Origin of the sequence: Pantoea sp. BS_8, assembly GCF_041954965.1 — a bacterium.
Taxonomy (GTDB): domain Bacteria; phylum Pseudomonadota; class Gammaproteobacteria; order Enterobacterales; family Enterobacteriaceae; genus Pantoea; species Pantoea stewartii.
Map to the genome: position 1 here is coordinate 115,343 of NZ_JAVAXU010000001.1, position 57,140 is coordinate 172,482.

53 protein-coding genes, 3 tRNA genes, 1 other RNA gene, 1 pseudogene and 1 other annotated feature (2 of these 59 running past the window's edge) are annotated in these 57,140 nt (G+C 54.2%); of the genes and pseudogenes, 35 read left to right on the plus strand and 23 right to left on the minus strand.

The window, feature by feature from the left end:
• Together RAC65_RS00510 and RAC65_RS00515 are read left to right on the plus strand one after the other, a co-directional pair.
• Positions 1 to 490 carry the final stretch of a YchO/YchP family invasin gene (locus RAC65_RS00510; protein WP_058701738.1) on the plus strand. 983 nt of this gene lie to the left of the window's left edge, so 490 of the gene's 1,473 nt are visible here — the last part of the coding sequence; the start codon falls outside the window, past its left edge; it ends in the stop codon at positions 488 to 490.
• Positions 491 to 586: 96 nt separating this feature from the next.
• On the plus strand, positions 587 to 1,492 hold the full coding sequence (locus RAC65_RS00515; protein WP_033741099.1) for a bestrophin family protein: 906 nt from the start codon (positions 587 to 589) through the stop codon (positions 1,490 to 1,492).
• 68 nt (positions 1,493 to 1,560) lie between these two features.
• Here the strand turns inward: RAC65_RS00515 and RAC65_RS00520 are convergent, their stop codons facing one another.
• Entirely contained in the window at positions 1,561 to 2,652 is a 1,092-nt protein-coding gene (locus RAC65_RS00520; protein ID WP_058701715.1) for a porin, read from the minus strand.
• Between the two features lie 875 nt (positions 2,653 to 3,527).
• Here RAC65_RS00520 and RAC65_RS00525 point away from each other — a divergent pair.
• From RAC65_RS00525 to spy, 6 genes are all read left to right on the plus strand, one after another.
• On the plus strand, positions 3,528 to 4,748 hold the full coding sequence (locus RAC65_RS00525; protein ID WP_058701716.1) for an aspartate aminotransferase family protein: 1,221 nt from the start codon (positions 3,528 to 3,530) through the stop codon (positions 4,746 to 4,748).
• Entirely contained in the window at positions 4,745 to 5,776 is a 1,032-nt protein-coding gene (gene astA / locus RAC65_RS00530; RefSeq protein ID WP_033741105.1) for an arginine N-succinyltransferase, read from the plus strand. Before RAC65_RS00525 ends, astA begins: the two co-directional genes overlap by 4 nt.
• On the plus strand, positions 5,773 to 7,242 hold the full coding sequence (astD, locus tag RAC65_RS00535) for a succinylglutamate-semialdehyde dehydrogenase (RefSeq protein WP_164481858.1): 1,470 nt from the start codon (positions 5,773 to 5,775) through the stop codon (positions 7,240 to 7,242). Before astA ends, astD begins: the two co-directional genes overlap by 4 nt.
• Positions 7,239 to 8,564: an N-succinylarginine dihydrolase gene (gene astB / locus RAC65_RS00540; protein ID WP_058708706.1), complete on the plus strand. Its 1,326-nt coding sequence runs from the start codon at positions 7,239 to 7,241 to the stop codon at positions 8,562 to 8,564. Before astD ends, astB begins: the two co-directional genes overlap by 4 nt.
• A gap of 49 nt (positions 8,565 to 8,613) precedes the next feature.
• Positions 8,614 to 9,609, plus strand: coding sequence for a succinylglutamate desuccinylase (gene astE, locus RAC65_RS00545; RefSeq protein WP_375096233.1), 996 nt, complete (start codon positions 8,614 to 8,616; stop codon positions 9,607 to 9,609).
• Between the two features lie 290 nt (positions 9,610 to 9,899).
• Complete coding sequence (gene spy, locus RAC65_RS00550) at positions 9,900 to 10,388, plus strand: ATP-independent periplasmic protein-refolding chaperone Spy (protein WP_375096234.1); 489 nt, start codon at positions 9,900 to 9,902, stop codon at positions 10,386 to 10,388.
• A gap of 199 nt (positions 10,389 to 10,587) precedes the next feature.
• Here spy and cho read toward each other — a convergent pair whose 3' ends face one another.
• The 4 genes and pseudogenes from cho to RAC65_RS00570 all read right to left on the minus strand — a co-directional run bounded on the left by cho (position 10,588) and on the right by RAC65_RS00570 (position 14,317).
• Positions 10,588 to 11,451, minus strand: a complete 864-nt coding sequence (cho, locus tag RAC65_RS00555) for an excinuclease Cho (RefSeq protein ID WP_375096235.1) — start codon at positions 11,449 to 11,451, stop codon at positions 10,588 to 10,590.
• A 67-nt stretch (positions 11,452 to 11,518) separates the two neighbouring features.
• Positions 11,519 to 12,094, minus strand: a pseudogene (locus tag RAC65_RS00560) (EamA family transporter).
• 79 nt (positions 12,095 to 12,173) lie between these two features.
• Positions 12,174 to 12,998 (minus strand): ammonia-dependent NAD(+) synthetase, encoded by an 825-nt coding sequence (gene nadE, locus RAC65_RS00565; RefSeq protein WP_033741113.1) that lies wholly within the window; start codon positions 12,996 to 12,998, stop codon positions 12,174 to 12,176.
• 128 nt (positions 12,999 to 13,126) lie between these two features.
• Positions 13,127 to 14,317: a multidrug effflux MFS transporter gene (locus tag RAC65_RS00570; RefSeq protein WP_006118943.1), complete on the minus strand. Its 1,191-nt coding sequence runs from the start codon at positions 14,315 to 14,317 to the stop codon at positions 13,127 to 13,129.
• Positions 14,318 to 14,561: 244 nt separating this feature from the next.
• Here RAC65_RS00570 and osmE point away from each other — a divergent pair, with 244 nt between their 5' ends.
• Positions 14,562 to 14,897 carry an osmotically-inducible lipoprotein OsmE gene (gene osmE / locus RAC65_RS00575; protein WP_006118944.1) on the plus strand — a complete coding sequence of 112 codons (336 nt, stop codon included), beginning with the start codon at positions 14,562 to 14,564 and terminating at the stop codon, positions 14,895 to 14,897.
• Between the two features lie 53 nt (positions 14,898 to 14,950).
• Here the strand turns inward: osmE and RAC65_RS00580 are convergent, their stop codons facing one another.
• The 4 genes from RAC65_RS00580 to hxpB form a co-directional block, all read right to left on the minus strand.
• Positions 14,951 to 15,361 (minus strand): DUF6515 family protein, encoded by a 411-nt coding sequence (locus RAC65_RS00580; protein ID WP_006118945.1) that lies wholly within the window; start codon positions 15,359 to 15,361, stop codon positions 14,951 to 14,953.
• Positions 15,362 to 15,554: 193 nt separating this feature from the next.
• Positions 15,555 to 16,946, minus strand: coding sequence for an L-cystine transporter (locus RAC65_RS00585; protein WP_375096236.1), 1,392 nt, complete (start codon positions 16,944 to 16,946; stop codon positions 15,555 to 15,557).
• A gap of 149 nt (positions 16,947 to 17,095) precedes the next feature.
• Positions 17,096 to 17,686 carry a metal-dependent hydrolase gene (locus RAC65_RS00590; protein ID WP_033741117.1) on the minus strand — a complete coding sequence of 197 codons (591 nt, stop codon included), beginning with the start codon at positions 17,684 to 17,686 and terminating at the stop codon, positions 17,096 to 17,098.
• A gap of 130 nt (positions 17,687 to 17,816) precedes the next feature.
• The gene (gene hxpB, locus RAC65_RS00595) at positions 17,817 to 18,485 is read right to left on the minus strand and encodes a hexitol phosphatase HxpB (RefSeq protein ID WP_039340657.1); all 669 of its coding nucleotides are present in this window, start codon (positions 18,483 to 18,485) and stop codon (positions 17,817 to 17,819) included.
• A gap of 153 nt (positions 18,486 to 18,638) precedes the next feature.
• On the opposite strand from hxpB, the gene RAC65_RS00600 reads away from it, so the two are divergent.
• Positions 18,639 to 19,175 (plus strand): YniB family protein, encoded by a 537-nt coding sequence (locus RAC65_RS00600; RefSeq protein ID WP_375096237.1) that lies wholly within the window; start codon positions 18,639 to 18,641, stop codon positions 19,173 to 19,175.
• A gap of 4 nt (positions 19,176 to 19,179) precedes the next feature.
• Here RAC65_RS00600 and RAC65_RS00605 read toward each other — a convergent pair whose 3' ends face one another.
• Both RAC65_RS00605 and ghoS read right to left on the minus strand, forming a co-directional pair.
• A complete protein-coding gene (locus tag RAC65_RS00605) occupies positions 19,180 to 20,073 on the minus strand; it encodes a fructosamine kinase family protein (protein ID WP_058701722.1) in 894 nt (297 codons plus the stop codon).
• A 79-nt stretch (positions 20,074 to 20,152) separates the two neighbouring features.
• The gene (gene ghoS, locus RAC65_RS00610; protein WP_058701723.1) at positions 20,153 to 20,455 is read right to left on the minus strand and encodes a type V toxin-antitoxin system endoribonuclease antitoxin GhoS; all 303 of its coding nucleotides are present in this window, start codon (positions 20,453 to 20,455) and stop codon (positions 20,153 to 20,155) included.
• Between the two features lie 351 nt (positions 20,456 to 20,806).
• On the opposite strand from ghoS, the gene RAC65_RS00615 reads away from it, so the two are divergent.
• The 15 genes from RAC65_RS00615 to RAC65_RS00685 all read left to right on the plus strand — a co-directional run bounded on the left by RAC65_RS00615 (position 20,807) and on the right by RAC65_RS00685 (position 34,501).
• Positions 20,807 to 21,568 (plus strand): YdiY family protein, encoded by a 762-nt coding sequence (locus tag RAC65_RS00615; protein ID WP_006118952.1) that lies wholly within the window; start codon positions 20,807 to 20,809, stop codon positions 21,566 to 21,568.
• A 247-nt stretch (positions 21,569 to 21,815) separates the two neighbouring features.
• Positions 21,816 to 23,744, plus strand: coding sequence for a threonine--tRNA ligase (gene thrS, locus RAC65_RS00620; RefSeq protein ID WP_375096238.1), 1,929 nt, complete (start codon positions 21,816 to 21,818; stop codon positions 23,742 to 23,744).
• Positions 23,745 to 23,747: 3 nt separating this feature from the next.
• Positions 23,748 to 24,299 carry a translation initiation factor IF-3 gene (gene infC, locus RAC65_RS00625; RefSeq protein ID WP_006118954.1) on the plus strand — a complete coding sequence of 184 codons (552 nt, stop codon included), beginning with the start codon at positions 23,748 to 23,750 and terminating at the stop codon, positions 24,297 to 24,299.
• Positions 24,300 to 24,399: 100 nt separating this feature from the next.
• Positions 24,400 to 24,597 (plus strand): 50S ribosomal protein L35, encoded by a 198-nt coding sequence (rpmI, locus tag RAC65_RS00630; protein ID WP_006118955.1) that lies wholly within the window; start codon positions 24,400 to 24,402, stop codon positions 24,595 to 24,597.
• 44 nt (positions 24,598 to 24,641) lie between these two features.
• Positions 24,642 to 24,998: a 50S ribosomal protein L20 gene (gene rplT / locus RAC65_RS00635; protein WP_006118956.1), complete on the plus strand. Its 357-nt coding sequence runs from the start codon at positions 24,642 to 24,644 to the stop codon at positions 24,996 to 24,998.
• A gap of 116 nt (positions 24,999 to 25,114) precedes the next feature.
• Positions 25,115 to 25,240, plus strand: a sequence feature (Phe leader region).
• Positions 25,120 to 25,164, plus strand: a complete 45-nt coding sequence (pheM, locus tag RAC65_RS00640; protein ID WP_106120997.1) for a pheST operon leader peptide PheM — start codon at positions 25,120 to 25,122, stop codon at positions 25,162 to 25,164. (Overlaps the previous feature by 45 nt.)
• Before the next feature lie 71 nt (positions 25,241 to 25,311).
• Entirely contained in the window at positions 25,312 to 26,295 is a 984-nt protein-coding gene (gene pheS, locus RAC65_RS00645) for a phenylalanine--tRNA ligase subunit alpha (RefSeq protein ID WP_033741123.1), read from the plus strand.
• Between the two features lie 14 nt (positions 26,296 to 26,309).
• The gene (pheT, locus tag RAC65_RS00650; RefSeq protein WP_054687802.1) at positions 26,310 to 28,697 is read left to right on the plus strand and encodes a phenylalanine--tRNA ligase subunit beta; all 2,388 of its coding nucleotides are present in this window, start codon (positions 26,310 to 26,312) and stop codon (positions 28,695 to 28,697) included.
• Positions 28,698 to 28,701: 4 nt separating this feature from the next.
• Entirely contained in the window at positions 28,702 to 29,004 is a 303-nt protein-coding gene (gene ihfA / locus RAC65_RS00655; RefSeq protein WP_006118960.1) for an integration host factor subunit alpha, read from the plus strand.
• Positions 29,005 to 29,103: 99 nt separating this feature from the next.
• Positions 29,104 to 30,111 carry a vitamin B12 ABC transporter permease BtuC gene (gene btuC / locus RAC65_RS00660; RefSeq protein ID WP_058701724.1) on the plus strand — a complete coding sequence of 336 codons (1,008 nt, stop codon included), beginning with the start codon at positions 29,104 to 29,106 and terminating at the stop codon, positions 30,109 to 30,111.
• A gap of 15 nt (positions 30,112 to 30,126) precedes the next feature.
• Positions 30,127 to 30,672: a glutathione peroxidase gene (locus RAC65_RS00665; protein WP_039340642.1), complete on the plus strand. Its 546-nt coding sequence runs from the start codon at positions 30,127 to 30,129 to the stop codon at positions 30,670 to 30,672.
• Positions 30,673 to 31,422 (plus strand): vitamin B12 ABC transporter ATP-binding protein BtuD, encoded by a 750-nt coding sequence (btuD, locus tag RAC65_RS00670; RefSeq protein ID WP_058701725.1) that lies wholly within the window; start codon positions 30,673 to 30,675, stop codon positions 31,420 to 31,422. It begins immediately after the preceding gene.
• Positions 31,423 to 31,488: 66 nt separating this feature from the next.
• A complete protein-coding gene (locus tag RAC65_RS00675) occupies positions 31,489 to 31,947 on the plus strand; it encodes an NlpC/P60 family protein (protein WP_058701726.1) in 459 nt (152 codons plus the stop codon).
• Between the two features lie 291 nt (positions 31,948 to 32,238).
• Positions 32,239 to 32,973 (plus strand): EAL domain-containing protein, encoded by a 735-nt coding sequence (locus tag RAC65_RS00680; RefSeq protein WP_006118964.1) that lies wholly within the window; start codon positions 32,239 to 32,241, stop codon positions 32,971 to 32,973.
• 91 nt (positions 32,974 to 33,064) lie between these two features.
• Positions 33,065 to 34,501, plus strand: coding sequence for a protein adenylyltransferase SelO (locus RAC65_RS00685; RefSeq protein WP_058701727.1), 1,437 nt, complete (start codon positions 33,065 to 33,067; stop codon positions 34,499 to 34,501).
• 1 nt (position 34,502) lies between these two features.
• On the opposite strand, the gene RAC65_RS00690 is transcribed toward RAC65_RS00685, so the two are convergent.
• Together RAC65_RS00690 and RAC65_RS00695 are read right to left on the minus strand one after the other, a co-directional pair.
• The gene (locus tag RAC65_RS00690; protein WP_058701728.1) at positions 34,503 to 35,549 is read right to left on the minus strand and encodes a 3-deoxy-7-phosphoheptulonate synthase; all 1,047 of its coding nucleotides are present in this window, start codon (positions 35,547 to 35,549) and stop codon (positions 34,503 to 34,505) included.
• A 151-nt stretch (positions 35,550 to 35,700) separates the two neighbouring features.
• A complete protein-coding gene (locus RAC65_RS00695) occupies positions 35,701 to 36,528 on the minus strand; it encodes a pyruvate, water dikinase regulatory protein (protein WP_006118966.1) in 828 nt (275 codons plus the stop codon).
• 439 nt (positions 36,529 to 36,967) lie between these two features.
• Between RAC65_RS00695 and ppsA the strand changes: the two genes are divergently transcribed.
• Positions 36,968 to 39,352, plus strand: coding sequence for a phosphoenolpyruvate synthase (ppsA, locus tag RAC65_RS00700; RefSeq protein WP_033741141.1), 2,385 nt, complete (start codon positions 36,968 to 36,970; stop codon positions 39,350 to 39,352).
• A 203-nt stretch (positions 39,353 to 39,555) separates the two neighbouring features.
• On the opposite strand, the gene rprA is transcribed toward ppsA, so the two are convergent.
• Positions 39,556 to 39,665: antisense sRNA RprA (rprA, locus tag RAC65_RS00705), an RNA gene on the minus strand.
• Between the two features lie 259 nt (positions 39,666 to 39,924).
• Positions 39,925 to 41,019 carry an AI-2E family transporter YdiK gene (gene ydiK / locus RAC65_RS00710; RefSeq protein ID WP_006118968.1) on the minus strand — a complete coding sequence of 365 codons (1,095 nt, stop codon included), beginning with the start codon at positions 41,017 to 41,019 and terminating at the stop codon, positions 39,925 to 39,927.
• Between the two features lie 207 nt (positions 41,020 to 41,226).
• Here ydiK and RAC65_RS00715 point away from each other — a divergent pair, with 207 nt between their 5' ends.
• Entirely contained in the window at positions 41,227 to 44,280 is a 3,054-nt protein-coding gene (locus tag RAC65_RS00715; protein ID WP_058701729.1) for an FAD-binding and (Fe-S)-binding domain-containing protein, read from the plus strand.
• 30 nt (positions 44,281 to 44,310) lie between these two features.
• Here RAC65_RS00715 and RAC65_RS00720 read toward each other — a convergent pair whose 3' ends face one another.
• Positions 44,311 to 44,715, minus strand: a complete 405-nt coding sequence (locus RAC65_RS00720) for a hypothetical protein (RefSeq protein ID WP_058701730.1) — start codon at positions 44,713 to 44,715, stop codon at positions 44,311 to 44,313.
• A gap of 391 nt (positions 44,716 to 45,106) precedes the next feature.
• On the opposite strand from RAC65_RS00720, the gene sufA reads away from it, so the two are divergent.
• Genes sufA through RAC65_RS00755 form a run of 7 tightly spaced genes read left to right on the plus strand, consistent with a single transcriptional unit; the run spans position 45,107 to position 51,706 of the window.
• Complete coding sequence (sufA, locus tag RAC65_RS00725) at positions 45,107 to 45,481, plus strand: Fe-S cluster assembly scaffold SufA (RefSeq protein ID WP_006118971.1); 375 nt, start codon at positions 45,107 to 45,109, stop codon at positions 45,479 to 45,481.
• Between the two features lie 7 nt (positions 45,482 to 45,488).
• Entirely contained in the window at positions 45,489 to 46,982 is a 1,494-nt protein-coding gene (gene sufB / locus RAC65_RS00730) for a Fe-S cluster assembly protein SufB (RefSeq protein ID WP_033741147.1), read from the plus strand.
• Positions 46,983 to 47,028: 46 nt separating this feature from the next.
• Positions 47,029 to 47,775: a Fe-S cluster assembly ATPase SufC gene (gene sufC, locus RAC65_RS00735; RefSeq protein WP_006118973.1), complete on the plus strand. Its 747-nt coding sequence runs from the start codon at positions 47,029 to 47,031 to the stop codon at positions 47,773 to 47,775.
• Positions 47,750 to 49,027, plus strand: coding sequence for a Fe-S cluster assembly protein SufD (gene sufD / locus RAC65_RS00740; protein ID WP_058701731.1), 1,278 nt, complete (start codon positions 47,750 to 47,752; stop codon positions 49,025 to 49,027). The genes sufC and sufD overlap by 26 nt, the downstream gene beginning before the upstream one ends.
• Positions 49,027 to 50,250, plus strand: a complete 1,224-nt coding sequence (sufS, locus tag RAC65_RS00745) for a cysteine desulfurase SufS (RefSeq protein ID WP_058701739.1) — start codon at positions 49,027 to 49,029, stop codon at positions 50,248 to 50,250. Before sufD ends, sufS begins: the two co-directional genes overlap by 1 nt.
• Positions 50,251 to 50,271: 21 nt before the next feature.
• Positions 50,272 to 50,688 carry a cysteine desulfuration protein SufE gene (gene sufE / locus RAC65_RS00750; protein WP_006118976.1) on the plus strand — a complete coding sequence of 139 codons (417 nt, stop codon included), beginning with the start codon at positions 50,272 to 50,274 and terminating at the stop codon, positions 50,686 to 50,688.
• A gap of 55 nt (positions 50,689 to 50,743) precedes the next feature.
• The gene (locus tag RAC65_RS00755) at positions 50,744 to 51,706 is read left to right on the plus strand and encodes a L,D-transpeptidase family protein (RefSeq protein WP_039340609.1); all 963 of its coding nucleotides are present in this window, start codon (positions 50,744 to 50,746) and stop codon (positions 51,704 to 51,706) included.
• A gap of 244 nt (positions 51,707 to 51,950) precedes the next feature.
• On the opposite strand, the gene RAC65_RS00760 is transcribed toward RAC65_RS00755, so the two are convergent.
• The 6 genes from RAC65_RS00760 to RAC65_RS00785 all read right to left on the minus strand — a co-directional run bounded on the left by RAC65_RS00760 (position 51,951) and on the right by RAC65_RS00785 (position 56,020).
• Positions 51,951 to 52,187 (minus strand): major outer membrane lipoprotein, encoded by a 237-nt coding sequence (locus RAC65_RS00760; protein ID WP_006118977.1) that lies wholly within the window; start codon positions 52,185 to 52,187, stop codon positions 51,951 to 51,953.
• Between the two features lie 306 nt (positions 52,188 to 52,493).
• Positions 52,494 to 53,906, minus strand: coding sequence for a pyruvate kinase PykF (gene pykF, locus RAC65_RS00765; RefSeq protein WP_033741152.1), 1,413 nt, complete (start codon positions 53,904 to 53,906; stop codon positions 52,494 to 52,496).
• Between the two features lie 344 nt (positions 53,907 to 54,250).
• A tRNA-Val gene (locus RAC65_RS00770) sits at positions 54,251 to 54,327 on the minus strand.
• Between the two features lie 10 nt (positions 54,328 to 54,337).
• Positions 54,338 to 54,414 (minus strand) — tRNA-Val (locus RAC65_RS00775).
• 3 nt (positions 54,415 to 54,417) lie between these two features.
• Positions 54,418 to 54,494 (minus strand) — tRNA-Val (locus tag RAC65_RS00780).
• Between the two features lie 152 nt (positions 54,495 to 54,646).
• On the minus strand, positions 54,647 to 56,020 hold the full coding sequence (locus RAC65_RS00785) for an MATE family efflux transporter (RefSeq protein WP_058701732.1): 1,374 nt from the start codon (positions 56,018 to 56,020) through the stop codon (positions 54,647 to 54,649).
• 193 nt (positions 56,021 to 56,213) lie between these two features.
• On the opposite strand from RAC65_RS00785, the gene RAC65_RS00790 reads away from it, so the two are divergent.
• Positions 56,214 to 56,882, plus strand: a complete 669-nt coding sequence (locus tag RAC65_RS00790) for a riboflavin synthase subunit alpha (protein WP_375096239.1) — start codon at positions 56,214 to 56,216, stop codon at positions 56,880 to 56,882.
• 187 nt (positions 56,883 to 57,069) lie between these two features.
• On the opposite strand, the gene cfa is transcribed toward RAC65_RS00790, so the two are convergent.
• Positions 57,070 to 57,140 carry the final stretch of a cyclopropane fatty acyl phospholipid synthase gene (cfa, locus tag RAC65_RS00795; protein ID WP_033741158.1) on the minus strand. The gene runs 1,078 nt beyond the window's last position, so the window shows 71 of its 1,149 coding nt (coding positions 1,079–1,149); the start codon falls outside the window, past its right edge — the gene reads right to left on this strand; its stop codon occupies positions 57,070 to 57,072.

Genomic DNA, 57,140 nt, shown 5'->3' on the forward strand with positions numbered 1-57,140 from the left:
AAGCCGCCAGCTGGATGCCAGTAACGTCGCCGAGATGCGTTCGTTGCGTGGCAGTCGCTACGATACCGTCACGCGCAGCCAAACGCCGGTAATGGCTTACCGGCAGCGCAAAACCCTCTCCGTGTTTCTGGCGACGCCGCCATGGCAGCTTAATCCGGGCGAGAGCGTTCCACTTAAGCTGCAGGTACGCGCCAGTCATGCGATTAAGGGGCTGAGCTGGCAGGGCGACACGGCGGCGCTGAGTCTGACTGCTCCTCCGAACAACAGTGCAACGGACGGCTGGAGCGTGATTGTGCCGCCGTGGGACAGCACGCCAGGAGCCAGCAATACTTACCATCTGTCGGTTACGGTCGAAGACAGTAAACAACAGCGCGTGACGTCCAACTGGATCACCCTCAGGGTCCAGCCGCCGTTGTCGCTGGATGAGCCGCCCGCGGAACAGGGGGACGCGCGCTCGCCGGTTACCGATCCGCTGAGCTTCAGCGACTAACGTCACAATAAAGTGTGATTTTTGTCACACTTTTTCACTGGTAAAAGCACACGCACACTCGCAGAATCGGCAAAAATATCCATTCATCTGCACACCATGATTCTTCGACCACCTAACCATTGGTTTATCCGCCTGTTTGCCTGGCATGGCTCTGTTCTGCCCGATATCCTGTTCCGCCTGTTTCTTAACCTGTTAATGTCGCTGCTCGCCCTGGCGTTGCTGGACTGGTATGAAACCCTGGGCATTAAGCTCACGCTGGCGCCGTTCAGCCTGTTGGGCGTCTCCATCGCTATCTTTCTGGGTTTCCGTAACAGCGTTTGCTATGCGCGATTCAGCGAGGCCCGCCTGTTACTGGGGGCGTTGCTGATTGCCTGCCGTAATATTTTGCGTCAGGTTATTGCCTTCTGTCCGGCAGATGCGGAGCGGGTGCAGGCCATGCTGCTGGCATTCTGTGCCAGTCTGAAACATCAACTCCGTCATACGGATGCACGTGACGACCTGACGCGCCTGCTGGGCAGCGAGGCCGAGGTGCTGCTGGGCCAGCACTCGGCGGCAAATATGCTGCATCTGCAATTGTCGCAGTGGCTGGCAAAGCAGCGACAAATAGGGGTAATCAGCGATATTGTCTGGAGCACGATTGACAACAACCTCAACCAGATTGCGGCAGTGCTGGGAGGATGTGAACGGCTGGCCAGCATGCCGGTGCCGTTTGCCTATGGCTTGCTGCTACGGCGTACCGTTTATCTGTTTTGTGCGTTGCTGCCGTTTGCGCTGGCGCCGGACCTGCATGCGATGACGCCGCTGGTGTCGATGTTTATTTCCTACACCTTTTTGTCACTCGATACGCTGGCGGAAGAGCTGGAAATGCCGTTTGGCTATAAGAATAACCATCTGCCGATGGATGCTATCTGCATCAACATAGAAATCAATTTGCGGGAAATGTCGGGAGAGAAGGATCTGCCCCAACCGATGCAGCCGGACTGTCACTATCGCCTGAGCTGAGAGGACGGGGTAAAGAGAAACGGCCCGTCAGACACAGGCCGGGCCGTTTAACAATGAGGGGGTAACGCTTAGAACTGGTAGGTCAGACCGACGCCAGTAATATCGTCTGTTGCTCTGCCCAGCGCATTGTTTTTCTTCAACAGGTTAAATTTGTACTCTGCATAGACGGACATGTTTTTGTTGAAGTAGTAGGTGGCACCCACAGAGGTGTACTTGTAAAGGTCACCGTCGCCAATCCCTTCGACATCTTTCGCTTTCGATGTGACATAACCCACGGAAGGACGGAAGCCGTTCAGGAACTGATACTGAGCCACGAGTTCCAGATTTTGCGTTTTATTCGCAAAGCCCGAAGAATTACCCACTTTGATTGGGGTGGCGTTGAGCGTTTCACCGTACATTGCGGCCAGGTAAATCTGGTTAGCATCGTACTTGGCGGCCGTTGCCCACAGCTGCGCTTTATCACCGCGACCAAAGACCGCGCTGTTCTGTGCCGTAATGCGGTTCAGGCTGGCAAAGGAGCCGACAAAGCTCAGACCAAAGTCAAAGTCATAGGATGTTGACAGGGCATAACCATCGCCATTCGAACGACGGACTTCCAGACCTGCATCCGTGGTGCTGGTACGGTCGTTTTTGCCTTCATACTGCGCCGCGACGTTCCAGCCCTTAACCAGACCGAAGAAATCTTTGTTGCGCCAGGTCAGCAAACCGCCTGAACGCAGGCTCAGGAAGGCATCGGTGTTAGCGGAGTCACCACCAAATACCGGCAGCATGTCTGTATAGCCCAGTGCATCATAGACCAGGCCATAGTTACGACCATAATCCAGTGAACCCAGTTGACCAAATTTCAGACCGGCATAACCCAGACGGGTTTTGTTGGTGTTGTTGGCATCTGACCCTTCAGAGTTAGACAGACTGTACTGATACTGCCAGAAACCATAACCGGTGAGTTGATCGGTGATGGCGGTTTCACCTTTGAAACCGATACGAGTGTAGCTGGAGTCGCCATTATTCGAATCGTCTTTAGAAAAAAGACGCATGACGTTGACCTTGCCTGTTAAATCCAGCTTATTCCCGTCTTTATTATAAATTTGTGCAGCCTGAGCAGTCGGCAGGCCGATCAGTAACGGCATTAATGCCGCCACTAAAGTGCGCTTCATCATTTATTATTTACCCTGTGGTTGTCTTATTATTTACCCCTCTGGTGGGGTGAAAAGAAAATGACACAAATTGTTAATCCAGCCTAGCGCAATAAGTGTAACTAATTGTGTATTCAGGGAACTAAACGATAAAATCGCCATTGCTGAGTAGTGTTTACCCGGTGTTATTGTTTTTTCTTATGATTTATCTGCCAATGAAAAGAATAAAATATCATATATAACAGTGGCTTGTTTGGTGTTGCTCGCCCGCCTTATTCAGCATGACAAAAAAATAAAAATGCCAGTAGGTGTGGTGAAATAATCACCCGTATCTGGTTAATAAATAATCTTAAAAGGTAGCGATCATACCATTAGTCTGCATATTAATAATCGACCTGGCCTGGCAAAGGGTTATTAACTTCCTGATAGTCACCCAGGAAATAAAATAATAAAACAGATGAATAAATAATAATTATGGCGTCGTGAATGCGTTATTTTCAGCCTTTCTTTTATTTTTTATTTGAGTTTATTCATCCCGACCACGGCATTTTTCTTTTTTATGCACAACAACCATGCAAGCGCCCCATTGTGAGGCGCACTTTGCACGCTTTTAAACAAATAATTTATCAGCGATCACAAAAGCAATATTTCATATCGCCGTTGCATAATTCCGCTATAAAAAACGCTACTATCCCGTCTTCCTCAGACTATTATTCACTATTTATGCATTTTAAATGAATAGGCGCCACTCGTAAGTTATTGATAATTGGTTATGCGCTCCATTTTATGCATTTTAGTCCTTGGCTGGCACGCTATCTGCAATCTATCGTAGGACGAGTCTTTACATTCTTAACATTTAACAAACAAACAGATTACCCCTGGGGTACAGGAGAAGGACTATGCCACTGCAGGTTTCGCGTCATGATTTTGATCACTGGATGATGCCGGTTTATGCACCCGCCAGTTTTGTACCGGTCCGCGCAGAGGGCTCAACCGTCTGGGATCAGCAGGGAAAAGACTATATCGATTTCGCCGGCGGTATCGCCGTTAATGCACTGGGCCATGCGCATCCCGCGCTTCAGCAGGCGCTTCAGGAGCAGGCTTCACGTCTGTGGCATACAGGCAATGGATATACCAATGAACCCGTTTTACGTCTGGCGAAACACCTGATCGATGCCACCTTTGCTGACCGTGTGTTCTTTTGCAACTCCGGGGCAGAGGCAAACGAAGCGGCGCTGAAGCTGGCCCGAAAAGTGGCACATGACCGGTTTGGTAACCATAAAAGCGGCATCGTCGCATTTAAAAATGCCTTTCATGGCCGCACGCTGTTTACCGTTTCTGCGGGAGGGCAGCCTGCCTATTCAAAAGATTTTGCGCCACTTCCGGCAGATATTCAGCACGCGGAATTTAACGATCTTGCGTCTGCTGCCGCACTGATTTCCGATCAGACCTGTGCCGTCATTGTCGAACCTGTTCAGGGCGAAGGCGGTGTTGTTCCGGCAGAGCCCGCGTTTCTGCGCGGCCTGCGTGAACTGTGCGATAAACATCAGGCCTTGCTGATTTTCGATGAAGTGCAGAGCGGCGTTGGCCGGACCGGCTCGCTGTACGCCTATATGCACTATGGCGTGACGCCGGATGTCCTGACCAGTGCCAAGGCGCTGGGCGGTGGGTTTCCCATCGGTGCCATGTTAACGCGTGAAGACCTGGCGCAGGTGATGGGCGTGGGCACGCATGGCACAACCTATGGCGGTAATCCCCTGGCGAGCGCGGTGGCAGGGAAAGTCATGGAACTGATTAACCGGCCTGAAGTGATGGACGGCGTGAAGATGCGCCATGACTGGATTGTGGCGGCGCTGAATGACCTCAATCAACGTCTGCATCTGTTTAAAACGGTGCGCGGGTTAGGGTTATTGATTGGGGCCGTACTGAACGACGACTTTGCGGGGAAAGCCAAACAGATCAACCTCGCCGCCGCTGAACAGGGCGTTATGGTACTGATCGCCGGGGCTAACGTGGTGCGTTTTGCGCCGGCGCTGAATATCAGCGAACAGGAAGTAAAGACCGGTATGGCGCGCTTTGCCCAGGCCTGTGAACAGCTGTTTAAGGGCCAGGCATCATGATGGTGATTCGTCCGGTCGAGCGGGATGATCTGAGTCAGCTGATGGCACTGGCGGCAAAAACAGGCGGCGGACTGACCTCCTTGCCGGTTGACAGCGCCACGCTACAGGCCCGAATCGAACGCTCGCTGCATACCTGGCAGGGCACGCTGCCGCGTGCTGAACAGGGCTATGTGTTTGTGCTGGCTGACAGCCAGGACAATCGCGCGGTGGGGATCTGCGCCATTGAGGTGGCTGTAGGTCTACAGGAACCCTGGTACAACTTTCGGGTCGGCACACAGGTGCATGCCTCAAAAGAGCTGAACGTGTACGCCACGTTGCCGACACTGTCATTAAGCAATGACCATACAGGCAGTAGCGAACTCTGCACGCTGTTTCTGGATCCCGACTATCGTGACGGTAAAAACGGTTATCTGTTATCGAAGTCCCGTTTTCTGTTTATGGCGAACTTTCGCGACTGCTTTATGGCGCGGGTGGTTGCCGAAATGCGCGGCGTCAGCGATGAACAGGGGCATTCCCCGTTTTGGGACAGCGTGGGCATTCACTTTTTCTCGATGGAATTTCGCAAAGCCGATTTTCTGAGCGGTACCGGGCAGAAAACGTTTATTGCGGAACTCATGCCCAAGCACCCGCTTTATCTGCACTATTTAACCCCGGAAGCGCAGGCCGTCATTGGTCAGGTCCATCCTAAAACCGCGCCTGCACGGGCGGTACTGGAGGCGGAGGGTTTCCGCTACCGCCAGTATATTGACATCTTTGATGGCGGGCCGACGCTGGAATGTGACATTGATGACATCCGCGCCGTGCGGGACAGTCGGTTACTGACGGCACGAAAAGGCGAGGCCCGGCAGGATGCGCCACTTTGTCTGGTCGCCAACACCGATTATCACCGGTTTCGTGTCGCACTCATACCGGTCGATCCGAGCGCTGAACATATTCAGCTTAATGACGAACAGTTACAGGCGTTGCAGTGCCAGCCGGGTGACAGCCTGCGCGTAGTGACGCTGTGTAGTGAGGAGAAAAAGGCATGACGCACCTGATTAACGGACAGTGGCTCGCTGGCGAGTCAGATCACTTTTCCAAACAGGACCCGGTCAGCGGCGACACGCTGTGGCAGGGGTGCGCGGCTTCATCGGAGCAGGTTACAGCGGCCTGCCAGGCGGCCCGGTCGGCCTTTCCGGCGTGGGCAAGACAGCCTTTTGCCGCCCGTCAGGCCATCGTTGAACGTTTCGCGGTACAACTCGAGAACCATAAAACCGCCCTGGCCGACTGCATTGCGCAGGAAACGGGGAAACCGCGCTGGGAAGCGCTGACGGAAGTGACCGCGATGATCAACAAAATTGCGATTTCCGTTAAAGCCTATCACGCTCGCACCGGGGAGCAGCAACAGGGCGAAAATGCCCTGCGTCATCGTCCTCATGGCGTGCTGGCGGTATTCGGCCCGTATAATTTCCCGGGCCATTTACCGAATGGTCACATTGTGCCCGCCTTGCTCGCCGGTAACTGTGTGGTGTTCAAACCCAGCGAGCTGACGCCGGCCACCGCTGAGAGAACGGTACAGCTGTGGCGGGAGGCGGGCCTGCCAGATGGCGTCATGGGACTGCTGCAGGGCGGACGTGAAACCGGCCAGGCGCTGGCGGCTGAGCAGGGCATTGACGGCCTGCTGTTTACCGGTAGCGCACATACCGGTTATCAGCTTCATCGCCAGTTTGCCGGGCAGCCTGAAAAAATGCTGGCGCTGGAAATGGGCGGTAACAATGCACTGATCGTGGACGATCCCGCGGATATCGACGGGGCGGTGCATATCGCCATTCAGTCAGCCTTTATCACGGCAGGCCAGCGTTGTACCTGCGCGCGCCGCTTACTGGTCAAACGGGGCGCGGCCGGTGATGCCTTCCTGACACGGTTGGTTGAGGTGGCCGGGCGGTTGCAACCCGGCGCCTGGAACGCCGATCCGCAACCTTTTATGGGCAGCGTGATCTCCTGCGCCGCTGCCGAAAAAATTTATGCCGAATGGCAGCAGCGCGTCGCGGCGGGCGGCAAGATACTGCTGGCAATGCGCTGGCCCAACCGGCAACAGGCGCTGTTAACGCCCGGCATTATTGACGTGACCGCGGTAGACAATTTGCCGGATGAAGAAGTATTTGGCCCGCTACTGGCGGTGATGCGTTACGACGATTATCCGCAGGCGATTCAACTGGCTAACCAGACGCGTTACGGCCTGGCGTGCGGGTTAATTTCACCTTCCCGCGAGCAGTTTGACCAGCTGTTGCTGGAAGCGCGTGCCGGTATTGTGAACTGGAATAAGCCGCTGACTGGCGCTGCCAGTACGGCACCGTTTGGCGGGATTGGCGCCTCGGGTAACCATCGCGCCAGCGCCTGGTATGCCGCAGACTATTGTGCCTGGCCGATGGCCTCGCTGGAATCGCCGCAGCTTACGCTTCCGGCAACACTGTCACCGGGCCTGGATTTTTCACCGCAAGGAGGTCGCCCATGAAAGCCACAGAAGCCAACTTTGATGGGCTGGTCGGACTGACGCACCATTACGCGGGGTTGTCATTCGGTAACGAAGCCTCGACGCGCCATCAACACCAGCCGTCGAATCCGCGGCTGGCGGCAAAGCAGGGCTTACTGAAAATGAAAGCGCTGGCCGACATGGGATTTGTTCAGGGCGTGATCCCGCCGCATGAGCGGCCCGGCATTGCCGTGCTGCGTCAGCTGGGTTTTAGCGGCAGCGATGCGCAGGTCCTGGAAAAAGCCCATAAAACGGCCCCCGCGTTACTGTCAGCCGCCAGCTCGGCCTCGGCGATGTGGGTGGCCAATGCGGCAACGGTATCACCCTCAGCCGACAGCGCTGACCGTCGGGTGCATTTCACCGTCGCGAATCTCAACAACAAATTTCACCGTTCCATTGAAGCCCCGCAAACGGCCGCTCTGCTGCGAGCGCTGTTTCGCGATCCGCGACATTTTGTTGTGCATGATGCGCTACCGCAGGTGGCCAGGTTTGGCGATGAAGGGGCGGCCAACCATAACCGTCTGGGCGGCGACTATGGTGACGCGGGTGTACAACTGTTTATCTATGGTCGCGACGGCCAGTCTGATACGGCCCCCCGACGCTACCCGGCCCGGCAAACCCGTGAAGCCAGTGAAGCGGTCGCCCGCCTGCATCAGCTCTCGCCTGAAAAAGTCATTTTTGCGCAGCAAAATCCGGCGGTCATCGATCAGGGCGTTTTCCATAACGATGTCATTGCCGTGAGCAATCAGCAGCTGCTGTTTTGCCATCAGCAGGCTTTTGTTGATCAGCCCGGTTTACTGGCGCAACTGCGCGACCGTGTGCCGGGTTTTGTCGCCCTGGAGGTGCCAACAGCCCGGGTCTCCGTGCAGGATGCCGTCAGTACCTACCTGTTTAACAGCCAGCTGCTGACGCGCCCGGATGGCAGCATGATGCTGGTGCTGCCGGAAGAGTCGCGCCAGCATCCCGGCGTCTGGGAATACCTGCGTGAACAGGTGGAAGGCGGCGGTCCGTTACAGTCCCTGCAGGTGTTTGACCTGCGGGAAAGTATGCACAACGGTGGCGGCCCCGCCTGCCTGCGGTTGCGCGTGGTATTAACCCCCGAGGAGCGCCAGGCCGTTAACCCGGCGGTGCTGATGAACGATCACGTGTTCGCCACGCTGAACCGGTGGGTCGATAAGCACTATCGCGACAGGCTGACGCAAAGCGATTTAGGCGATCCGCAATTACTGGAAGAAGGGCGGGTTGCCCTTGATGAATTGACCAGGCTGCTAGACTTAGGAAATGTGTATACATTTCAGCAGTGAAGCAGGTGGTGCCGTCAGGGTTGCCCGCTTCCGCTTTTAAGGAGAAACGATGCAGGACTTTTTGCAGCAAACGCTGTCGGGTGAAGCGCCACGTTTGCGTAGCGGTGAGACGGCGCATCTTCGCTGGCAGTGGTTATACCATGGTCTTTTGCTTATGGAGCCAAAGGCACCGGTTAACCAGGCGCTGGTACTCTCTGCGGGCGTTCACGGAAATGAAACCGCCCCGGTTGAAATCCTTAATCAGCTCATCACGCCTTTACTCCGGGGCGAAAAACCACTTCAGCAGCGTATGCTGGTGGTGTTAGGTAATCCTTCGGCGCTGCGCGCGGGGAAGCGTTATGTGACCTGTGACATTAACCGACTGTTTGGTGGCCGCTGGCAGCAGATTGATGATGGCGATGAAGCGCGGCGGGTGCTGCGGCTGGAACAAACGCTGGAAAACTTCTGGCAGCGGGGGGCATGTGACGAAACCCGCTGGCACCTGGATATGCATACGGCACTGCGCGGCTCTTACCATCCCCGCTTTGGCGTACTACCGCATAATCCGCGTCCCTGGCCGGACGCGTTTTTGCACTGGCTGGGCGCAGCCGGTCTGGAGGCGCTGGTATTTCATCGTTCGCCGGGGGGCACCTTTACCCATTTCAGCTGCGAACATTTTGGCGCAGCCAGCTGCACCCTGGAGTTGGGGCAGGCGCGGCCGTTTGGCGAAAACGATCTGTCGCAGTTCAGCGCCGCGTCTCAGGCCCTGGCTGCTCTGCTGTATGGTGAAACATTGCCTGAGCCCGCCGTTCGCCCGCGCCGTTATCGGGTCTGCCAGCAGATCACGCGCTTAAGTGAGGCGTTTCAGCTGCATATGCCGGATGACACGAAAAATTTTACCGCGTTTCCGCAGGGGGCGTTGTTAGCTGAGGATGGCGAGACGCGCTACTTTGTCCAGCAGGCGCGGGAATACGTGCTCTTTCCCAATCCCCATGTCGCGCTGGGATTGCGGGCGGGTTTAATGCTGATTGAAGAGAGCGAGCAGACTCAGGCGTTACCTCTCTGAACGGTCTCACCGCGCAGTTTAAAAAAAGAGCGGAAGAGACCTTCCGCTTTACTGCTAAAGGCATTACAATTCTCCACGATTTATCCGAAATTTCCTGATTATTCATACTCTTTTGCAATTCCTGACGCCATTCTTCTTATTCCCTCCATGATCGGCTGAAATATGACTTTTGTGCTTTCACGCTTTTACGCTCACTCGCAGTAGTTGACGTTCAACGTCGTATGCTTGTTTCCGAAGACGCGACAGCGCGCTGTCGTAACGAAAGTGAACAAGTAAAAAAGGACACTGTTATGCGTAAACTGACTTCTCTGTTACTGGCTTCTACCCTGGCATTTGGTGCGGCATCTGTAGTGCATGCCGAAGCGGATAACCTGACGCCACCGCCAGCAGGCAGTGAGAAACCGATGCACAAGCCGATGCACCGGGGTGGGATGGACATGATGTTTGGCGGACTGAATCTGACGCCAGAACAAAAAACAAAAATGCATGAAATTATGAAAGCGGGCCGTGGCGAGATGCAGCGCCCGTCAATCGAAGAGCGTCGCGCTAACCATGCGATTATCGTCTCTGACAGCTTCGACAAAGCGAAGGCCGAAGCCCAGGCGGAGAAAATGACCGCCAACGCCAAAGCGAACGCAGTGGCAATGATGGAAACCCAGAACAAACTGTACAACGTACTGACGCCAGAGCAGAAAAAGCAGTACAACGCGAATTTTGAAAAGCATCTGACTGAAAAACGCCCGATGCATGACAAAGCGGCTCCGGCCCCTGCTGAATAAGCTTCGGGTTAATCACTAAAACCGGTCTGAGACCGCCGGCCTTGTCCACGTTGCGTGGGCAGTGTCGGCGGTTTTTTTATGCACGCGCGCCAGCGGGAAGGCGGTTAAGGAAAAGGGCGGTTCTGTCGCGTCACGCGGTCAACTCAGGGTTGCGCTGCAGGTCGCCATCTGTCCGCCTTTTGTGCCGTCAGCAGGCGGTTCAGAGCGGAATGACCGGATACTGGCCGGACAGCACCGGACGGCACAGGATCTTATAACCATCGTGGTCGAACCCGCCTTTACCCCGTTTCAGCCGTCTGGCTTCTTCAAGCGAGTCAACTGAGCCCAGATAGAACCAGTGGTCAATGACATGAATCTGCGTCATCTGTTTCCCTTCTTCCACCAGCGCCACCGCACCCTGCCAGGGCCAGCAGAAGACGCGGACGTTTTCCAGCGCCGCCAACAGTCGGTCCTGATGATCGCTCACGGACTCTTTGCCGCAGCAGGCACCCGCACAGCGGCGTAACGCTGAGCGGAAACAGCCCCGGCTGGGGCTCAGTGCTTCCAGACCTAATAAGCCGTGGCAAAGCTGATACTCATCGGCCAGCTGTTTCAGCCGTTCCAGGGCAGCGAAGCGACTGCGGTATAAACCAAACAGGTTGGGCGACTGACTGAAATCGACATCGCGCGCATACACGACCTGTGCTTTCCCTTCGGGCGTAATTTGCAGCGAGCAGAGCTGGCGATTTTTGCGCAGGCGTTTATTGAAGAGCGGCTGCTGAGTTTTAATCATCTGCGCTTCCAGTAGCAACGCGCCGAGATCGCCCGCCGTGGGGATCCAGCTAACGCGTCGCGACTGGCGCAACATTTTGGCTTCATCAGGTGTTCGGAAATGAGACATGACGCGCGAACGCAGGTTAACGCTTTTGCCAATGTATAACGGCAGCGTGTCGCTTTCGCCATGAAAGGTATACACGCCGGGCAGGTTGGGCAAGCCTTCCAGCCATTCACGCAAATGTTCCGGGTATTCATAAATCGCTGCCGCATCAAATTCGAGGCGGTGGGTTGCTGCACGTCTTGCCAAAACGAACTCCCTATACTGGTTGTCCATACAGCATAACAGGCAGGTTAAATGATCGCCAGCCTCAGATTCATAACCGGTATGTTGCCCGCCAGCCGATCAGCGAGCCTGCGGTGATCAGGGCAACACCTTGCCAGAAGCTGGCGGGCGGTGTCAGGCCCAGCCATAAGGTGGCCAGCAAGGCGGACAGCACGGGCGTAAAACAGGAGGCGGTCGCCAGCAGGGGCAAATTTCCCTGCTGAATGCCGTCGTTCCAGGCAGAGTAGGCCACGGCGGTAGAGGCACCCACGAACAGCACTTGCGCCAGCGCGGCTGCGCTGACGTGCATCGCTTCCTGCTGTGTGCCGAACGCAAATTTAAGCCAGCGCGCCAGCGCGGTGACGATAAAAAACAGTGAAACACCGTTGCTACCGCATGCATAACGGCGTGTCACATTGTTATAAAGCGCCCGGGCCAGGGCTGCCGCCCACCAGCAGATAGCGACGGGGCAGGACACGCGGATCGGGCAGGCCTCTTGTCAGGCACAACAGCAGGGCGGTGATGGAATAGATCAGGGCGGCACCGCCGGTGGGGCCAAAAGCCTCACTGACGCTACGCAGCAGACCCAGGGTGGTACTCAGAGTAAAATTGCGCTCAGCCCGGTCAGGGTGGCGTTCGTGTAACGTTACGGACATGGGGTTTCAGCAGTTAAGGCAACCCTTGCCGGGCGGCAAGGGTCGGCGGCGTTATTTCCAGAAATCGTCAAAAACAGTGATAGGCGGTCGACGTTTGTGCTCGGTTTTCAGATACCAGCCTTCAATGATTTTCGCGCTGTCCGGATCGATCGTTTTCCCTTCAAGGTAGTCATCGATCATGTCGTAGGTGACGCCCAGTGCGACTTCATCCTGCAGACCGGGGCGATCGTCTTCTAAATCGGCGGTCGGTTTTTTCAGATACAGATGTTCCGGGCAACCCAGCGTTTTCAGCAGCAGTTTGCCCTGGCGCTTATTGAGGCGGAAGATAGGGTTAATATCGCTGCCGCCATCGCCGTACTTGGTAAAGAAGCCCGTGACGGCTTCTGCGCCATGGTCGGTGCCCACCACCACGCCTTTGGTCATACCGGCAATGCTGTACTGCGCTTTCATACGCTCACGGGCTTTCTCATTGCCGCGGACGAAATCCGACAGCACAATGCCGGCGTCTTTCAGCGCGCGCTCACTGGCCAGCACCGCTTCTTTAATATTGACCACCAGCGAGCGGTCTGGCTGGATGAAGGCCAGCGCATCCTGGCAGTCCTGCTCATCAGCCTGCACGCCGTAAGGCAGACGCACCGCGATAAAGGTGTAGTCGTTATCGCCTGTTTCCTGGCGAAGCTCCGTGATCGCCATCTGGGCCAGCTTGCCCGTCAGGGTAGAATCTTGTCCGCCGCTGATACCGAGTATTAACGCCTTCAGGCCGCTGTGGCGCGTTAAATACGCTTTGAGGAAATCCACGCTGGTACGAATTTCCTGCTGCGGATCGATAGTGGGTTTCACACCCAGTGCGGTAATGATTTCCTGCTGCAGTGACATCAACATCTCCTTAAGTCTTTAGCCAGCCGGCACAATACAAAGCCTGTCTTAAAGCTAACGCGCATCCCCGAAAACAACAAGCCAAAGCGGGTGATGTTTTCTTTTTGCTGGTCTGAATCCGACAATTTTTACCTCAGCGGAGGTTTTTTTGCCAAAACGATAAAGGTCAGTATAGCCAGCATGAAGCAACCAAATATCGTCAACGTCATACTGATTACTGATGTGCCGCCCATCCCGGTTACCGGCACGGCGAGTGCGCCCAGAGTGAACATCGTCACGCCAATGACAGCCGAGGCGCTACCGGCACGTTGCCCCTGACTTTGCATCGCCAGTGAGGCGGCGGTGGTGGCAATGACACCATTGCTGGCAATCGAAAAGAACAGCGCAACCAGCAGCAGCGGGAGCGGGGCGTGCGTTAACCCGGCGGCCAGCAGCGCGCTGGAGGCCACGAATGCCAGCATCAGGCCGCCTTTCAGGACGCGATATTCACCCCACAGCGGGCAGAGACGGGCGCTGGTCTGCGAGGCAATCACTAAACCGATACCGTTGGCGGCAAAGCAAAAGCTGAACGCCTGGGGCGACAGACCGTAGATTTCCTGCAGCACGAACGGCGATGCGCCGATATAGGCGAACATGCCCGACATCATAAACCCTTGCGTCAGGCAGAAACCCATAAAGGCACGGTGGGTGATGACCTGCCCCAGCGCAGCATAAGCAGCAAAAACCGAGCCCTGACTCCGCCGATCAACGGGCAGACTTTCATGCAGTTTCCCGCGCGCCAGCAGGATGAGCAAAATGGCGATGCCGCTCAGCACAACAAAAATACCGCGCCAGTCCAGCACGGTCATCAGGGCTCCGCCCAGTACGGGGGCGCCAATAGGGGCAAGGCCGTTAACCAGCATCAGCAGCGCAAAAAAGCGCGTCAGTTCATGGCCATTGTACATATCGCGCGCTACCGCCCGTGACAGCACCGCACCGCCCGCTCCCGCTAATCCCTGAAACAGACGAGCCAGTAACAGTTGATCGATAGTCTGGGCAAGGGCGCAGCCCAGCGACGCGATAAACAACAACGTCAGTGACAGGGTCAGAGGGCGCAGACGACCAAATTTGTCGCTCATGGGACCAAACAGAAGCTGACCGGCGCCCAGTCCCAGCAGGCCGGCGGTAAGGCTGAGCTGTGCCGTAGACGTTGGCGTAGCCAGGTCACTGGCTAACTGCGGCAGGGCGGGCAGATACAGATCGATGCACAACGGTCCCAGCGCAGCCAGTAATCCCAGGGTGATGGCGTAAACCAGCCGGTTGGGTGAGGAAAGCGTCATTTGGCCTCTGATGATAATGTTTAAGTGACGTTGTCACAAAAGTGCATTCAGCGCGTCTTTTGTGCCTGTAAAAACGGCACTGGCCAACACGCAATGGTGCAGTGAGCCAGCATGCCTGGTCTGTTCTGGCGCATTTTAACAAATCCCGCGAGACAGATTGAGTTTAAGTCTGTCATTAACTTGATAAAAACCGTTTTATGTTCCAGGCTTTTCACCACATGGACAAAAAATGAGGAACAACAAGATGAATAAAGTGATGGGATGTATCGCTGCAGCGCTGACGCTGGCTGCGCTCTCTGGTTGTACGACTTACGATCGTGCGGAAAGCTACGTGACTAAGCCAGTGGTTAAGGACGTCAAAAAAGGCATGACCCGCCAGCAGGTCCGTCAGATTGCTGGCCCTGCTTCAACTGAAATCACCATGGTGCATGCGCGCGGTACCTGTCAGACCTATGTGATTGGCGAGCGTGACGGTAAAGCACAGACTTACTTCGTCAGCTATAACGATATGGGTCGCGTGATGAACTACGGCTTCCAGAGCTGTGCTGAATACGATACCGATCCGCAGGTTAAGCAGTAAATTTTCGCTGACCTGAAAAAACGGCTCGCTTATGGCGAGCCGTTTTTTTATCTCTACAGTCCAGCCGGACGCGGCACTTCAACGTAGCTGCCGTTAATCTCCCGCTGATAGTAATGCCCGTCCTGCACGTAGAACCGTCGGCCATTAAAATCCAGCACCCGCATACCGCCGACGCTGCTGACATAGGTCGGAGCAGGCGGCTCAACAACCACGTACTCATCACCGTGTCGCTGATAATAACTGCCATTCAGCAAATAGTAGGTTAATCCCCCAATCAGAACCGCCGTTGCCGCCAGTGGCAGAACGTGGAAATGGTCAGGACCATGCCAGCGTGGCGCAGGACCATGCCAGCCTGGGCCGGGCCGGTACCAGTGAGGGCCGGGCCCCCAGTCGCCGGGGCGCGCAAACACTGCGCTGGGCGTAATCATCGCTAACGCGAGGAATGAAGCGATAACCGTTTTCATGTGCATTCTCCTGCTGTGACTCGCTGCAGAATTCTCCTTTTAGCGTCCAAAAACAAGCAGAAAGCGCACGTATTATTGCCCCTTTACCACGCTTAACGTTTCCTTAACGTGAATGTAAAGAGAGAGGGGAAATAAGGAGAAACAGGCAGGGAAAAGGGAGAAGACCTGGCACCGGGTGCCAGGTCAGATGTGATTAGCTGTGCTCTAATTCACGGTGTTCGTCTTGCTCAAGAACGCGTCGGTCTGTCAGGCCCAGCCAGCGACTGGTCAGGGAACCTGCGGTCATTGCACCATTCACGTTCAACGCGGTTCTGCCCATATCGATCAACGGCTCGATCGAAATCAGCAGCGCGACCAGCGTGACGGGCAGGCCCATCGCGGGCAGCACGATTAACGCCGCGAAAGTCGCGCCACCGCCGACACCGGCAACGCCCGCTGAGCTCAACGTCACAATGCCCACCAGGGTGGCAATCCACAGCGGATCAAACGGGTTAATGCCCACTGTCGGCGCTACCATCACGGCCAGCATGGTCGGATAAAGGCCGGCACAACCGTTCTGCCCGATCGTAGCGCCAAACGACGCCGAGAAACTGGCAATGGATTCCGGCACGCCCAGACGACGGGTTTGCGCTTCCACGTTCAGCGGAATGCTGGCGGCACTGGAGCGGCTGGTGAAGGCAAAGGTCAGCACGGGCCAGACTTTGCGGAAAAAGCGCATAGGGTTGATGCCGTTTACGGACAGCAGCAGACCGTGTACCACAAACATAATGCCCAGGCCCAGATAGGATGCGACCACGAAGCTACCCAGCTTAATGATGTCCTGCAGGTTCGATCCGGCAACTACTTTAGTCATCAGCGCCAGCACGCCGTAAGGCGTCAGTTTCATGATCAGGCGCACCAGCTTCATCACCCATGACTGCAGCGTATCGATCGCCGTCAGGACACGCTGGCCTTTCACTTCGTCATCTTTAAGCAGGTGCAGGGCCGCCACGCCTAAAAAGGCTGCGAAGATGACGACACTGATAATCGAGGTGGGGCTGGCACCGGTTAAATCGGCAAAGGGGTTTTTCGGGATAAAGGACAGGATAAGCTGCGCCGCCGTCAGATCGGCCACTTTGCCTACATAGTTATTCTGGATGGCACTCAGACGCGCCGTTTCCTGGGCACCCTGTACCAGGCCGGTTGCATTAAGATGGAACAGCCCGGTCACGAAAACCCCGACCAGCGCCGCAATCGCGGTCGTAAACAGCAGCACCCCAATGGTCAGGAAACTGATTTTGCCCAGCGAAGAGGCGTTATGCAGGCGCGCCACCGCGCTCAGAATTGAGACAAAGACCAGCGGCATCACGATCATCTGCAACAGCTGGACATAGCCGTTACCGACCACGTTAAACCAGCCAATTGACGCTTTGACCGTATCGCTGTTACTGCCGTAAATAAACTGCAGCGCCAGGCCAAACGCGAAGCCAAACACTAACCCGACCAGCACTTTTTTTGACAGACTCCAGTTGGCGCGGCTCAGGCGTGACAGCAGAAGCAGCAGCACCACAAAGGCAATGATATTAAGCGTTAAAGGGATATCCATAGAAACTCCGAATCATGCAGCATTCCCCTGGTAAGGAAAGCAAAAGTAGTTATTGTTCATACAGGTGTCCGGAAATGGTATCAGGTGAATTTAGTGCGATCTTATATCCAAATGGAATAGCTTATAACTTTGCTTGAGCGGCCAGTGGCTCAGGAGCCGGAATGCCCGGACAGGAGGCGGCTGACGCCGTTTTGCAAGGTATCAAATACCTGAGTGGGCCAGCCATTTTCGCCAAACGCAGGCATCCCTGGCGGGAACCACAGCGCGTAAGCCATCAGGCACAGGCACAGAGCGCGCTCCAGTTGATTGCCTTTTTGGCTGTTCAGAATGGGCAGACGAAAACGCCAGCGACAGGGCCAGAGCAGAGGAACGCCGGCCGGAGTGAGCATATCGGCCACAATGTGGCTCAGGTAACCCAGCGTCATGCCCTGCAGAACATCGGCGGGCACCGGCCAGCTTTTCGGCACGTTAATCTGGAACAGCCACAGGCCAGCCGCGACGGCAAGCAGGCTGTGGGTGAACCCGCGATGACCAAATGCCCGGGCAATGGGATGCGACAACCAGCGCAGGCGCTGGCCCAGCAAGGACTTAGGATGATCGATGTCAGGCAGCAGGCAGGTCAGCAGGCTGGCGGGAATTAAATGCCACCAGTCCGCCTGAGCCATCACCGGGGTGAGCTCGGCCCGTTTCGCAAAAATGGCGCTGGCAACTGCAAAAAAGATATGGCCTTCGGCCGTCATGATAAACCTGGCTGCAAAAGAAACTGTCAATGCATCCAGTATAGGGATTTATCCAGTAAATGAGAACCTGTGACGCTGTAACGAAGCGTTAATTTTTAAGGGGATGCAACAGGTTACAGCGCCTTTGCGGTTAAGCCTGCAAATGCTCCCGCGTTAACTGCGTCAGGCTGCTCAGCTTCACGTCGGCAAGCGCCCAGCGGGCATCATCCTGATGGCTGGCTGCCGGAATCACAATTGATCGCATTCGTGCGGCTTTGCTTGCTACCATGCCGTTCACCGAATCTTCCAGCGCGACGCAGTGAAGCGGATCAATGCCCAGCGCCTCGGCGGCGTTGAGGTAGACCTGCGGATGCGGCTTGCTGTAGGGCAGATGTTCGGCGGAAGACAGCACATCAAAATAGTGATTCAGGTTAAACATCGCCAGTACCTGTTCCAGCATGAAGCGGGGCGATGCGGAAACCAGGCCGGTCTTCAGGCCGTGCTGTTTGCACAATGAGAGGGCGGACTCAACACCGGGCAGAAGCGGGCGGTTTATCGCAATCAGTTCCATTGCACGGGCGATGATACGCTGTGTGACCGCTTCCTGACTTGGTCCCGACCAGGGCAACGTTTCGTACCACATGCGCACCGTCTGATCGATACGTAATCCGAGCGTATCAGGTAATTCGTGGCGTCGGGTCAAATCGATATTCAGGGTTGAGAAGATGTCCATTTCAGCCTGATCCCAGAGAGGTTCAGAATCAATCAACAATCCATCCATATCAAATAAAGCTGCAAAAACAGGGCGGTGGTAAGACATGTGTCGCTCCTTAAAAAGTTCAGGCTACCTTAGCATGAACACAGGGTTGGTGCGCAGATGAGGCGAAACGGGCGCAGACCGCTCTTTTTTTTGGGAAAATTCTGCAAGGGCAGGTAGACTGAAGCAAATGGGATTTTGGGTTCAGGAGATATCATGACCTATCAACAGGCTGGCCGCATTGCCATCCTTAAGCGTGTCGCTGGCTGGGTGATTTTTTTACTCGCGTTGCTGTCTACCATCATTTCACTGCTGAGCTTTTTGTTTAAGCACAGTGAAAAGAAACCCGGTATTGATGCCGTAATGCTGGATTTCATTCATGTCATGGTGGATATGATTCGCTTTAATACGCCGTTTCTGAATGTGTTCTGGCACAACTCACCGGTGCCCGAGTTCAATGGACAGATGAATCTGGGCTTCTGGCTTATCTATATTTTGATTTTTGTCGGGCTGGCGCTGGAAGCGTCCGGTGCGCGCATGGGACGTCAGGTGCGCCATGTGCGGGAAGGGATTGAAGATCAGATGATTCTTGAGCAGGCAAAAGGCAGCGATGGTCGGACCCGGCAGCAGCTGGAAGAAAAGGTACGGGTCCCACGCCACACCATTTTTCTGCAGATTTTCCCGCTCTACATCCTGCCGCTGGTGATTGCCATCGCCGGTTACTTTCTGCTTTCTCTGCTTGGTTTTCTCTAAACGATCAGGCCGGTTTCACCTGACCGGCTGCCCGTGCATCGTCATCCAGCAACTGGCCCACGGCAAACTGCGCCGCGCCCAGCCAGTTGCCGCCAAACACGTTGGCCCGGTTCAGGAGATAGTAAAGCTGATAAACCGGCTGACGCTGCGAAAAGCCATCGGGTAATGGCCAGCTCTGGTGATAACCGTCAAAGATCGCCTTCGGCAGATCGGTAAACCAGCTCAGCATCGCCAGGTCGCATTCCCGGTCGCCCCAGTAACAGGCAGGATCGAAAATCCAGGGGCCACTCTCGCTGCCCGCACAGTTAGCTGGCCACAGATCGCCGTGGAGCAGGGAAGGTTGAGGGTGATGGGACGCCAGGGTCCGTTGCACACAATCAATAATCCGTTCGGCATCGCCGTACAGAATGCCTTTCTCAGCGGCAATCTGCAGTTGCCAGCCGATTCGTTGCTCCGCAAAGAAAACTGACCAGCGCCGCAACCAGCTGTTGGGCTGTGGTGTAGAGGTCAGATTATTATCGAAATCAAGCCCGAACTGAGGTTGCTCGCTCCACTGATGCAGACGCGCCAACTGCTGGCCTAACTGGTAGGCGCTCTGCGGATTCAGGGGCTGAGGTTTGATAAATTCCAGCAGCAGGAAACTGTAGTCACGATCGCTGCCAACGCCATAAACGTCCGGAACGCGGACCGTCTGGGTACGGCGCAGCAGGGCGAGTTGATCGGCTTCCCAGCTAAACAGGGACACTTTATCGCGGCTGTTGCACTTCACAAACACATCCTGCTCACCATAGCGGATGAGCCAGGCGGGATGAACATCACCCCCGGGGAGTTCGTGACGTTGGGTAATTTCGGCGTTGCCAAATTGCTCGTTTAACAGACGACTAATGGCTGACCACATCGGGTTATCCTCTTTATTCGCTGCCTGAGTTCAATTGTAACGCGGACGCACGCGATAAAAACCTGCGCGTGTGCACAGACTAGTCTGCGGCACCTGTTGCTTGGCGCAGAAAGTCGTCAAGCGTGGTCAACGTCACGTCGGGTTTCTGGCCCAGCGCGCTTTCGCCCGCGGCAAGAGCCTGCTGTTTTAGCGCGACCTCATCCAGTGTGGTGACAATGCCAAAACTGTTGGTGCCAAGCTCATGGGCGGTGCCACTGTCATCCATTAACGTGGTAGAGAAGCCCCCTGATGTCAGAGCACCGGTCAGGTTCAGAACGTCACTGAGTCCGGCTTCCTGATAATGAAAGGTCACGACATAGCGATGTAGATCTCCACTGCTCATTTTGCACCTCGAAAGGGTTAAATATCACACAGCGTAGTACAGGGTGAAAAAACAGGCGAATAATGAAGGGGATGAGCCAACAATTCGGACTAAACTGTTTACCGTTTGTGCGGATGCTGGCGACCCGAACGTATGTAAATCTTGTAAACGAACAGATGTTATTTGGCAAAAACAACTCTATAATGCGCGCCGAACTCAGGTTAACGTCCAGCAAATACGGGACGTTACGCTAATGCATGATGTTCTGAGCGAATTCATATCTCTTTACAAAAGTTACGGTAAAGGGGATTGATCGCACCGGGAAACCCTTCAGAATCTTCGTTTTCAAAACTGTTGCACGGATCACACTTAATGAACGCCTTTAACAAGCTGTCTGCTGTTCTATTGCTCTCTGCCGGAGCGTTTTGTCACCAGGCGCTGGCCGATAACGCGGTCTTCACCGCGATGGATGACCCTTCAACGGCGAAAAAGCCTTTTGAAGGATCGGCCTCTGCAGGTTACCTGGCGCAAACCGGTAACACCACCAGCTCATCGTTGACCGCACAGACCAACATGACCTGGTATACAGAATCAATGGCCTACAGCTTGTGGGGCAATGCCGCGAATACCTCTGCAAACGATGAGCGCTCGTCCGAAACCTATAACGTAGGTGCGCGTTCGCGTTACAACATGAGCGCCTATGACTACCTGTTTGGTCAGGCAAGCTGGTTAAGTGACCGTTACAATGGTTATGACGGACGCGATGTCCTGACCGCCGGTTATGGTCGTCAGATCCTGAATGGCCCGGTGCATTCACTGCGTGCGGAATTCGGTCCTGGTGTCCGTTACGACGATTACCGCGAAGGTGGCCATAAAACGCAGGCGCTGGCTTACGGTGCGGTGAGCTACCAGTGGCAGCTGACAGATACCACCAAATTCATTCAGGGTGTTTCCGTGCTGAGCTCACTGGGTGACGATACGACAGTGAACTCTGAAACGGGCTTACAGGTAGCGATTAATGACCATTTCGCTCTGAAACTGGCGTATAACGTCACCTGGAACAACAATCCACCTGAGTCTGCGCCCGACCATACGGATACCAAAACCACGGTCATGCTGACGTACGCGATGTAATCCGCGTTAACTCTGTCTGACGGAGAAGCGGTCTGGCCTGGGGCCTGGCCGCTTTTTTTTGATCTGTCTGAGAGTTAGCGGAAAGGCATGGGTTTTGCTCACGTCTGAAAACTGCTATTATTCGTGCCGCATCAACTTCCTGGCGACATTCCGACAATGTGGGTCTGATTTCACGCCAGGTGAATCAAACTACTCAATTTTGTATGTAGGCTTTCGTGTGGCTTACCACTGCAACTAAGGACATTCTATGCCTGTAATTACGCTTCCTGATGGCAGCCAGCGCACTTATGATCGCCCTGTCAGCGTGATGGACATCGCGCTTGATATCGGCCCCGGTCTGGCCAAAGCCTGTATCGCCGGACGAGTGAACGGTGAACTGGTCGATGCGGTTGATCCCATCACCGACGACGCGTCTGTCGCCATTATTACTGCAAAAGACGAAGCGGGTCTTGAAATCATCCGTCACTCTTGCGCGCACCTGTTAGGCCATGCCATTAAGCAGCTGTGGCCCGACACGAAAATGGCTATTGGTCCGGTTATCGACAACGGTTTCTACTATGATGTCGATATCGATCGCACGCTGACCCAGGAAGATATTGAGCTGCTGGAAAAACGCATGCATCAGTTGGCTGAGACCAACTACGATGTCGTGAAGAAGAAGGTTAGCTGGCAGGAAGCGCGCGATGTCTTCGCGGCGCGGGGTGAAGTCTATAAGACCACCATCCTGGACGAGAATATCAGCCATGATGATCGCCCTGGGCTGTATCATCATGAAGAATACGTCGATATGTGCCGCGGTCCGCACGTACCGAATATGCGTTTTTGTCACCATTTCAAACTGCAGAAAATTTCAGGTGCCTACTGGCGTGGCGACAGCGACAACAAAATGTTGCAGCGCATCTACGGCACCGCCTGGGCCGATAAAAAGCAGCTGTCTGCCTATCTGCAGCGTCTGGAAGAAGCGGCGAAGCGCGACCACCGTAAGATCGGTAAACAGCTCGACCTCTACCATATGCAGGAAGAAGCGCCGGGTATGGTTTTCTGGCATAATGACGGCTGGACAATTTTCCGTGAACTGGAAGTGTTCGTCCGCAGTAAGCTGAAAGAGTACCAGTACCAGGAAGTAAAAGGTCCGTTCATGATGGACCGCGTGTTGTGGGAAAAAACCGGTCACTGGGAAAACTACAAAGATGCGATGTTTACGACCTCTTCGGAGAACCGTGAGTACTGCATCAAGCCAATGAACTGCCCGGGTCATGTGCAAATCTTTAATCAGGGGCTGAAATCCTATCGCGATTTGCCACTGCGTATGGCCGAGTTCGGGAGCTGCCACCGTAATGAACCCTCAGGTGCGTTACATGGTCTGATGCGCGTTCGTGGCTTTACTCAGGATGATGCCCATATTTTCTGTACGGAAGATCAACTGCGCGCCGAAGTGAACAGCTGTATCCGCATGGTTTACGACATGTACAGCACCTTTGGCTTTGAAAAGATCGTGGTGAAACTGTCTACCCGTCCTGAAAAACGCATCGGTTCTGATGAAACCTGGGATCGTGCAGAAGAGGATCTGGCTGCGGCGCTCAATGAAAAGAACATTGCGTTTGAATACCAGCCGGGTGAGGGCGCCTTCTACGGCCCGAAAATTGAATTTACTCTATACGATTGCCTTGACCGTGCCTGGCAGTGCGGAACAGTTCAGCTAGACTTTTCCCTGCCTAAACGTCTGGATGCCACTTACGTGGGTGAAAACAACGATCGTCAGACGCCCGTGATGATTCACCGTGCGATTCTGGGGTCGATGGAACGCTTTATCGGTATTTTGACCGAAGAGTTTGCCGGTTTCTTCCCTAGCTGGCTGGCACCAGTGCAGGCTGTCGTCATGAATATTACCGACGGTCAGGCAGAATATGTTGAGACTTTGACACGTAAATTGCAGAATGCTGGCATTCGTGTGAAAGCGGACTTGAGAAACGAGAAGATAGGCTTTAAAATCCGCGAGCACACATTACGTCGCGTCCCTTATATGTTGGTCTGTGGTGATAAAGAGGTGGAAGCTGGCAAAGTGGCCGTTCGCACCCGCCGTGGTAAAGACCTTGGGTCGATGGATGTCGATGTGTTTGTTGAGAAGCTGCAGCAAGAGATTCGCAGCCGCAATCTTCACCAATTGGAGGAATAAGGTATTAAAGGCGGAAAACGAGTACAACCTACGCGTCCGAATCGCATCAACAGTGAAATTCGCGCAACAGAAGTGCGCTTAACAGGCGTTGAAGGCGAGCAACTTGGTATTGTCAGTCTACGCGAAGCTTTGGAAAAAGCTGAGGAAGCGGGTGTAGATTTAGTTGAAATCAGCCCGAACGCCGAACCGCCGGTTTGCCGCATTATGGATTACGGCAAGTTCCTCTATGAAAAAAGCAAATCTTCTAAGGAACAGAAGAAGAAGCAAAAAGTTATTCAGGTTAAGGAAATTAAATTCCGTCCTGGAACCGATGATGGCGACTATCAGGTCAAACTACGCAACCTGATTCGCTTTCTGGAAGAAGGCGATAAAGCCAAAATCACGCTGCGTTTCCGCGGTCGTGAGATGGCGCACCAGCAGATCGGTATGGAAGTGCTTAACCGCGTCCGTAAAGACCTGTGTGATGATCTGGATTTGGCTATTGTCGAATCCTTCCCTTCGAAGATCGAAGGCCGCCAGATGATCATGGTGCTCGCACCTAAGAAGAAACAGTAGGCATTCAAGTAGCAATGACCGCGCAGCGCTCGCGTTGTGCGGTTTGTTGTTCGCCTGTCTGGGTCATGTTATCAACAATGCGAAGTGGATATTTTTTAAAATGCCAAAGATTAAAACTGTACGTGGCGCGGCTAAGCGCTTCAAGAAGACCGCTTCTGGCGGCTTCAAGCGTAAACACGCGAACCTGCGTCATATTCTGACTAAGAAATCTACCAAGCGTAAACGTCACCTGCGTCCGAAAGGCATGGTGTCTAAAGGCGATCTGGGTCTGGTTGTTGCCTGCCTGCCGTACGCATAAGTAAATTTTTTTAATTAATTCAGAATATTAAACAGGAGAGCTAAATGGCTCGTGTAAAACGTGGTGTAGTTGCTCGCGCACGTCACAAAAAAATCTTAAAACAAGCTAAAGGTTACTACGGTGCACGTTCACGTGTTTACCGCGTTGCCTTCCAGGCTGTTATCAAAGCTGGTCAGTATGCTTACCGCGACCGTCGTCAACGTAAGCGTCAGTTCCGTCAGCTGTGGATCGCGCGTATCAACGCAGCGGCGCGTCAGAACGGTATGTCTTACAGCCGTTTCATCAATGGTCTGAAAAAAGCAGCCATTGAAATTGACCGTAAAATCCTGGCCGACATCGCTGTATTCGACAAAGTGGCATTCACTGCACTGGTAGAAAAAGCGAAATCAGCTCTGGCGTAAGTCAGTTGAAAAAGGGAGCTTGCTCCCTTTTTTATTACCTGTAACCTGAGCAAAAGATTGACTTTTTCGCCTCTGCGCTTTTCAATAGTGCCGTTGAGTATCACGACAAGGTAACGCAAGCATGAATGCTGCTATTTTCCGTTTCTTTTTTTACTTTAGCGCCTGACAATCAGGGGCTTTTGCGCATAAGAAAAGAAACGAAAAATCGCGCTGAAAGCCTCCCACGTGGAGGCTTTTTTATTTTTGGCGCTGGCATATTGGACCGGCAGGTCCCAACAAGTACTAACCAGCCTGACTGGAAAAAGAGGAAAACATGTCCCAACTAGCAGAACTGGTGGCGAACGCCACGGCGGCCATCGACGGGGCGACCGATATCGCCGCCCTTGACGCGGTGCGCGTCGAATATCTGGGGAAAAAAGGGCATCTGACTTTGCAGATGACCACGTTGCGTGAGCTGCCAGCAGAAGAGCGTCCAGCAGCCGGTGCCGTGATTAACGAAGCCAAACAGCAGGTGACAGATCGTCTGAATGCCCGCAAAGAAGCGATGGAGTCGGCGGCGCTCAACGCCCGTCTGGCGGCGGAAACCATCGATGTCTCGCTGCCGGGACGCCGTATCGAAAACGGTGGGCTGCATCCGGTTACCCGTACTATCGATCGCATCGAAACCTTCTTTGGTGAACTGGGCTTTGCGGTGGTGACCGGCCCGGAAATTGAAGACGATTACCATAACTTTGACGCGCTGAATATCCCCGGCCATCACCCGGCACGTGCCGATCACGACACCTTCTGGTTCGATGCCACTCGCCTGCTGCGTACGCAGACATCCGGCGTACAGATCCGCACGATGAAAAACCAGCAGCCGCCGCTGCGCATTATCGCCCCGGGCCGCGTGTACCGTAACGACTACGATCAGACACACACGCCGATGTTCCACCAGATGGAAGGCCTGATCGTCGATAAGAACATCAACTTCACCAACCTGAAAGGCACGCTGCACGATTTCCTGAACAACTTCTTTGAGGAAGATTTGCAGATCCGTTTCCGTCCGTCTTACTTCCCGTTCACCGAACCGTCTGCGGAAGTGGATGTGATGGGGAAAAACGGCAAGTGGCTGGAAGTGCTGGGCTGCGGCATGGTGCATCCTAACGTGCTGCGCAACGTCGGTATCGATCCGGAAGTCTACTCGGGCTTCGCCTTTGGTATGGGCATGGAGCGTCTGACCATGCTGCGTTACGGCGTGACCGATTTACGCGCATTCTTCGAAAATGATTTACGTTTCCTCAAACAATTTAAGTAAGGGCAGGTTATCCAATGAAATTCAGTGAACTCTGGTTACGCGAATGGGTAAATCCAGCCCTTGACAGCGCAGCGCTGTCAGAACAAATCACCATGGCGGGTCTGGAAGTGGATGGCGTTGAGCCAGTGGCTGGCGCGTTTCATGGCGTGGTGGTCGGTGAGGTCGTAGAGTGCGGTCAGCACCCGAATGCCGACAAGCTGCGCGTGACCAAAATCAACACCGGGGGCGATCGTCTGCTGGATATCGTGTGCGGTGCACCGAACTGTCGTCAGGGCCTGAAAGTGGCCGTCGCCACCGTGGGTGCCGTTCTGCCGGGCGATTTCAAAATCAAAGCCGCAAAGCTGCGCGGTGAACCCTCGGAAGGCATGCTGTGCTCGTTCTCGGAGCTGGGTATTTCCGATGATCACAATGGCATTATTGAACTGCCTGCCGATGCGCCTGTGGGCACCGATATCCGTGACTATCTGCAGTTAGATGACAACACCATCGAAATCAGCGTGACGCCTAACCGCGCTGACTGTCTGGGCATCATGGGCATCGCTCGGGATGTTGCGGTCCTGAACGGCCTGCCGCTGAATACGCCCGCCATCGAGTCGGTCACTGCCACGATTCCCGATACCTTCCCGATTCGCGTTGACGCGACCGATGCCTGTCCTCGCTATTTAGGCCGGGTGGTCAAAGGCGTGAACGTTGCCGCAGCAACGCCGCTGTGGATGAGAGAGAAACTGCGCCGCTGCGGTATTCGCTCTATCGATCCGGTCGTGGATATCACCAACTACGTGCTGCTGGAGCTGGGTCAGCCGATGCACGCCTTCGATCTGGATCGTCTTGACGGCGGGATCGTGGTGCGCATGGCAGAAGAGGGCGAAGCACTCACGCTGCTGGATGGTACAGAAGCCAGACTCAGCAGCGATACGCTGGTCATTGCTGACCACCAGAAAGCGCTGGCGATGGGCGGCATTTTTGGCGGTGAGCATTCCGGCGTAAACACCGAAACGCAAAATATTTTACTGGAATGCGCCTGGTTTGAGCCGCTGGCGATTACCGGCCGGGCGCGTCGTCATGGTTTGCATACGGATGCTTCACATCGTTACGAGCGTGGTGTGGATTCGGCGCTGCAGCACAAGGCGATGGCGCGGGCGACGCAGCTGCTGCTGAGCATCTGTGGCGGCGAAGCCGGTCCGGTTATCGATCAGACGGTAGAGGCCGCGTTGCCGGTGCCAGCCACCATCACCTTACGTCGTGAGAAGCTGGATCGCTTAATCGGTCATGTGGTCAGCGATGCCCAGGTGACCGACATTCTGACCCGCCTTGGTTGTCAGGTGAGCGTAGGCAATCAGGAATGGCAGGCGGTCGCACCGACCTGGCGCTTCGATATGGCTATCGAAGAAGACCTGGTGGAAGAGATTGCGCGCATCTACGGTTACAACAATATCCCCAACGTGCCGGTGCAGGCCGGGCTGGTGATGACGAAGCACCGTGAAGCCAACCTGTCGCTGAAACGCGCGAAGATGCTGCTGGTGGATAAAGGCTATCAGGAGGCCATTACCTACAGCTTCGTGGATCCAAAAGTCCAGCAGTTGCTGCATCCCGGCGAAGAGGCATTGCTGCTGCCAAGCCCGATTTCCAGCGATATGTCCACCATGCGTCTGTCGCTGTGGACCGGTTTGCTGAGCGCCGTGGTCTATAACCAGAATCGTCAGCAGAGCCGCGTGCGCCTGTTTGAGAGCGGCCTGCGTTTTGTGCCTGATACACAGGCAGATTTAGGTATCCGTCAGGATTTGATGCTGGCCGGCGTACTGAGTGGCAATCGCTTCGAAGAGCACTGGGATCTGGCGCGCCAGGCGGTTGACTTCTATGATTTGAAAGGCGATTTAGAGTCATTACTGGATTTAACCGGTAAGCTCGACGCCATCACTTTCCGTGCAGAAGCGAATCCGGCGTTACATCCGGGACAAAGTGCGGCAATTTATTTGCATGATGAACGAATCGGATTTATCGGAGTGGTTCATCCCGAACTTGAACGTAAGCTGGATCTCAACGGTCGCACCTTAGTCTTTGAACTGCTTTGGAATAAGGTCGCAGACCGCGTCCTGCCTGATGCGCAAGAGATTTCGCGCTTCCCGGCAAACCGCCGAGATATCGCCGTTGTTGTGGCGGAAAACGTGCCCGCAGCAGATATCATCGCAGAGTGTAAGAAAGTTGGCGTAAATCAGGTAGTTGGCGTAAACTTGTTTGACGTGTACCGAGGTAAGGGTGTTTCCGAGGGCTATAAGAGCCTCGCAATCAGCCTGATTTTGCAGGATACCAGCCGGACACTCGAAGAAGAGGAGATTGCCGCGACGGTTGCCAAATGCGTTGCGGCATTAAAAGAGCGATTCCAGGCAACCTTGAGGGATTGAACCTATGGCGCTTACAAAAGCTGAGATGTCAGAATACCTGTTTGAGAAACTCGGGCTGAGCAAACGTGATGCAAAAGAGTTAGTGGAGCTGTTTTTCGAAGAGGTTCGCCGCGCTTTGGAAAATGGAGAACAGGTTAAACTGTCGGGGTTTGGTAATTTTGATCTGCGTGACAAAAACCAACGTCCGGGCAGAAACCCAAAAACGGGAGAGGATATTCCGATTACTGCACGTCGCGTAGTCACCTTCCGTCCAGGGCAGAAGCTTAAAAGTCGCGTTGAGAACGCCACACCCAAAGACAGTGACTGATCCCAGTGTTTTAAAAAGGCCGCGCAAGCGGCCTTTTTCATTTCTTTTTTTCGCAATCCTTTTACAATCAATTCCCTGTTACCCAGATCAATTCCGCTTATGTCCCAGTTTGAACAACTTGCACGGCACAGCACACGGCAAAATCAAAAATGGCTGATGGGCCTGAGTCTGCTGCTGCTGGCGCTTTTTACGGTCAGCCTGTGTGCAGGCGAGCGCTGGATAGGGCCTGCCGCCTGGTGGAGTGAGAGCGGCAGGCTGTTTGTCGGCCAGTTACGTTTACCCCGTACCGTCGCGGTGATGCTGGTGGGGGCGGCGCTGGCGTTGAGCGGGGTGATGATGCAGGCGCTGTTTACCAATCCGCTGGCCGAGCCCGGCCTGCTGGGGGTGTCCAGCGGGGCAGGCATTGGCCTGGTGGCGGGCGTGCTGTTCAGCGGTGGCGCATTATGGAGCCTCTCGCTTTCGGCGATAGCGGGCGCGTTGGTGATTACGCTGATTCTGCTGCACTTTGCCCACCGCCATTTATCCGTCAGCCGTTTGTTGCTCACCGGCGTAGCGTTGGGCATGATTTGCAGCGCGATGATGACCTGGGCGGTGTATTTCAGCAGCAGTCTCGATTTGCGCCAACTGATGTACTGGATGATGGGCGGATTCAGCGGCATCGACTGGCGTTATGGCTGGATGATGCTGGCGTTATTGCCGGTGATTCTGGCCAGCATGACGGCGGCCCGCGCGCTCAATCTGTTGGCCCTCGGTGAGACCTCCGCGCGCCAGTTAGGACTGTCTCTGGTCTGCTGGCGTAATCTGCTGGTGCTAGCCATGGGCTGGCTGGTCGGGGTAAGCGTTGCGCTGGCCGGGGCGATAGGATTTGTCGGGCTGGTCATTCCTCATCTGTTACGCCTGGTGGGATTGCACGATCATCGTGCGTTGCTGCCGGCCTCCGCGCTGGCAGGGGCCAGCGTACTGCTGGGGGCAGATATTATTGCCCGTCTGGCACTGGCCTCGGCTGAGTTGCCTGTTGGCGTGGTCACGGCCACGCTGGGTGCGCCATTGTTTATCGTTCTGTTAGTCAAATCGACACGTCAGCCTGCGCTGACAAACAAGTCTTAACCACAGGAACCCCGTATGAGCATTTATCAAACTGAACTGGTTACGCTGGATGGTGAGAAAACCACGCTGTCTGCCTGGCAGGGCAACGTCCTGCTGGTGGTGAACGTGGCCTCGAAATGTGGTTTAACGCCGCAATACGAAGCACTGGAAAATATCCATGAAGCCTGGCATGACCAGGGCTTCAGTGTACTGGGTTTTCCGTGCAATCAGTTCCTGGAGCAGGAACCCGGCACCAGCGAAGAAATCAAGACGTTTTGCAGCACCACCTACGGTGTGACCTTTCCTCTGTTCGAAAAATGTGAGGTGAATGGTGAACATCGTCATCCGCTTTATGCGCAGCTGGTGGCCGCAAAACCGGATGCCGTTCGGCCGGAAGAAAGTGGCTTTTATGAGCGTATGGTCAGTAAAGGCCGGGCACCAAAAGCGCCAGGGGATATTTTGTGGAATTTTGAAAAATTCCTGATTGGACGTGACGGCAGCGTGATCCAGCGTTTCTCGCCCGATATGTCGCCAGAAGACCCGATTATTCTGGAAACGATTAAGGTCGCGCTGGCGAAATAGGTGTTACTCAGCCTGCAAGCGGTCGCCGTTGCCGGACGGCTGCAACCGGTGAGCGGTGCGCTTCATGCCGGGCATCTGATCCATCTGGTGGGCCCGAATGGCGCGGGCAAAAGCACCTTGTTGTCCGCGCTGGCCGGTCTGGAGCCGATAACCGGTCAGATGACTTTACAGGATAAAGCGCTGGCTGACTGGCCCGGACCGGCGCTGGCCCGGGTGCGCGGCTGGCTGCCTCAACAGCAGCTGCCACCTGGCATGATGCCGGTTTATCACTATCTTCGTTTGCATCTGGCGTCTTCAGGGCCACACAATGATGCGCGGTTAATGAGCTTACTCGCCCGGCTGCAGTTGACAGAAAAACTCTCCCGACCGCTGAATCAGCTTTCCGGGGGCGAATGGCAGCGCGTCCGACTCTGTGCGGTCATGGCACAAATCGATCCGCAGATTAATGCGGACGGTAAACTGCTGATTCTTGACGAACCCATGACGGCGCTGGATGTGGCGCAGCAACACGCGGTCGATAATCTGATTCAGGAACTCTGTCGTGCAGGGGTTTGTGTGATTGCCAGCAGCCATGACCTTAACCACAGCCTGTGGCATGCCGATCGGGTCTGGCTGTTGCATCAGGGCGCGGTTGTGGCACAGGGTAAACCCTGTGAGATCCTGCGCCCGGAACAGCTCACGCCACTCTACGGTATCCCTTTCCGACAACTCACCCTGGAAGGCCGTCCGCTGCTAACGGTTTTACCCTGAGACTTGCCACGTGGCGGGCTTTGCCGCTACATTTACCCCGTTATAACTGATTAAGGATGAGCTGTGATGCGCATGGGGTTGCTGTTCGTGGTGTTACTGTTGGTGGGCTGTAGCCATCGTGCACCGCCTGTCAATGGTCGCCTCTCTGACTCCATTACCGTTATCGCGCAGCTCAACGATCAACTGGGGAGCTGGCGGGGAACACCGTATCGCTATGGTGGCATGAGCCGCAAGGGTGTTGACTGCTCGGGTTTTGTCTATCTGACATTTCGGGATAAGTTTGATTTGCAGCTCCCACGCAGTACCGCCGCCCAGAGTGATATCGGCACGCGTATCAGCAAAGAGGACCTTCTGCCCGGCGACCTGGTGTTCTTCAGGACCGGCAGTGGCGAAAATGGCTTACATGTGGGCATTTACGACACGGATAACGCCTTCATCCATGCTTCAACCAGTCAGGGCGTCATTCGGTCCTCGCTGGATAATGTCTACTGGCAAAAAGTGTTTTGGCAGGCGCGACGCATATAATTTGTCAACCTAAGCCCGCCCGGTTAGTGCGGATTAATTCAGAAAATGACCGGATCTAAAAAATATTCCTAATTTGGCTTTAACCAACTCATTTTATTTATAACATTGGGAGCGGGAATCTTTTTCATACTTTACAGAATTGTCCCAAAAATTATTTGGCTTAAAGTTTATTTTCTTAAAACTAAAGCCAGTAATGGCCTAAAAATATCTATCTCATCAGTCCTTTGCTACTATTGCCAGTAAGTTTTTAATCATATACGATGCACTATCGCCACATATACTGGCTGTAAAATGAAAATTCATCTGTCGGCCGACTATGAGTCGGAAATTTGGTTTTATGCCGCCTGTTCCCAGGAAGGGCACTTAACCGCTATTGAGCTGGCTACCCAGTTCGTCCACGAAAGTGCGCCTATCACGTTGCCGCAGGATGTTCTGTTGCCGCAGCTTGATGAGACACAGCGCCTGCGCCTGCTGCAGCGGCAGGTTTCGTTACTGGAAAAGCATCAGACCTTTTTCGAAACGCACAATCTGCTGGCCTTTATGCCCACAGACGAGGGCATGGCAAGCACCCTGCTCGAAAGTGAGTTTCTGACGCGTAAAATAAAACAACTGCCCTTTTTAAGGTTGGATATCAGCGAAACGTTTCTCTCGCTCCATTTGGGAAAAAATAATCCGCTTCTCGCGGCGTTATATGGTGAGTTTAAATTGTCTCTGTCGCATTTTGGCGCGGGGAAATCGTCGACGACTGCCGTTTACGATAATCTGTTTAGCTGTATCAGGCTGGATAAACACTTTATTCAGTCGCTTGCTAAACGTGCTTCTTTTTTACCATTTATGCAAAGCATCATTGATAATTTCCGTAGCCATTGCGATCGGATGATTATTTGTGGCGTAGATGACGAAATTTTACTGGATAAAGTTAGCCATCTAAGTAATGTGCATCTGCAGGGGGCCTTGTTCCCGGTGGTGAAATCTGATGCGTTTGAGTCCTTGATCTACTCCGAGCAATTCCTGCACTCTCCCTGATATTTGCACGACTGTCGCCTGTTTAATCCCGGCTATCAACGCTACACTGTGGGTTTTATCATACGATACCCGGTGTCGTTTGGGAGTAGACATGGTCTTTGACAACAGCTGGTTTCGAGAGCTTTCGGGTACTTATACCGCCTTACATCCCACCCCGCTTGCCGGTGGCAGACTGTTATATCACAACGGTCCGCTGGCGCACGAAATGGCGCTGGAGAGCGATCTGTTTACCGTGCAGGGGCACGGTGTCTGGTACGGTGCGTCACTGTTGCCGGGTATGCAACCGCTGGCGCAGGTATACAGTGGCCATCAGTTCGGCGTCTGGGCAGGTCAGCTGGGTGACGGGCGCGGCATTCTGCTGGGTGAGCAGCGCCAGCAAGACGGCAGCCGTCTCGACTGGCATTTAAAAGGCGCAGGGCTGACGCCGTATTCGCGCATGGGCGATGGTCGTGCTGTGGTGCGCTCGACGGTGCGTGAGTTTCTGGCCTCGGAGGCGCTGCACCATCTGGGGATCCCGACCACGCGCGCGTTAACGATAGCCATCAGCGATGAGCCGGTTTACCGTGAAACCGCTGAGCGCGGTGCAATGCTGATGCGGATCGCGCCGAGTCATCTGCGCTTTGGCCATTTCGAACACTTCTTTTACAGCCAGCAGCCTGACAAGGTCAAACAGCTGGCGGAGTATGCCATTCGTCATCACTGGCCGCATCTGACGGAGGACGCCGACCGTTATTATCTGTGGTTCGCCGATATCGTCCTGCGCACAGCACGCCTGATTGCGCAGTGGCAGAGCGTGGGCTTTGCGCATGGTGTGATGAATACCGACAACATGTCGATCCTTGGCCTGACGATGGATTACGGCCCTTACGGTTTTCTGGATGACTATCAGCCGGACTTTATCTGTAATCACAGTGATTACCAGGGGCGCTACAGCTTCGAGAATCAGCCGATGATCGGTCTGTGGAACCTTAATCGTCTGGCGCATGCCCTGTCAGGATTACTCAGTACAGAGCAGCTAAAGCAGGCGCTGAGCGGTTATGAAAACGAACTGATGCGCGTCTGGGGCCAGCGGATGCGGGCGAAACTGGGCTTTCTGACCGAAGAGGCAGGGGATAACGCGATTCTGACCGGTCTGCTCAGCTTAATGAGTCAGGAACGGCGCGATTATACGCTGACGTTCCGCCTGCTCAGTGAAACGCAGCAGTCAGAACAGCGATCGCCGTTACGGGATGAATTTATCGATCGCGCTGCCTTTGATCGCTGGTATCAGGATTACCGCACCCGTTTGTTGCAGGAGCAGGTCAGCGATGCGACGCGCCAGCAGGTGATGAAAGCGGCCAATCCGGCGCTGGTCTTGCGAAATTATCTGGCACAGCAGGCGATCGAGGCGGCGGAGCAGGGTGAGAGCGGGGCGCTGGCCCGTTTACATCAGGCGCTTCAGCAGCCCTTCAGTGACGCGACGGCCGCTGAGTATCGTCAACGGCCGCCGGACTGGGGCAAATCACTGGAAGTCAGTTGTTCCAGCTAAGTTATAAACGGTGAGTAACTGCCTCAGCTAACAGGGCCAGTACAGCTTCGCTGTCTTGCCAGTTGAGGCAGGGATCGGTGATGGACTGACCGTACGTCAGGGGCTCACCGCTCACCACTTTCTGATTGCCTTCTTCGATAAAACTTTCGATCATCACGCCCGCTACCGCGCGTGAACCTCCTTTGATCTGTTCAGCCACATCAGCAGCAACGTCGCGCTGACGACGATGCTGTTTCAGGCAGTTGCCGTGGCTGAAATCAATCACCAGCTGTGGCGCTAAGCCGAATTCATTCAGGCAGGCAGTCGCCTCGGCGACATCGGCGGCATGATAATTGGGCTGTTTACCGCCACGTAAAATCACATGGCCGTGCGGGTTGCCGCTGGTCTGGTAAATGGTCATCTGCCCCTGTTTATCCGGCGACAGGAACATATGGCTGGTTCGGGCAGCGCGAATGGCATCCACAGCAATACGCACATTGCCATCGGTGCCGTTTTTGAAGCCGACAGGACAGGAGAGCGCAGAGGCCATTTCACGATGGATCTGGCTTTCAGTGGTGCGGGCTCCAATGGCCCCCCAGCTGATCAGATCGGCAATAAACTGCCCGATCACCATATCCAGAAATTCCGTTGCTGTGGGTAAGCCGAGGGCGTTGATATCAATCAGTAGTTTACGGGCAATGCCGATGCCGCGGTTCACATCAAAGCTACCGTCCAGATCCGGATCGGAGATCAGGCCTTTCCAGCCGACCACCGTACGTGGCTTTTCAAAATAGGCCCGCATCACGATTTCCAGCCGGTCCTGATACTGCTCGCGCAGCGCATTTAAACGCCGGGCATAGTCTAAAGCCGCCACCGGGTCATGCAGGGAGCAGGGACCAATCACGACCAGCAGACGGGGATCGTCGCCCGTGAGGATGCGCGCAATGCGCTTGCGTGCTGCGGTGATATTATCGGCCATGGCGGAGGAAAGCGGATATTCAGCTGCCAGACTGGCAGGAGAGATCAGGCTGCCAATGCGCGCCGTGCGCAGTTCGTCAGTTTTATTCATGGTGTTCTCTAAATGTGTTCTTCGCAGCGGTGGAATACCGGGAAGTGATGAGGGTCACAATAAACCATTAGCTTGTGAATTCAAGCATCAACGTGACAATGGCAGGCAAAATTACGGCAGCGCCACGTTACAGGGCGCTGCCGGCGGCGGATCAGTACATGCGGCGCGTCAGGCCCATAATATCGAGGATCTTGGTGGCGATCTCTTCCACGGAATAGTTGGTACTGTTGAGATAGCGAATCTGGTGGGTACGGAACAGCGCTTCCACTTCGCCCACCTCCAGTCGACACTGACGCAGGGAAGCATAGCGGGTATTTTCCGCGCGTTCCTGACGTATGGCCGCCAGGCGTTCCGGGTCAATTGTCAGACCAAACAGTTTATGCTGATGCTGGCGCAGAGCGGGCGGCAGTTTCAGGTTATCCATATCATCGGCAATAAACGGATAGTTCGCGGCACGAATACCAAACTGCATCGCCAGATAGAGGCTGGTGGGGGTTTTACCACAACGGGAAACGCCTAACAGAATGACCTGCGCGTCTTCCAGGCCGCGCAGTGAAATGCCGTCATCATGTGCCAGGGTGTAATCGATCGCCGCAATACGCGCATCGTATTTGCCCAGATTGCTGGCATCCAGTCCGTGCGTTCGGTGTGCGACCGGAGCCGGTGCGAGACCAAGCTCCTGCTGAAGCGGAGCGACCAGCGCCTGAACAATGTCCTGACAAAACCCGTCACTTTGCAGAATGATGTCGCGCACTTCCGGCGTGACGATAGAAAAAAAGACCAGTGGACGCACGCCGCTTTGCTGAAAAAGGGCATTGATCTGCGCTTTAACCGCCTGCGCGCGCTGAACATTCTCAACAAACGGCAGGGTGACACTGTTGGTGTTAACGGGAAACTGCGATAGCACCGCGTGGCCTAATACTTCGGCGGTAATCGCAGTGCCGTCGGAGATATAAAAAACGCTTCTGTCGGTGGTCATGGAGCAGGCCTCGTGCAAGGAAGTCGTGAAAAGACGGAGCAGGGTTAAGTTCAGGCGCGCGAATCCCAGCGGGGGCATGTGAAGTCTGGCTTAACCATTTGTCGTACAGTTTTAGCATAACCGACAGAAAGTATTCCTTTTCTCCGCCACAGATTTGCCATGAAAATCGCGCCTGAAGCTGCCTTTTCCACCCGCCTTGTTGCGCAACAAAAACGACGCTTTAGAGGACCCTGAAATGAAAAATACTTTTAAATGAGTGGGTTGTGATAAAAACAATCCTTTGCGCAACGTCTTAAAAAAGCGGGTTATAGTCTGAAACTGCCGTGCAGAATCTGCTTTAACGATTCAACAGATCGTGTTTGCCAAAACGTTATGCCAGGCTGATTGTGTTAATAGCAGGATTTTCCATGTGCCCATTCATTAATAAAGGATCAGTTCAATGTCCAATAAAGGCGAACAGCCGTTAGTACTCTGGTACAACCAGCTTGGCATGCATGATGTTGATCGGGTAGGAGGCAAAAATGCGTCTCTGGGTGAGATGATTACTAATTTATCCTCTCTGGGGGTTTCGGTACCCAATGGTTTCGCGACCACCTCCTGGGCCTTTAATCAGTTTCTTGAGCAGAGCGGTCTGAACCAGCGTATTTATGCATTGCTGGATGACACCAATATTGATGATGTTGATCAACTGGCGAAAGCAGGTAAGCAGATTCGTCAGTGGGTCGTCGAAACGCCCTTCCAGCCTGAACTTGAAGCCGCCATTTTGTCGGCTTACGAACAGCTCTCAGCAGACGATGCCGAGGCCTCTTTTGCCGTACGCTCCTCGGCCACCGCAGAAGATATGCCCGATGCTTCCTTTGCCGGACAACAGGAAACCTTTCTGAACGTGCAGGGCATCGAAGCTGTGATGGTAGCGGTGAAACATGTTTACGCATCCCTGTTTAACGATCGTGCCATCTCTTACCGTGTTCATCAGGGCTACGATCACCGGGGTGTTGCCCTGTCGGCAGGCATACAGCGTATGGTCCGTTCCGATCTGGCCGCATCAGGCGTGATGTTTACCATTGATACGGAATCTGGCTTTGATCAGGTGGTGTTTATCACGGCGGCGCTGGGTCTGGGCGAAATGGTGGTGCAGGGCGCTGTCAACCCGGATGAGTTTTACGTGCATAAACCCACACTGGCCGCGAAGCGTCCGGCAATCGTGCGCCGCAACATGGGCTCGAAAAAAGTGCGGATGGTGTATGCCGATTCACGTGAGCACGGCGAGCAGGTGCGAATCGAGGATGTGCCGGAAACGGAACGCGACCGCTTCTGCCTGAACGACAGCGAAGTTCAGGCGCTGGCACAGCAGGCGGTACTGATCGAGCAGCACTATAAGCGCCCGATGGATATTGAATGGGCAAAAGACGGGCATACCGGCAAGCTGTTCATCGTGCAGGCGCGACCGGAAACCGTGCGCTCAAATGGTCAGGTGATGGAGCGTTACACCCTGCAAGGCCAGGGAAATGTGGTCATTGAAGGCCGTGCAATTGGCCATCGCATTGGTGCCGGGCCGGTTAAGGTGATTCATGACATCAGCGAAATGAACCGTATCGAAAAAGGTGACGTGCTGGTGACCGATATGACCGATCCTGACTGGGAACCGATCATGAAAAAGGCCTCCGCTATTGTCACCAATCGCGGGGGGCGTACCTGTCATGCCGCGATTATAGCGCGTGAATTGGGAATTCCGGCGGTGGTCGGGTGCGGCGATGCCACCGAGCGCCTGAAAGAAGGTCATACCGTGACCGTGTCCTGTGCGGAAGGCGATACCGGCTATGTTTACGACGAACTGCTCGATTTTGACGTGACCAGTTCGCAGGTCGATACCATGCCGGACCTGCCGCTGAAGGTGATGATGAACGTGGGTAACCCGGATCGCGCCTTTGATTTTGCCTGCTTACCCAATGAAGGGGTTGGGCTGGCGCGCCTGGAGTTCATCATCAACCGCATGATCGGTGTGCATCCTAAAGCGCTGCTTGAGTTTGACCAACAACCGCCGGCGTTGCAGCAACACATTCGTCAGCTGATGAAAGGCTTTGACGATCCCGTCGAGTTCTATATTGCGCGCCTGACTGAAGGTATCGCGACCCTGGGCGCGGCATTCGCACCCAAACGGGTGATTGTGCGATTGTCCGACTTCAAAACCAATGAATACGCCAATCTGGTCGGCGGGGAACGGTACGAACCGGAAGAAGAGAACCCCATGCTGGGCTTCCGCGGCGCTGGCCGTTACGTGTCAGAAAGCTTCCGCGACTGTTTTGCGCTTGAGTGTGAAGCGGTGAAGCGGGTGCGAAATGACATGGGACTGACCAATGTCGAGATCATGGTGCCGTTTGTACGTACGGTGGACCAGGCGCAGGCGGTGGTCGAAGAGTTAGGTCGCCAGGGGCTGAAGCGGGGTGAGAACGGACTGAAGGTCATTATGATGTGTGAAATCCCGTCAAATGCTCTGCTGGCGGAGCAGTTTTTACAGCACTTTGACGGCTTCTCCATTGGCTCGAACGACATGACGCAGCTGGCGCTGGGGCTCGATCGTGATTCCGGCGTCGTGTCTGCCCTGTTTGATGAACGCAATGAGGCGGTGAAAGCCTTACTGTCCATGGCGATCAAGGCGGCGAAAAAACAGGGTAAATACGTCGGTATCTGTGGACAAGGGCCTTCGGATCATCAGGATTTTGCGGCCTGGTTGATGGAGCAGGGCATCGACAGTTTGTCACTTAACCCGGATACCGTCGTGGAAACGTGGCTGAGCCTGGCGGCCCTGAATAAGTCTGCCTGACGCGACGTTTACACTGTTACTTTAAGGCCAGCGCAAGCTGGCTTTTTTATTCCCGGCGGAAAAGCAGACGGGTTGATCAGTGCTGACCCGCTCCGGTTGTCGAGATATCACTTGCGCGGAAAGCGTATAAGGGGCGAGGTTGCTCTTCGGCCTGTTCATACAACCTGACCGGTGAAAAAGGGGCGCAACCCCTTTTCGACAGGCAAAAAAAAAGCCCATCACAGGGGATGGGCAAAGACTACACACAGCAATTCTTTACGCTACTCAGGGGAAATAAGGGTGTTTAGAAATCAGTGAGTTGATTTCAAACTTGTTAAATATGTTATTCATACCGCTTGCTGGCGTCTTTAAGAATCCTCTTATTAGTTTAAAGGAAATAATATTTTGACCATCATTAAGAGCGTTGAGGAGAGTTATTATGTATGAAAAATAATCATTTCAGGCCGAAAAATGGGCTTAAAGCGCTAAATATGCGTTTTATCTTAAAAACTACTAATGAAAAAAAGGCTGGTGATATCTTAATCAGCCAGCCTACTTAACCACTACTAATCATATGAAATGCAGAACAGGGCCTATTGATCCGTCTTTTCGTCCAGGGCTTTGAGCGGATCGACCGGTGGTCTGGGCACTTCATTCATCCAGACGGACACCAGGCGATAGGAGACAGCCAGCACGACGGGGCCGATAAACAGTCCGATCATGCCAAACGCGATGAGTCCGCCAATGACACCGGATAAAATAAGAATCAGCGGCAGGTCGGCACCCATACGAATCAGCACGGGACGCAAAATATTGTCCAGTGTTCCGACGACGCAGCTCCACACCAGCAGCACCGTGCCCCAGGTCGTATCGCCGCTCCAGTAGAGATAAACGATGGCGGGCACCAGCACCAGCAGGGGACCAATCTGGACCAGACAGCAGAGGATCATCAGGACGGTCAGCAAGGTCGCATAAGGAATGCCGGAGATGGCCAGCCCGATACCGCCCAGCACGCCCTGTACCAGCGCAGTCACCACCACGCCCAGCGCCACCGCACGTACGGCTTGCCCGGCCAGCAAAACGGCGGCATCACCGCGACGGCCCGCCATGCGCACAGCGAAATGGCGAATTCCCAGCGCCGCCTGTTCACCGCGCCAGTAGAGCAGCACGCTAAACAGCAGCATCACGGCCAGATGAATCATAAACCGGCCAAAGTGTCCGGCCTGCGCAACAAAGAAGCCTGTTGTACGACCGACGTAAGGCTGAAGCTTGGCCATGATGGCCGCACCGCCGCCGGCCACCAGTTTCTGGTAGCTGGCATACAGTTTTTCCCCGACCACAGGAATGTCATTCAGCCAGCTCAGCGTCGGCAGCATATGGCCCTGCGTCGCCCAGGCAATTACCGGAGCACTGTTATCAATCAGGCTGTTCACCAGCAGGGCAACCGGAATAATAAACAGCAACAGAAGCAGAATGGTCATCACAATGACGGCCAGAGAACGCCGGCCCCAGAGCAGTCGCTGAATTCTCAGCATCAACGGCCAGGTTGCAATCACTACCATGCTGGCCCAGGCGAAGCCGAGGATAAAAGGTTGCACCACCCATAAGCAGGCGGCAATCAACAGCAAAATGAATATCAGAGTGAACAACATTTGGGGAAGGTCTATCTGCCGTTCCAGGCTTTTCATCTTAAGCATTACCTCTTTGAGATCCGTCAACGCAGGGGATGACAGTGACCCGTCATCATGAGCTATTTGAGGGCGTTTAAACAGGCTTGTAAAGAAATGGTTTCAGCCTTTCCTGAAAAAACGACAGGGCTGACAGAAATGTGATAAAACAGGAGATTAACGCACGCGACAGACGCAAACCTACACAACATCTTTGGTCACAGAATCATGATCCCACAGATTTCTCAGGCACCGGGTCTTATCCAGCGGGTGCTGACATTCCTTGAAACCCTCAAAGAACAGGGCTTCACCGGCGATACCGCCACCAGTTATGCCGACAGGCTTTCTCTCTCAACCGACAACAGCATCTATCAGCTGCTGCCCGATGCGGTGCTGTTTCCGCGCTCGACGGCTGATGTCGCGTTGATTGCCCGCGTAGCGGGGGACCCGGCGTTCTCGAGTCTGGTTTTCACCCCGCGCGGTGGCGGGACCGGCACTAACGGCCAGTCACTGAATCAGGGCATTATTGTGGATATGTCCCGCTACATGAACCGTATCCTGGAGGTTAACACCGAGCAGGGATGGGTGCGTGTAGAAGCGGGCGTGGTTAAAGATCAACTTAACGCGTATCTGAAACCGTTTGGTTACTTTTTCTCGCCAGAGTTGTCGACCAGTAACCGTGCGACGCTGGGCGGCATGATCAATACCGATGCCTCCGGCCAGGGATCGCTGGTGTATGGTAAAACCTCTGATCATGTTCTTGGGTTGCGGGCGGTCCTGCTGGGGGGCGATATTCTGGATACCCGGCCCATGCCCACGGCGCTGGCCGAAAGCCTGGCGCAAACGCCCACGCCAGAGGGCCGCATCTATCAGCAGGTTCTGACGCGATGTCGCGAACAGCGTGACCTGATTCTGGAAAAATTTCCCAAACTGAACCGCTTCCTGACCGGCTACGATTTGCGTCATGTCTTCAGCGACGATATGCAAACGTTTGACCTGACGCGCCTGCTGTGCGGCGCAGAAGGCACGCTGGCCTTTATCAGTGAAGCCCGGCTGGACATTACGCCCCTGCCTAAAGTGCGGCGCGTGGTGAATATCAAATACGACTCCTTTGATTCTGCTTTGCGCAATGCGCCTCTGATGGTACAGGCGCAGGCTCTTTCCGTCGAAACGGTGGACTCGAAAGTGCTCAATCTGGCACGGGAGGACATCGTCTGGCACTCGGTGAAAGCGCTGATCACCGATGTTCCCGACAAAACGATGTCAGGGCTGAATATTGTGGAGTTTGCCGGGGATGACGAAGCGAAAATTGAGCAGCAACTGACGCAACTCTGCAGCCGACTTGATGCGCTGATCGCGCAGCAGGAAGGCGGCGTCATTGGCTATCAACGCTGTAACGACCTGGACAGCATCGAACGCATTTATAACATGCGTAAAAAAGCGGTGGGATTATTGGGCAATGCGAAAGGGCGGGCGAAACCGATTCCGTTTGTCGAAGATACGGCCGTGCCGCCGGAACACCTTGCCGACTACATCGTCGAGTTCCGGGCGCTTCTTGACAGCCATGGACTGAGTTACGGCATGTTTGGCCATGTGGACGCGGGCGTGCTCCATGTCCGGCCGGCGCTGGATATGTGCGATCCGCATCAGGAAATGATGATGAAGCAGATTTCTGATGAGGTGGTCGAACTGACCGCGCGCTATGGCGGTCTGCTGTGGGGCGAACATGGCAAGGGCTTTCGCGCGCAATACAGTCCGGCCTTCTTCGGGGACACCCTGTTCAACGAACTGCGCCGTATCAAAGCGGCGTTCGATCCCGATAACCGGCTGAACCCCGGCAAGATCTGTACGCCTTATAACAGCGATGCGGCGATGATGCAGGTGGATGCCACCAAACGCGGCAGCTATGACCGCCAGATTCCTGTACAGGTGCGTGACACCTGGCGTGGCGCGATGGAATGTAACGGTAATGGCTTATGCTTCAATTTCGACGTGCGCAGCCCGATGTGCCCCTCGATGAAAATCACGCGCAACCGCATTCATTCACCTAAAGGGCGCGCCACCTTAACACGCGAATGGCTGCGCTTGCTGGCAGAACAGGGCGTGGATCCGGTGATGCTTGAGAAAAAACTGCCGGAGAAGACACTGTCGTTGCGGGGGCTGGTTGGCCGCATGCGGAACACCTGGTATGCGAATAAAGGGGAATATGATTTTTCGCATGAAGTGAAGGATGCCATGTCAGGCTGCCTGGCCTGTAAGGCCTGTTCAACCCAGTGCCCGATTAAAATTGACGTGCCGGCTTTCCGCTCGCGTTTTTTGCAGCTTTATCATACGCGCTATCTTCGTCCCCTGAGCGATCATCTGGTGGCCGCGGTGGAAAGCTATGCGCCCGTGATGGCAAAAGCGCCTACGGTCTTTAACTTCTTCCTTAAACAGCCCTGGGCCGCATCGTTCAGCAAAACGCACATTGGCATGGTGGATTTGCCCTTGCTTTCCTCACCCACTCTCAAACAGCAGCTGAGCGGCCATCCGGCAATGCAGATGACGCTGGAACAGCTTGAAGGGCTGACGGAGGCGCAGCGGGCGAAAACGGTGCTGGTGGTGCAGGATCCCTTTACCAGCTTCTATGAGGCCCGGCTGGTCAGCGACTTTATCAAACTGATTGAGAAACTCGGCTATCAACCTGTTCTGTTGCCCTTCTCGCCAAACGGTAAGGCACAACACGTTAAAGGCTTTTTACAACGCTTTGCCCGCACGGCCAGTAAAACCGCCGATTTTCTCAATCGCGTCGCCCGGCTGGGCATGCCAATGGTCGGCATCGATCCCGCAACGGTCCTGTGTTATCGCGATGAATATCGCCAGACGCTGGGGGAGGCGCGGGGCGATTTCAATGTGCTGTTGGTGCATGAATGGTTGCAGAATGCGGTGCAGGAACGTGACGTCCAGATTGCCAGCGGCGAAGCCTGGTATCTGTTTGCGCACTGCACCGAAGTCACCGCCTTGCCTGCAACACCCGGTCAGTGGCAGGCGATTTTTTTACGTTTTGGTGCAAAGCTGGAAAACATCAACGTGGGCTGCTGTGGCATGGCGGGCACTTACGGACACGAGAGCAAAAATCTGGACAACTCGCTGGGCATTTACGCGCTCTCATGGCATCCGCAGTTGCAAAAGCTGCCGCGTCAACGCTGTCTGGCAACCGGTTTTTCCTGCCGGAGCCAGGTTAAACGTGTTGAAGGCAATGGCATGCGCCATCCGCTTCAGGCTCTGCTTGAGCTGGTGTAAAAAGGCAGGAGACGTCAACCGCAGGCTGGATTAGAATATCCAGCCTGCATGTTTGACAAAGTTACTCTGGAGCACCGTCGCCTGTTCCCATTCACCTGTAATGGCCAGCTGGTGGCATAGCCGGGTCAGTGACAGTCTTGCCAGCTGGTAAGCCTGAATGCGAAACAGCCGATCCCGGTCGGGATTTTGCATTTCTACGACCAGTCGGTGATGAAGCTTACCCATGGCATGCAAATAACTCTGGTCGTCACCGTTCAGTTGGCAAAGTTCTGCCATATCCAGACAGGTATCATTGAACTGACGTAACTGCTGAAAGGTACACTCAGCCCGGTCAAGTCTGGCCTGCGCCAGGTAAAAATCGACAGTGAGATCGCGAACCGAAAAACGGTATTCATCAAGTTTGTGCTGAAGCCAGGCGGAAACCGATAACGACATAACGCATCCTGATGCTGAATGATAATAATTATCATATTCAACTGAACAGCGATTGCAATTGGCAAATGAGAATTTTTTTCCGATTTATTTCACCTGTCGGTATAATCGGAAATAACAATCTGTTTACAACACAGAAAGGCGTAACCTATCAATAAAGGGTTTATCATAAAGTGATGATTTTAAAATTCACCAGTTATTAACAGGTTACGGGGTCGTGCTTCCTGCCTGTTTTGCGAATGCAAGCCTGGCTGAAGACGCTATGCTTAATAAATGCGCTGTTAAAAACAGCACCTAATGATTATCCCTGCAAAACAAGAGGTTGAAGTGATCAGTGAGATCACTACCATAGGGGGATAGCCTGAAAAGGTCCGGACTCACAAGAGGTAGCAACATGTCATCCGTGAATGCAGACTCTTTCTCACCTGACGAATATGTGTGGAAAGGGTTAACGCTGACCGAAACCGCAGCGAAACAAATTCTAAATCTGGCCGCAGAAAACCCAGAAGTCAAGGGCCTGCGTTTAGCGATTAAACAATCCGGTTGTGCCGGCTTTGGTTATGTCATGGATCTGGTGAAGCAACCAGAAGATGACGACCTGCAGTTTACCTACTACGGCGCAACATTGTTTGTACCGCTTCAGGCGATGCCATTTATCGATGGCACTGAAGTGGATTACGTCCGTGAAGGCCTGAATCAAATTTTTAAATTCAATAACCCTAAAGCTCAACACGCCTGCGGGTGCGGTGAAAGCTTTGGCGTCGAGTAAGTGAAATATGTCACGACACAGCGAAACATCTGACGATGTACAAATGTGGGAAGGCAAGCTCAATTATAAAGAGGGCTTCTTTACCCAGTTGCAAACCGAAGAATTTGCCAACGGCATCAATGAAGATGTCGTGCGCGCAATTTCGGCTAAGCGTAACGAGCCAGAGTGGATGCTGGAGTTTCGGCTTAAAGCTTTTCGTGCCTGGCTGGAAATGGAAGAGCCACACTGGCTGAAAGCGCACTACGAAAAGCTCGACTACCAGGATTACAGTTACTATTCCGCGCCGTCGTGCGGCAACTGTGACGATACCTGTGCGTCGGAGCCGGGAGCCACGCAGGCTTCAGGCGCGGCGCCTGCCAACGATTACCTGACGCAGGAAGTGGAAAACGCCTTCAACCAACTGGGTGTACCGGTGCGCGAAGGCAAGGAAGTGGCGGTTGACGCCATTTTTGACTCGGTGTCGGTGTCCACCACCTACCGTAGCAAGCTGGCGGAACAGGGCATTATCTTCTGCTCGTTCGGTGAAGCCATTCACGATCATCCGGAGCTGGTGAAGAAATATCTGGGCACGGTAGTGCCACCCAACGACAACTTCTTCGCTGCCCTGAATTCAGCGGTTGCGTCAGACGGTACCTTTGTTTACATCCCGAAAGGGGTGCGTTGTCCGATGGAGCTGTCGACCTACTTCCGTATTAACGCGGCGAAAACCGGTCAGTTTGAACGTACCATCCTGATTGCTGATGAAGACAGCTATGTCAGCTACATTGAAGGCTGTTCTGCACCGGTCCGTGACAGCTATCAGCTGCACGCAGCGGTGGTCGAGGTGATCATCCACAAGAATGCGGAAGTGAAATACTCCACCGTGCAGAACTGGTTCCCGGGCGGTGAAGGCGAGGGCGGTATCCTTAACTTCGTGACCAAGCGTGCGCTGTGTGAAGGCGACCACAGTAAAATGTCCTGGACGCAGTCGGAAACCGGGTCGGCCATTACCTGGAAATACCCGAGCTGTATCCTGCGTGGCGATCACTCCGTGGGCGAGTTCTACTCCGTCGCCTTAACCAGCGGACGCCAGCAGGCGGACACCGGTACCAAGATGATTCACATTGGTAAAAACACCCGGTCGACCATTATCTCCAAAGGTATTTCTGCCGGTAAAAGCCAGAACACCTACCGTGGCCTGGTGAAAATCATGCCGACGGCCACCAACGCACGTAACTTTACCCAGTGTGATTCCATGCTGATTGGGCCAGATTGTGGAGCACATACGTTCCCATATGTTGAAACCCGCAACAACACCGCCCAGCTGGAGCATGAAGCGACCACTTCACGTATCGGCGAAGATCAGATGTTCTACTGTCTGCAACGTGGCATCAGTGAAGAAGATGCTATCTCGATGATCGTGAACGGCTTCTGTAAAGACGTATTCTCTGAGCTGCCGCTGGAATTTGCAGTGGAAGCACAAAAACTGTTAGCCATCAGCCTTGAGCACAGTGTGGGCTGATTGACGCCGTCACACGCGTTGCCGGAAGCAATGTGAAGGAATAAGTATGTTAAGTATTAAAGATTTACAGGTTAGCGTTGAAGACAAAGCGATCTTACGTGGTCTGAACCTTGAGATTAAACCAGGCGAAGTTCATGCCATCATGGGACCGAATGGTTCAGGTAAAAGTACGCTGTCTGCGACCTTAGCTGGCCGTGAAGACTATGAAATCACCGGCGGTTCAGTGACTTTTAAAGGCAAAGACCTGCTGGAGCTGGAGCCGGAAGAGCGCGCGGGTGAAGGGATCTTCATGGCGTTCCAGTATCCGGTTGAAATTCCTGGCGTCAGCAACCAGTTTTTCCTGCAGACCTCTGTGAACGCAGTGCGCAAATACCGTCAGCAGGATGAGCTCGATCGTTTTGATTTCCAGGATTTCATCGAAGAGAAAATTAATCTGCTCAAGATGCCTGAAGATCTGCTGACCCGTTCTGTCAACGTCGGTTTCTCCGGCGGTGAGAAGAAGCGTAACGATATTCTGCAGATGGCCGCGCTTGAGCCCGATCTGTGCATTCTGGACGAAACGGACTCCGGTCTCGACATCGATGCCCTGAAAATCGTGGCTAACGGCGTAAACAGCCTGCGCGATGAGAAGCGTGCGTTCATCATCGTCACGCACTATCAGCGTATCCTGGACTATATCAAACCTGACTTTGTGCATGTGCTGTATCAGGGCAAAATCGTGAAATCTGGCGACTTCTCGCTGGTGAAACAGTTGGAGGAGCAGGGTTATGGCTGGCTTACCGACGAAGAGTGATACTGCGCTGCAACAGTGGCACCACCTGTTTGAATCGCGCGGTGAACTGCGCTCCATGCAGGCACAGCAGCACTGGCAGCAGTTAATGCGTCTGGGCTTGCCCACGCGCAAGCATGAAAACTGGAAATACACGCCGCTGGATGGCCTGCTGGCACAGCACTTTGTGTTGCCTGAGTCTCAGGACGTCAGTGCTTCACAGGTTGAAGCGCTGGCTCTGCCGCTGGATGCCATTCGTCTGGTGTTTGTCGACGGCAAATTCCAGTCTGCGCTGAGTGCGACCGGGACTGATTTTTTCGAGATTCAGCACAGCGTTGCCGCTGAGCGTCGCGATCTGCCTGCGCCCGTTCAGCCAGAAGTCTTTCTGCATCTGACGGAAAGCCTGGCTGAAGAAGTGACCCATATTCGTCTGCCGCGCGGTAAGGCGGCTTCACGTCCGCTTTACCTGCTGCACATCACCAGCGGCAAAGATGATGGCATGAATACCGTTCATTACCGTCATCATCTGCAACTGGAAGAGAGTGCAGAAGCGGAAGTCATCGAGCACTATGTCACGCTGAACGACAGCGCGCACTTCACCGGCGGTCGCTTTACCTTTGCTGTCGCTGATAATGCTACGCTCAGGCACACCAAGCTGGCCTTTGAAAGCACTAAAAGTTATCACTTTGCCCATAATGACATCGTGATTAACCGTGATGCGCAGGTGACCAGCACCAGCTTCTTACTGGGTGCGGGTTTAAGCCGTCATAACACCAGTACGCAGCTCAACGGCGAAAACACCCAGCTGTCTTTGAACAGTCTGGTGCTGCCCGTGAATCAGGAAGTGGCGGATACCCGCACCTATCTTGAGCACAACAAAGGCCACTGCCTGAGCCGTCAGATGCACAAAACCATCGTGCGTGACAAAGGGCGTGCGGTCTTTAACGGCCATATCAAAGTGGCGCAGCATGCGTTAAAGACAGATGGTCAGATGACCAACAACAATTTGCTGTTAGGTCGCCTGGCCGAAGTGGATACCAAGCCGCAGCTGGAAATTTATGCCGATGACGTTAAATGCAGCCACGGTGCGACTGTAGGCCGTATTGATGACGAGCAGATGTTCTACCTGCGTTCGCGCGGTATTGAGCAGGACGCCGCGCAGACCATGATCATTCACGCCTTTGCGGCTGAGTTAACCGAAACGCTGGAGAACCCCGTTCTTCGCCAGGCGGTGCTCCAGCGCATTGCTCAGCGTTTTCCTGGAGACAACTCATGATGAACTTCGATCTCGAGCGTATCAGAGCGGATTTTCCGGTTCTGAAGCGTGAGGTCAACGGTCATCCGCTGGCTTACCTTGACAGCGCGGCCAGCGCACAGCGTCCTTTGTCGGTCATCAATGCCGAAAGCCATTTCTACCAGCACGGCTATGCCGCCGTGCACCGCGGTATTCACACGCTCAGCCAGCAGGCAACCAGCGATATGGAAAACGTTCGCGAACAGGCGGCACGTTTTCTGAATGCGGCTTCTGCGGAAGAAATCGTTTTTGTTAAAGGTACGACGGAAGGCATCAACCTGGTTGCCAACAGTTGGGCGGGCAGTCAACTGCAACCCGGTGATAACCTGATTATCACGCAGATGGAGCACCATGCGAATATCGTGCCCTGGCAGATGGTGGCTGAACGCTGTGGTGCGGAAATTCGGGTACTGCCCCTGACCGACAACGGTGAGCTGGCGCTGGATCAACTGGCGGGGCTGATTGACAGCCGCACGCGCCTGCTGGCGGTCACCCATGTGTCCAATGTGCTTGGTACGGTGAATCCGGTCAAAGCCATCGTCGCGCAGGCCAGGGCAGCAGGTGTGGTTACCCTGATCGACGGGGCGCAGGCCGTGATGCACAGCGCCGTCGATGTACAGGATATCGACTGCGACTTCTATGTGTTCTCCGGCCATAAGCTCTATGGCCCAACGGGCATTGGCGTGCTGTATGGCCGCAAGGCGCTGCTGGACATCATGCCACCCTGGGAAGGGGGCGGATCGATGATTGGTGAAGTCCTGCTGCCCACCGGCACCACCTGGAATACGGCACCGTGGCGTTTTGAAGCCGGAACGCCGAATACCGGTGGCATCATTGGTCTGGGCGCCGCACTGGAGTATGTTGAGGCGCTGGGACTGGATACGATTCATCAGCGGGAAACAATCCTGATGAATTATGCGCTTGATAAGCTCGCCTCCGTGCCGGATATCCAGATCTACGGTTCGCAGCAGCGTACCGGTGTGATTGCCTTTAACCTGGGCAAACATCACGCCTTTGATGTCGGCAGCTTCCTTGATCAGTACGGTATCGCGATTCGTACCGGCCACCATTGCGCTATGCCGCTGCTGCGCCATTATCAGGTCCCCGCGATGTGTCGCGCTTCTTTCACGTTCTACAACAGTGAAGACGAAGTGGATCGGCTGGCGGCAGGTCTGACGCGTATTCATCGCCTGCTGGGCGGCTGAACAACGTAAACGGAGTGATTCATGGCCACGTTGCCAGAAAAAGAGAAACTGGTGCGCAACTTTAATCGTTGCGCTAACTGGGAAGAGAAGTATCTGTACATCATTGAATTAGGTGCCAAACTCCCGGAATCGTCTGAAACACTGCACCAGCCTGAAAATGCCATTACCGGCTGTCAGAGTCAGGTGTGGATCAAGATGACCCCGCAGGCAGACGGTACGATCGCCTTTGAAGGTGACAGTGATGCAGCTATCGTTAAAGGACTGATTGCTATCGTATTTAGCCTTTATCAGAACCTGCAACCCGCTGAAATCGTGGCACTGGATGTTCGCCACTGGTTCAGCGAACTGGCCCTCGTTCAGCACCTCACGCCGACGCGCTCGCAGGGGCTGGAGGCGATGATTAAGTCAATTCGCCATACCGCTCAGAACCTCAGCTAAGATACACTCCAAAGACGCCATCCGGCGTCTTTTTACTGTCTGATGAGAACATCGCATGAAACCTGCTTTTTATATAGCCGGTGCATTGCTGCTGACCTGTTTTGGGCTCTCTGCACCCGGTTTTGCTACCGAATATCCCTTGCCGCCGCCTGGCAGCCGCCTGACAGGTGAAAATCTTGTTACCCAGGTGCCAGATAATAAACGCCCGCTGGAAGATATCGCTGCGCGTTATCAGGTTGGCCTGCTGGGCATGCTGGAAGCGAACCCAGGCACCGATCCGTGGTTGCCCAGGCCGGGTACGCAGCTGACCATTCCGCTACAGATGATTCTGCCGGATACGCCACGCGAAGGCATTGTGGTAAACCTGGCGGAACTGCGGTTGTACTATTACCCAAAAGGTGAAAACAAGGTCATCGTGTATCCGATTGGTATCGGTCAGATGGGGATCATGACGCCCGTGATGGTGACCAGCATCAGCCAGAAAATCCCTAATCCCACCTGGACGCCTACCGCGAATATTCGTAAGCGCTACGCGAAAGAGGGCATTACCCTGCCTGCAGTGGTGCCCGCAGGCCCGGATAACCCTATGGGGCTGCATGCGTTGCGTATGGCGCGGGGAACCGGGCAATATCTTATCCATGGTACTAATGCCAATTTTGGTATCGGCATGCGCGTGAGTTCGGGTTGTATTCGCCTGCGCACGGACGATATCGAAGCGCTGTTTAATGCGGTGCCGGTGGGAACGCGCGTGCAGGTGATTAACCAACCGGTGAAATATACCGTTGAGCCCGATGGCAAACGTTACGTTGAAGTCCATCAGCCCTTGTCGCGCAGCGAGAAAGACGATCCGCAAACCGCGCCTCTGGCCTTAAGTGCGGGCTTCAGGACGTTTATGAAGAGCGAGAAAAGTGACCAGGCCTTGATTAACGCTACGCTGACGCGCCGTTCGGGCATGCCGGTGCTGGTCAGTGCCGGTGAGCCGGTGCGGGATGAGGCAAGCGTCCTGTCGGCACACTAATTAATGCGGGACAGGGCGCGAGTCCTGTCAGTGTACTAACCGAAGCAGATTGAGGCGACAGGCCTGTCTGGACATAACCGATGCGGAATGGGGCTATCGGACAGTCGCGACAGTAAACGAGGCAGGACAGGGCAAACGTGCTGTCGACGAACGACGCGGCATCAGTGAAAGAGAAGGCGTTAGTTGCGGATCAGCAGACAAAAAAAATGGTGCCACAAGGGCACCATTTTTAAAACCAGAACTCTTACTTACGGTAAGAGTGAGCCTGGTTGTCCAGACGCTGGTTAGCGCGAGCTGCGTCATCTTTAGCAGCCTGAACGTCAGAACGCACTGCGTTCACGTCGTTGCTCAGCTGGTCAACTTTAGCGTTCAGAGTCTGAACGTCTGAAGACAGCTGGTCGATTTTAGCGTTGCTTGAGCAACCAGCCAGCAGAGTTGAACCCAGGATTACCGCGCCCAGTACCAGTTTAGTACGATTCATTATTTATACCCTCTAGATTGAGTTAATCTCCATGTAGCGTTACAAGTATTACACAAAGCTTTTTAACTTGAGAATAATTTTTTGATAAGAACATGCTTAAACATGATCGTTCGCTCAAAGAAACAGCGGATCAAAGAAGAAGATAAAAAAATTTAGCTAAAACAGAGAGATTTAATCGGATTAACCTTAATTTCAGGGGCGTTTTTATTGTTGTTTTGGGCTGGCGTTTTCAGGAATCTGTATTACAAAGCCCATAAAAAAAGCGCCTTTTAAGGCGCTTTCGATAATAAAGCCATAAACCCCGTATTACAGCACGTGTACCGATGCGGTATTCGTGGTTCCACTTGGCACCAGCGCGCCAGAAACCAGCACAACAACATCGCCTTTTTGAGCAAAACCGCTTTCCAGCGCCGCTTCTTTACCCAGACGATAGAAATCGTCGGTTGAGGCAATTTCGCTGACCATACGCGTCTCAATACCTTTGCTCAGAATCAACTGACGCGCTGTGGTGGCATTGGTGGTTAAGGCCAGGATGGTGGCGTTAGGGAAGTACTTACGCACGGCCTTCGCTGATTTACCGCCTTCTGTTGCGACAACGATAAGTGGCGCTTCCAGCTTCTCGGCGGTTTCAACGGCACCACGGCACACCGCTTCGGTGATACGCAGTTTGCGGTTGTCATTCTGCTCATCAATGCGCGGCTTCATCACGCGGTCGGTACGCTCACAGATGGTCGCCATGATGGTGACCGACTCCAGCGGATAACGGCCTTTCGCACTTTCGCCCGACAGCATGACGGCGTCCGTCCCGTCCAGGATGGCGTTCGCTACGTCGCCGGCTTCTGCGCGAGTAGGGCGTGGATTCTTGATCATGGAATCCAGCATCTGGGTGGCGGTGATAACAACCTTACGCGCCTTATTACATTTTTTGATCATCATCTTCTGCGCGAAGATCACTTCTTCAACCGGGATTTCAACGCCCAAATCGCCACGGGCGACCATGATGCCGTCAGACGCATCCAGGATCTCGTCGAAGTTGTTCAGGCCTTCCTGGTTTTCAATTTTAGAGATGATCTGAATATTTTCGCCGCCGTGCTGCTTCAGGTGCTCACGGATTTCCAGCACGTCAGAGCGCTTACGGATAAAGGACGCGGCAACGAAATCAACGCCTTGTTCACAACCAAAAATCAGGTCGCGTTTGTCTTTCTCGGCCAGCGCAGGCAACTGGATAGAAACGCCTGGCAGGTTAACACCTTTATTCTCACCTAAATCACCGTTGTTCAGGACTTCACAGATGACGCTGTTTTCGGTGACTTCAGTCACTTTCATGCCGATCAGACCATCGTCAACCAGAACGGTATTGCCGATTTTCAAATCGTTGGCAAAGCCAGAATACGTCACCGCAACACGTTCGCTGTTGCCAATCACGCTCTGGTCAGTGGTAAAAGTAAAGGTCTGGCCAGCTTTCAGTGACACATCATTGCCACCTTCCAGCTTCATGGTGCGGATTTCCGGACCTTTGGTATCCAGCAGAATAGCGGCAGGAATGCCAGTTTTTTGGGTGACAGCACGCATATTGGTGATGCGCTGACCGTGTTCTGCATAGTCGCCGTGCGAGAAGTTCAGACGCATCACGTTCATGCCTGCTTCAAGCAGCTGGGTCAACATCTCTTCGGATTCGGTTTTTGGGCCGATAGTACAAACGATCTTAGTCTTTTTCATGACGGGTTATCTGTAAGTTGTGATGGATGATAAATAGGGTTTCGATGCCAGCGCACCGAAATGAAAACGCTGGTTGAAAGAGAAAAGGGTGATACAGGATAAGAATAGGTGACGAAGGCCAGGCGTGCAGAGAAGTTGCGTGGTTAGTTGGCTTAACCACCGGGACGTTGTTGCGCAAACAATCTTAATTATCGTCATAAGCACGTAGTCGCTGAAACCTTTCAAGTAAACAACGCGGCCAGTATAATCACTAAGTATGCGAAAACCAATCGAAAAACAGTACGTAAAGGCAATGTAAATCAAGAAATGGTTTGTTGCGCAAGTGAAGAAAGGAAGTAAAAGAGTGGTGCGCTCTAATGGACTCGAACCATCGACCCCCACCATGTCAAGGTGGTGCTCTAACCAACTGAGCTAAGAGCGCAAAGTAAATTTGGTGCGTCCGAGTGGACTCGAACCACCGACCCCCACCATGTCAAGGTGGTGCTCTAACCAACTGAGCTACGGACGCACTTGGTGCGCTCTAATGGACTCGAACCATCGACCCCCACCATGTCAAGGTGGTGCTCTAACCAACTGAGCTAAGAGCGCAACATGCTGTCAGGGCGACAGCGGGGACGAATATTAACGACAGCGCAGAAGGCTGGCAAGGAGAAAAACGCAAAATTGCAAATGAATGAACATCATCTGTGCGAAGCGTCGTTTTTTTGAACGTAACGGGCCTGTTACGGCCCGTTCTGCTTTTAACGCGATGCGCGCGAAAGGATTAACGCGGCCGGGAGTTGCTGCAAACGCCGAACCCGCCACAGCATCATGACGGCGGCTGAGGTCAGGCCGACAATAAACCCACACCAGAATCCTGCCGGGCCCATGCGCGGCACCACCCAGTCGGTCAACGCCAGGATATACCCTGAAGGCAGCCCCAGTAGCCAGTAGGCGATAAAGGTTATAAAGAAAATAGACCTTGTGTCTTTGTAACCGCGCAGGATACCGCTGCCAATCACCTGAATGGAATCCGAAATCTGGTAAATAGCGGCCAGCATCATCAGTTGAGCAGCCAGCGTCACTACGGCGGGGTTATCGTTATAGAGCTGCGCAATGTGATGGCGGAAGGTCACCGTAAAGATCGCCGTAAGCACGGCCATACTCACGCCCACACCCTGCGCGGTCCAGGCGGACACGCGCGCCTGTTCGGTTGATCCCTGACCCAGACGATAGCCCACGCGAATGGTTGTCGCGACGCCCAGTGACAGCGGCAGCACGAACATCAGTGAGCTGAAGTTCAGGGCAATCTGGTGACCGGCCACATTCACAATGCCCAGCGGGGAGACTAACAGCGCCACCACGGCAAACAGAGTCACTTCAAAAAACAGCGCCAGGGCGACAGGCAGGCCCAGACCGGCCAGACGTTTCAGAATGGCGGGCGAGGGCGATGACCAGCGCTGTTCAGGCCGGATATCCTGCATGCTGCGCATGCGCCGCACCCAAAAGCGCATACAGATAAACATCGCCCAGTAAACGGAGGCGGTGGCGACGCCACAGCCCACACCGCCCAACGCGGGCATACCAAAATGCCCATAGATAAAGACATAGTTGAGCGGAATGTTGAGCATCAATCCCAGAAAGCCCAGCACCATGCCGGGCTTGGTTTTAGACAGCCCTTCACACTGGTTACGCATCACCTGAAAAAACAGGTAACCCGGCGCGCCAAACAGCAGGGCATGCAGATAACCTTCCGCTTTTTCAGCCAGCAGCGGATCGATATCGTGCATCGAGCGAATAAAATAGCCCGCGTTCCAGAGGACCAGCATGATGAGCAATGAGAGAAAAAACGCCAGCCAAAACCCCTGACGACTCTGTTCAGCAATGCGCTCGCGGCGACCTGAACCATTAAGTTGCGCAATGGTCGGCGTCAATGCCAGTAAAACACCATGACCAAACAGGATGGCGGGAAGCCAAATGGACGTGCCAACAGCGACGGCGGCCATATCCGTGGCGCTGACGGCGCCGGCCATAATGGTATCTACAAATCCCATCGCGGTTTGCGCCACCTGAGCCAGGATAACGGGAATCGCGAGGGCCAGCAATTGACGCGCTTCTGTTAAATACTTCTGCACGTAAACACCTGACTTGTGTGATTAATAAGGAAATGAGGACGACTTCAGGCGAAGTCGGCACTAGTGTAACTGCCGCAGCCGATTTCTCCAATCTTTGTCACGCTTTGCGGTTGCGCATCTCTCAGCACGTTGAAATCTAAAAGTTAAGCGCGCCTGTGATAAACTGGAGGCAAACGTCACAGAGGCAAAGATTATGTTTACCGGTATTGTGCAGGGCACCGCAGAAATCGTGTCCATTGAAGATAAAGGTTTATTCCGTACTCATGTTGTCCGGCTTCCCGCTGAACTGGTGCCAGGCCTGGCACTTGGCGCATCCGTGGCCCATAACGGCTGTTGCCTGACCGTTACCGAGATTAACGGTGATTTGGTGAGTTTTGACCTGATCAAAGAAACCTTACGCGTGACCAATCTGGGCGACTTGCGCCAGGGCGACGTGGTGAATATTGAACGCGCGGCCAAATTCAGTGATGAGATTGGCGGACACCTGATGTCGGGCCATATCATGACCACGGCAGAAATTTGCAAAATTATCCGCTCTGAAAACAATCGCGAAGTGTGGTTCAGGATTCAGGATTCTCTGCAGATGAAATACATCCTGCACAAAGGATTTGTCGGCATCGATGGCATCAGTCTGACCGTGGGTGATGTGACAAAAACGAAGTTCTGCGTCCATTTGATTCCTGAAACGCTGGAGCGCACCACCCTGGGAGCCAAAACCTTTGGCGATCGGGTCAACATTGAAATCGATCCCCATACACAGGCCATTGTGGATACGGTAGAGCGCGTGCTGGCGCAGCGTGAAGCCGCTGCCGTGAAGGCGCTTGCGGAGCAGGCCGATCATCCGGAAGCCGATCACGAATAAGGCCCGCCAGGCAACAATCTTGTTGTCATCCGCATGCGGGTATTGCAAAAAAAGCAGCCCTGTTATCAGGGCTGCTTTTTTATCGGGAAACCGCTGACGCGCCGTCGCGTTTCGTCGCCCCGGCATCTCAGCCAACCGACCTGAGCCGGTTCGGGCAATGCGCGGCGCTAAACCGCAGCGCGTCCTGTTACCGTGCTACGCGCAATCCTCCCTCTATGCCTCGGCTAAACACCACCTGCCATAGCTGGATCTCGCGGG

Excerpts from the sequence above, each read along its gene's own strand:
- RAC65_RS00515 (WP_033741099.1), top strand. The coding sequence starts at position 587 with ATGATTCTTCGACCACCTAACCATTGGTTTATCCGCCTGTTTGCCTGG.
- RAC65_RS00520 (WP_058701715.1), bottom strand. The coding sequence starts at position 2,652 with ATGATGAAGCGCACTTTAGTGGCGGCATTAATGCCGTTACTGATCGGC.
- RAC65_RS00525 (WP_058701716.1), top strand. The coding sequence starts at position 3,528 with ATGCCACTGCAGGTTTCGCGTCATGATTTTGATCACTGGATGATGCCG.
- astA (WP_033741105.1), top strand. The coding sequence starts at position 4,745 with ATGATGGTGATTCGTCCGGTCGAGCGGGATGATCTGAGTCAGCTGATG.
- astD (WP_164481858.1), top strand. The coding sequence starts at position 5,773 with ATGACGCACCTGATTAACGGACAGTGGCTCGCTGGCGAGTCAGATCAC.
- astB (WP_058708706.1), top strand. The coding sequence starts at position 7,239 with ATGAAAGCCACAGAAGCCAACTTTGATGGGCTGGTCGGACTGACGCAC.
- astE (WP_375096233.1), top strand. The coding sequence starts at position 8,614 with ATGCAGGACTTTTTGCAGCAAACGCTGTCGGGTGAAGCGCCACGTTTG.
- spy (WP_375096234.1), top strand. The coding sequence starts at position 9,900 with ATGCGTAAACTGACTTCTCTGTTACTGGCTTCTACCCTGGCATTTGGT.
- nadE (WP_033741113.1), bottom strand. The coding sequence starts at position 12,998 with ATGTCACTGCAGCAGGAAATCATTACCGCACTGGGTGTGAAACCCACT.
- RAC65_RS00570 (WP_006118943.1), bottom strand. The coding sequence starts at position 14,317 with ATGACGCTTTCCTCACCCAACCGGCTGGTTTACGCCATCACCCTGGGA.
- osmE (WP_006118944.1), top strand. The coding sequence starts at position 14,562 with ATGAATAAAGTGATGGGATGTATCGCTGCAGCGCTGACGCTGGCTGCG.
- RAC65_RS00580 (WP_006118945.1), bottom strand. The coding sequence starts at position 15,361 with ATGAAAACGGTTATCGCTTCATTCCTCGCGTTAGCGATGATTACGCCC.
- RAC65_RS00585 (WP_375096236.1), bottom strand. The coding sequence starts at position 16,946 with ATGGATATCCCTTTAACGCTTAATATCATTGCCTTTGTGGTGCTGCTG.
- RAC65_RS00590 (WP_033741117.1), bottom strand. The coding sequence starts at position 17,686 with ATGACGGCCGAAGGCCATATCTTTTTTGCAGTTGCCAGCGCCATTTTT.
- hxpB (WP_039340657.1), bottom strand. The coding sequence starts at position 18,485 with ATGTCTTACCACCGCCCTGTTTTTGCAGCTTTATTTGATATGGATGGA.
- RAC65_RS00600 (WP_375096237.1), top strand. The coding sequence starts at position 18,639 with ATGACCTATCAACAGGCTGGCCGCATTGCCATCCTTAAGCGTGTCGCT.
- RAC65_RS00605 (WP_058701722.1), bottom strand. The coding sequence starts at position 20,073 with ATGTGGTCAGCCATTAGTCGTCTGTTAAACGAGCAATTTGGCAACGCC.
- ghoS (WP_058701723.1), bottom strand. The coding sequence starts at position 20,455 with ATGAGCAGTGGAGATCTACATCGCTATGTCGTGACCTTTCATTATCAG.
- RAC65_RS00615 (WP_006118952.1), top strand. The coding sequence starts at position 20,807 with ATGAACGCCTTTAACAAGCTGTCTGCTGTTCTATTGCTCTCTGCCGGA.
- thrS (WP_375096238.1), top strand. The coding sequence starts at position 21,816 with ATGCCTGTAATTACGCTTCCTGATGGCAGCCAGCGCACTTATGATCGC.
- rpmI (WP_006118955.1), top strand. The coding sequence starts at position 24,400 with ATGCCAAAGATTAAAACTGTACGTGGCGCGGCTAAGCGCTTCAAGAAG.
- rplT (WP_006118956.1), top strand. The coding sequence starts at position 24,642 with ATGGCTCGTGTAAAACGTGGTGTAGTTGCTCGCGCACGTCACAAAAAA.
- pheS (WP_033741123.1), top strand. The coding sequence starts at position 25,312 with ATGTCCCAACTAGCAGAACTGGTGGCGAACGCCACGGCGGCCATCGAC.
- pheT (WP_054687802.1), top strand. The coding sequence starts at position 26,310 with ATGAAATTCAGTGAACTCTGGTTACGCGAATGGGTAAATCCAGCCCTT.
- ihfA (WP_006118960.1), top strand. The coding sequence starts at position 28,702 with ATGGCGCTTACAAAAGCTGAGATGTCAGAATACCTGTTTGAGAAACTC.
- btuC (WP_058701724.1), top strand. The coding sequence starts at position 29,104 with ATGTCCCAGTTTGAACAACTTGCACGGCACAGCACACGGCAAAATCAA.
- RAC65_RS00665 (WP_039340642.1), top strand. The coding sequence starts at position 30,127 with ATGAGCATTTATCAAACTGAACTGGTTACGCTGGATGGTGAGAAAACC.
- RAC65_RS00675 (WP_058701726.1), top strand. The coding sequence starts at position 31,489 with ATGCGCATGGGGTTGCTGTTCGTGGTGTTACTGTTGGTGGGCTGTAGC.
- RAC65_RS00680 (WP_006118964.1), top strand. The coding sequence starts at position 32,239 with ATGAAAATTCATCTGTCGGCCGACTATGAGTCGGAAATTTGGTTTTAT.
- RAC65_RS00685 (WP_058701727.1), top strand. The coding sequence starts at position 33,065 with ATGGTCTTTGACAACAGCTGGTTTCGAGAGCTTTCGGGTACTTATACC.
- RAC65_RS00690 (WP_058701728.1), bottom strand. The coding sequence starts at position 35,549 with ATGAATAAAACTGACGAACTGCGCACGGCGCGCATTGGCAGCCTGATC.
- RAC65_RS00695 (WP_006118966.1), bottom strand. The coding sequence starts at position 36,528 with ATGACCACCGACAGAAGCGTTTTTTATATCTCCGACGGCACTGCGATT.
- ppsA (WP_033741141.1), top strand. The coding sequence starts at position 36,968 with ATGTCCAATAAAGGCGAACAGCCGTTAGTACTCTGGTACAACCAGCTT.
- ydiK (WP_006118968.1), bottom strand. The coding sequence starts at position 41,019 with ATGAAAAGCCTGGAACGGCAGATAGACCTTCCCCAAATGTTGTTCACT.
- RAC65_RS00715 (WP_058701729.1), top strand. The coding sequence starts at position 41,227 with ATGATCCCACAGATTTCTCAGGCACCGGGTCTTATCCAGCGGGTGCTG.
- RAC65_RS00720 (WP_058701730.1), bottom strand. The coding sequence starts at position 44,715 with ATGTCGTTATCGGTTTCCGCCTGGCTTCAGCACAAACTTGATGAATAC.
- sufA (WP_006118971.1), top strand. The coding sequence starts at position 45,107 with ATGTCATCCGTGAATGCAGACTCTTTCTCACCTGACGAATATGTGTGG.
- sufB (WP_033741147.1), top strand. The coding sequence starts at position 45,489 with ATGTCACGACACAGCGAAACATCTGACGATGTACAAATGTGGGAAGGC.
- sufC (WP_006118973.1), top strand. The coding sequence starts at position 47,029 with ATGTTAAGTATTAAAGATTTACAGGTTAGCGTTGAAGACAAAGCGATC.
- sufD (WP_058701731.1), top strand. The coding sequence starts at position 47,750 with ATGGCTGGCTTACCGACGAAGAGTGATACTGCGCTGCAACAGTGGCAC.
- sufS (WP_058701739.1), top strand. The coding sequence starts at position 49,027 with ATGAACTTCGATCTCGAGCGTATCAGAGCGGATTTTCCGGTTCTGAAG.
- sufE (WP_006118976.1), top strand. The coding sequence starts at position 50,272 with ATGGCCACGTTGCCAGAAAAAGAGAAACTGGTGCGCAACTTTAATCGT.
- RAC65_RS00755 (WP_039340609.1), top strand. The coding sequence starts at position 50,744 with ATGAAACCTGCTTTTTATATAGCCGGTGCATTGCTGCTGACCTGTTTT.
- RAC65_RS00760 (WP_006118977.1), bottom strand. The coding sequence starts at position 52,187 with ATGAATCGTACTAAACTGGTACTGGGCGCGGTAATCCTGGGTTCAACT.
- pykF (WP_033741152.1), bottom strand. The coding sequence starts at position 53,906 with ATGAAAAAGACTAAGATCGTTTGTACTATCGGCCCAAAAACCGAATCC.
- RAC65_RS00790 (WP_375096239.1), top strand. The coding sequence starts at position 56,214 with ATGTTTACCGGTATTGTGCAGGGCACCGCAGAAATCGTGTCCATTGAA.